Below are 57,671 nucleotides of genomic sequence, written 5' to 3' on the forward strand. Positions count from 1 at the left end.
CTGACCAACGCGGCCATCATCCTGGACGAGGCGCAGAACACCACGTCGATGCAGATGAAGATGTTTTTGACCCGTCTCGGCGAGAACAGCCGCATGATCGTCACCGGCGATCCCTCGCAGATCGACTTGCCGAATGGCCAGACCTCGGGCCTCGCCGAGGCGACGCGCCTGCTGAGCGGCGTCGAAGGCATTGCGCAAGTTCATTTCAAGGCCGAAGACGTGATCCGCCACGAACTCGTGGCGCGGATCGTCTCCGCCTACGAAGGGGCACCGCAGCGGCCGGCCGCCGGTAAATCCTGACGAGACAGCAACCGGACCATATGGGCGTGGACTAGCCGCCCCTTCGTTCCGAACAAGGACAATGTCACACTCCAACCTTCCCATCACCGAGGTCCTCGTCGTCGCCGATTGCTGGCAGCGGGAGCCCGAATCCGAAGCCGTGATCCAGCGCGCCGTGGCGGCCGCCGCCGAGAATGTCGACGAAGACGTTGCGGAGGCGGAAGTGGCGGTGATGCTGACCGATGATGCCGGCATCCGCACGCTGAACAGCAACTGGCGCGGCATCGACAAGCCGACCAACGTGCTGTCGTTTCCCGCGCTGCAGCCGGAAGGCGACTGGAAACCGGGCGATGCCCCGCGCATGCTCGGCGACATCGCGATCGCCTACGAGACCATGCGGCGTGAGGCGGACGAGGAACAAAAGCCGTTCGATCATCATTTGAGCCATCTCGCCGTGCACGGTTTCCTACATCTGGTCGGCTACGACCACGAAAATGAAGACGACGCCGAGGAAATGGAAGCGCTCGAACGAGAGATCCTGGCTCATCTCGGCATTCCCGACCCCTATGCCGACCGCCCAGGGACGCATTGAGATGCCGGATTCCGACCCGATTCAAGACAATCCGCGCACTACGGCCAATTTGCCGGTCGTGGTAACGCCCGGCGAGGTGATGCGCCCGACCGCGGAAGGCTGGCTGCTGCGTGCCATTCGCAGCCTGTTCGGCTGGAAGGCGGGTTCGGTGCGCGACGACCTCCAGGTCGTGCTCGACGCCACGACGCCGGACGACACCGGCTTCTCGACGGTCGAGCGCACCATGCTGCGCAACATCCTCGGCCTGCACGAGCGTCGCATCGCCGATGTCATGGTGCATCGCGCCGACATCATCGCGGTGAAGCGCGACATCCCGCTCGGCGAGTTGATGGACCGCTTCGAGAGCGCCGGCCATTCGCGCCTTGTGGTCTACAACGAGACGCTCGACGATCCCGTCGGCATCGTCCATATCCGCGATCTGCTCGCCTTCATGACCGCGCGTGCGCGCGTGTCGGGGGTCACGAAAACCAAGCGCAAGAAGCCGCTGCCGGCCGGGCTCGATCTGCGTACGGTCGATCTCGCGCTGCCGCTCGAAGAAGCGCGCATCATCCGCAAGTTGCTCTACGTGCCGCCGTCGATGCGGGCGATCGACCTGCTCGCGCAGATGCAGGCCACCCGCATCCATCTGGCACTGGTGGTCGACGAATATGGCGGCAGCGACGGCCTGGTCTCGCTCGAGGACATCGTCGAGCAGATCGTCGGCGAGATCGACGACGAGCATGACAGCGACGAGCCGCCCTCGATCGTGCGGCTGCCCGACAACGCCTTCATCGCCGACGCCCGCGCCAGCCTCGACGACGTCCGCACCGTGATCGGCGAGGATTTCGTCACCGGGGAGGCCGGCGAGGAAGTGGAGACGCTGGGCGGTTATCTCGTCAGCTTCGTCGGGCGCCTGCCGGTGCGTGGCGAGGTGATCTCGGGCCCCGGCCATTACGAGATCGAGGTGCTCGATGCCGATCCGCGCCGGGTCAAGCGACTGCGGATCTCGACGCGAAAGGAGCGTCCCGCGCCGCGCACCCAGCGCGAGAGCCGGCGCCGCGAGGCTGCGCCGGATGGCAGCCCGCCGACAGCCAGCGACACGCCCACCCCGCCGCCAAGCGACGGGACCGGTCCGCAGTGAGCCCTTTCCAGCGATTTCGCCAGATCGCGCTTGCCATCATCCTGACCTGGGGATGGAAGCGCGCGCTCGTCGCGATGGCTGCCGGTGCGCTCTCGGTGCTGGCGCTGGCGCCGTTCAACGCCTTCCCGGTGCTGTTCATCACCTTCCCCGTGCTGGTCTGGCTGATCGACGGCGCCGGCGCCGGACGATATCGCGGCGTCCCCGCCGCGGCGCTGACCGGCTACTGGTTCGGGCTCGGCTATTTCGTGCCCGGCCTCTACTGGATCGGCTACGCCTTCTTCGTCGATGCCGATGTATTCGCCTGGCTGACACCGTTCGCTGTGCTGGGCCTGCCGGCCTATCTTTCCATATTCACGGCAATGGGCTTTGCGCTCGCCCGCCTGCTCTGGACCAAGAATGCGACGCGCGTGCTTGCGCTCGCGGCAAGCCTCACCATCACCGAATGGCTGCGCGGTCATGCGCTGACCGGCTTTCCCTGGAACGCGTTCGGCTATGCGCTCTCCGAGCCGCTGCCGCTGGCACAAACGGCGTCGCTGATCGGCCTGTGGGGTATGACTTTCCTGACGGTTGCGATCTTCGCGAGCCCGGCGGCGCTGATCGACCGCACGCCCGATCGCCGCCTGGCGTGGCGCGCGCCGGCCGCAGCCGTGGCGCTCCTGCTTGTCATGAGCATCTTCGGCGCGATCCGCCTGTCGCTGCATCCGACCACGATGGTCGCGGGCACCAAGTTGCGCCTGATGCAGCCGGATCTCCAGCAGGACGCGAAGTTCAACTACGCCGCCAAGGCGGAGGTGATGAAGAAATATCTGGCCTTGTCGGACCGCGCCTCCGGGCCGCAATCGACCGGCGTGCGCGATGCCACCATCCTGATCTGGCCGGAATCCGCCTTTCCGTTCTTCCTGACTCGCGAAGCCGATGCGATGGCGCAAATTGCGGAGCTTCTGCCCAAGGGCACCGTGCTGATCACGGGCTCGGTCCGCGCGCCCGACCTGCCGCGGGGCACGCCGATCACCCGCGCCTATAATTCGATTTATGTGATCGACCACGACGGCAGCGTGCTCTCTATGTACGACAAGCTGCATTTGGTGCCGTTCGGCGAATTTCTTCCGTATCAGGGCTTGATGGAGAAGCTCGGTTTCGAGCAACTCACGCGTGTGCGCGGCGGCTTCATTCCCGGCACCGTGCGGCATGCGCTGCCGGTCCCCGGTGCGCCGTCCGCGCTGCCGCTGATCTGCTACGAAGCAATTTTTCCCGGCGAGGTGGCTGGACGCAATGAACGTCCGGGCTGGATCGTGAATCTCACCAATGACGGCTGGTTCGGAATCTCGACGGGCCCCTATCAGCACCTCGAACAGGCGCGGATGCGCGCGATCGAGCTCGGATTGCCGCTGGTTCGCTCCGCCAATACCGGCGTTTCCGCGGTAATCGATCCGGTGGGACGCATCGTCGCCAGTCTCGGTCTCGGGATCGAAGGCATTTTGGATGCAGATCTGCCCGCCGCGATCCCGCCGACCATCTATGCGCGCGTGGGCGACGTCCCCGCGGCCATGCTCGTCGCGCTCGCCGTGTTTGTGGCGGTCCGCCGACGTGTTGCCAAACGGCACCTCTGATCGCGCAGCCGCGGCCGATAACTTTTGACAACCGTAGTCCCACGGTTGACAGACTGCACGCGGCCTCCTCATTCTGCACCGGCTGCAAAAGACAGTGGGTATTGCTAAATTTCTCCGCAATGTTTCCCAATAACAGGGTCTGATTTTGACGTTGCTTACACCTGAGGCATTCCTGATTGCGCCGAAGGTGATGTTTGGAGGGCTGAGGAAATGTCGAAAGCGCCCAACCCTGTTGACAAATATGTCGGCAGTCGCGTGCGGATGCGCCGCATCATGTTGGGCATGAGCCAGGAAAAGCTGGGTGAAGCTTTGGGCCTGACCTTCCAACAAGTTCAGAAATACGAAAAGGGCACAAACCGGGTCGGCGCGAGCCGCATCCAGCAAATTGCCGAAATTCTCCAGGTGCCGGTGTCGTTCCTGTTCGAGGGCGGTCCGAGCGGCGTGGCGGGGCCGGACGGCTTCGCAGAAGGCGCATCGCCGTCTTACGTCTCGGATTTCCTCGCGACTTCCGAAGGACTCGCCCTGACCAAGGCGTTCACCCGAATCACCGATTCCAAGATGCGCCGCTCGATCGTCGATCTCGTCGAGCAGATCGCGGCCCGCGAAGGCCCCGATAAGCGCTGAGGCGGTATCTCAATCCGATTTGAGGCTGCGTCAAATCTGGCCTATGTCGTCATTTGTGGCCGCGCTTTGATGCGCGTCTTCCTCGATGATGCGATTCAAAGGCACAGATGCGCTCATGGTCAGCTCCAATTGGTTCGATTCTCAAACTATTCTCGATGGCATCCGCCGCTGGGTGGAGGTCGAGACGCCAACGGACGCGCCTGAACAGGTCAACAAGCTGGTCTCGATGGTCGCGGAGCAATACCGCGACCTCCCTGTTACGCTCGAGCGCATCGCCGGCGTCGATGGCTGCGGCGATCATCTCGTGGCGCGCTCGACCTGGGGTCAGGACCGGCCCGGCATCCTGGTGCTGAGCCACCTCGATACCGTTCACCCCATGGGATTCATCGAGCGCCTGCCGTTCAAGGTCGAAGGCGACAGCGCATTCGGTCCCGGCATCTACGACATGAAGGGCGGCGCCTACATCGCCCATCACGCCTTTCGCGCGCTTTGTGCCACAGCCGATCGCTCGCCGCTCGGCATCACCCATCTGTTCACCTCCGACGAGGAGATCGGCAGCCCCACCTCTCGCGCACTCATCGAGACCGAAGGGCGCAAAGCGAAGTACGTGCTGGTGACGGAGCCGGCCCGCGACGGCGGCAAGATCGTCACCGGCCGCAAGGGCGTCGGGCGATTCGAAGTGTTCATCAAGGGCGTGCCCGCGCATGCCGGCACGCGGCCCCAGGATGGCCGCAGCGCGATCCGCGAGCTCGCCAACGTCATCCTGGCGCTGGAAGCGATGAACGATCTGGCGCGCGGCGTCACCGTCAATGTCGGCGTGGTGCGCGGCGGCACGCGGCCCAACGTGACGCCGGAAGAAGCCTATGCCGAAATCGATCTGCGCGTGCTGAGCCTGAAGGACGCGGATGAATTCGTCGGCAAGATCCTCGCCCTGACATCGAAGACGGATGGCGTCACCGTCAAGGTCACGGGCGGGCTCAATCGTCCGCCTTACGAGAAGAGCAATGCCGGCGCCTCGCTGTACGAACATGCGAAGACGGTTGCCACGGAGATCGGCTTCGAGCTGGTCGACGTTCACACCGGCGGCGGCTCGGACGGTAATTTCACCGCCGCCCACACCGCGACGCTCGACGGGCTCGGCGTCGACGGTAAGGGCGCGCACACTCATTATGAGCAGCTCTATGTCTCGTCGCTCGAACCGCGCGCGCGGCTGCTTCATCGCCTGTACCAGACGCTACGATGAGTGAGCGCAAATCAGATCCCGATCGCGAGGACAGCGAGCGCGCCTTCTTCGGACGCCGCAAGGGCCACAAGCTCAGGCAGCACCAGGCCGAGCTGATCGATCATTTGCTGCCGCGTCTTGCGCTCGCCATCGATCGCGAAGCACCGGCGGATGCCCGCGAGATCTTCGTGCCCGCAGCCGACGATTTGCGGCTCGAGATCGGCTTCGGCGGCGGCGAGCATCTTGCTGCGGAAGCGCAAAACTTCGCCACCACCGGCTTCATCGGCTGCGAGCCTTACGTCAACGGCATGGCGAAGATCCTCGCGCAGATCGAGGCCGCCGACATCGGCAACATCCGCCTGTTCGCAGGCGATGCCGCCGAGCTCCTGGCCTGGCTGCCGAAGGCTTCGCTGTCGCGGATCGACCTGATCCATCCCGATCCCTGGCCGAAGCGGCGACACTGGAAGCGGCGCTTCGTCCAGGACCGGACCATCGCCGCGATGGCGCGCGTGCTGAAAGCAGGCGGCGAATTTCGTTTCGTCTGCGACATCGACGATTACTGCGCCTGGACGTTATCGCATCTGTCGCGCTCGACGGATTTCGTCTGGCTTGCGGAGCGCGCTGATGATTTCCGGCAACCCTGGGCTGGCTACACCATGACGCGTTACGGAAGGAAAGCCGCGCGCGAAGGCCGCAAGGCCGCGTATCTGCGATTCAGGCGGGTCTAGATCGTCTGCCGGTTGCGCCAGAAATTCACGACGCGCTCGGCGGTCGTCGGCATCAGCCGCGTGAAGTTCGCGCGCGCCTGCTCAAGATCGGCGTCGGCTGGCGTGCGATTCGGGCCGTACCACATCAGGATCAGCGCCCGCACCGTCGGCCAGCTGACATTCAGCACGCGCGCGAGAACCAGAATTGGATCGTAGCGGTCACCCGTGATCAGGCGGTCGAGGATCGTGAGGCGGACGCCGGACATTGCCGAAAGCGAGGCGATCGCCTCCTCGTATTTGTGGGCCTTCGCGAATCCAAGCAGCGCGCTCTCGCCAAGATGACCCTCGCGATGCAAGGCCAGCACCGTGCGCTGCGCCCCCGAGAAATCGCGACGCGGGCCCGGCGGCAGCGTGGCTTCCTCGATGGCCGCCATGGCGCGCTTGATCTCGACCTGGCGCACGGGATTGACCACGCTCGAGAGGCGACGGCGGATGACGTCGAGCGTGCCGTCGAGAAGTTGTTTCAGGTTCTCACCCGAAAGATCGCTACGCTGGCCGATCCTGAGAGTCAGCACGCCATCCTGCGCGGCACGCTTGATCAGCTCGGAATAGCTGCCGGGCGAGAACGCCGCGCCGGAATTGCCCGCGGCGCGGCGCACCACGTCGCGATCGCCGCGCTCGACCAGCACGTCGGTGATGACGGCCGACAGCGTGGGGCGTTCGCTCATCGCCAGCAGATGGCCCTGGCCCTTCAGTCGCGCGATCTCGACGAGAGCAGCGTCGTCGAGCACGGGCGAATGGCGCAGCACGGGGCCCGCCACCGCGATTTCGTTTTCGCGCGCGAGCTGGCTCACGAGGTGCCGCGGCGCGTTGTTCAGGCGCGAGAAGCGTTCGGCGAGATCGACGCGCGAGGCGAGCTCGGCATGCGGGACGAGATCGATCAGCAGGTTGTCGAAGAGATCGATGACATCGGGACGAAGGTTCTCGGCGTCCTGAAAGAACAATTGGGAGATGGCGTGCGCGATCTCGCCGCGACGCCGCGGGTCGCCGCGTTTGACGATATCGTCCAGTCCGGGAATGAGCGACGTGGCAACGGTCATGAAACGCAAACTCGTACGGGGCACGCCGCGGGTGCGCCCTCGGTCCAAGCCGCCCCACAATCAGGGAATTTAGGCCTCGGAGGTGAAGGAAGCGTTGCGCGGGGCCGCGGGCCGGGCGCAAAAAGCCTAGCCTGCCCTGCATGGGCCTTGTCCGGGAAGACGGAAAGGGCTATATCAGCGCCGATTCATCTTCTCATACGATCCGCGTAGTGAGAGTGGGCCCGAAAGGACCCGCTCTTTTTTATTACCTGAAGGCGGCTTGGTGGAAGATATGCGGCCCGGCGATCTGTCGGGAGAGTTCCGAAGCGAGCTTTGAGATCTTAAACCAAGCCTTAACCATATCGAGCGCCTTGACCTCTGACATGACCGAACCGAACCCTGGTTCCACGGATGCCGAATTGCTGGCCGAGCCGAGGCTCGTGGTCGAGCCGGGCGTGGCGGCACGGGTGTCCGCGGTCGCCGGGCCGGTGCTCGAAGGCATGGGCTACCGCCTGGTGCGGATCCGCATTTCCGGGGAATCCGGCTGCACCGTGCAGGTCATGGCCGAGCGGCCGGACGGCTCCATGCAGATCGAGGATTGCGAGGCGATCTCGCGGGCGCTGTCGCCCGTGCTCGACGTCGCCGATCCCGTCGATCGCGCCTACCGGCTGGAAATCTCCTCGCCGGGGATCGACCGCCCGCTGGTGCGCCGCTCCGATTTCGAACGTTATGCCGGCCATCTGGTGAAGATCGAGATGGCGGTCGCCCACGAGGGGCGGAAGCGGTTCCGCGGCACGATCGGCCCCGTCGAAGGCGACCGGTTGCATCTGCATCGCGACGACGTCAAGGGGACCGAGGCTGCCGACGTTCTCCTGACGATGGAAGACATCGCCGAGGCTCGGCTGGTGCTGACCGACGAGCTGATCGCGGAATCCATGCGCCGCGGCAAGGCCCAGGCACGCGAGATGCGCCGCAATCTCGGCCTTGAGCCGCCGGCGGCACCGCACGCCAGCATCAGCGAAAAGACGACCAAGAACACCAAGCCGACTAAGAAGCCGGCGCCGGCCCCTACGAAGAAGCCGGCTCCGACCAATACCAAGAAACATCGCCTGGCCGCCGAACGCGCGCGACGAGGCGAGATCGATCCTGACGAAGGAGACTAGCCATGGCAGTCAGCGCCAATCGACTTGAATTGCTTCAGATCGCCGACGCCGTTGCGCGCGAGAAATCGATCGACCGCGGCATCGTCATCGCGGCGATGGAGGATGCCATCGCCAAGGCGGCGCGGGCCCGTTACGGCAGCGAGACCGACGTTCATGCCGAGATCGACCCGAAGAAGGGCGAGCTGCGGTTGTCGCGCCACATGCTGGTGGTCGAAACGGTCGAAAACCATTCCAACCAGATCTCGCTGGTGGATGCGCAGCGCGCCAATCCCGGTGCCCAGGTCGGCGACACCATCGCCGACACCCTGCCGCCGCTGGAATATGGCCGCATCGCCGCGCAGTCGGCCAAGCAGGTGATCGTGCAAAAGGTGCGCGAAGCCGAGCGCGACCGGCAATATATGGAATTCAAGGACCGCATCGGCGACATCGTCAACGGCGTCGTCAAGCGCGTCGAATACGGCAGCGTGATCGTCGATCTTGGCCGCGGCGAGGCCATCATCCGCCGCGACGAGATGCTGCCGCGCGAAGTGTTCCGCAACGGCGACCGCGTCCGGGCCTACATCTTCGACGTCCGCCGCGAGACCCGCGGCCCGCAGATATTCCTCTCCCGCACCCATCCGCAGTTCATGGCCAAGCTGTTCGCGCAGGAAGTGCCCGAGATCTATGACGGCATCGTCGAGATCAAGGCGGTCGCCCGCGATCCCGGCTCGCGCGCAAAAATCGGCGTGATTTCCCGCGATTCCTCGGTCGATCCGGTCGGCGCCTGCGTCGGTATGCGCGGTTCGCGCGTGCAGGCGGTGGTGAACGAATTGCAGGGCGAGAAGATCGACATCATCCCGTGGTCGCCCGACATCGCGACCTTCGTGGTCAACGCGCTGGCGCCGGCCGAGGTCTCCAAGGTCGTCATCGACGAAGACCGCGAGCGCATCGAGGTCGTCGTGCCCGACACCAACAACCAGCTCTCGCTGGCGATCGGCCGCCGTGGCCAGAATGTGCGTCTGGCCTCGCAGCTCACCGGCTGGGACATCGACATCCTGACCGAGCAGGAGGAATCGGAGCGCCGCCAGGCCGATTTCGAGAACTCCACCCGCGTCTTCATGGAATCGCTCAACGTCGACGAAGTGGTCGGCCAATTGCTGGCGTCCGAAGGCTTCACCTCCGTCGAGGAACTCGCGATGGTGGATGTCAAGGAACTCGCCGGCATCGAAGGTTTCGACGAGGAGACCGCGCAGGAACTCCAGAACCGCGCCCGTGAATATCTCGAACAGCTCGAAGCCGAGCTCGAGGCCAGGCGCAAGGAGCTCGGCGTCGAGGACGCCGTAAAGGACGTGCCCGGCGTCACCTCGAAGATGCTGGTGAAGTTCGGCGAGAACGACATCAAGACGGTCGACGACCTCGCCGGCTGCGCCACGGACGATCTGGTCGGCTGGACCGAGCGCAAGGAAGGCGGCGAGCAGACTAAATATCCGGGCGCGCTCGATGGCCTCGATATCTCCCGTGACGATGCTGAAGCGATGATCATGCAGGCCCGCGTCAAGGCCGGCTGGATCACCGAGGCCGATCTCGCCAAGCCCGCCGAAGAGGCCGAGGCGACTGAAGATCAGCCGGCTTAGGGCGAAGGAGGATGTCACCCGGATGCTCGCCGATACTGACCCCGAACTCGACCATGGACCGCGGACCGAAAGGTCCGCGACCATGCGGATGTGTGCGGTCAGCCGCGAGGTCCGGCCGATCGACGAGCTGATCCGCTTCGTCGTCTCGCCGCAAGGGCACATAGTTCCCGATCTCAAGCGCAAGCTGCCCGGACGCGGCATGTGGGTCACCGCCTCGCGTGAGGTGGTTGCGGAAGCCGTTCGGCGTCACCATTTTACGAAAGCCTTCAAGCGCGAGCTGCGCATCCCTCAGACGCTTCCCGCCGACCTCGAGGCGCTCCTGGTCCGGAGCGTGGTCGAAGCCCTTGGGATTGCTGCCAAGGCGCGCCAGATCGTCGCGGGTTTCGGCAAGGTCGAAAGCGCGCTTCGGGAAGGTACGGTCGAGGTCCTGATCCATGCCAGCGACGGGGCCGCGGACGGAATCCGCAAATTGGACATGCTGGCGCGTCAAAATGAGGGAAATCGCGGCGCCAAGCCGCAGATTCCCGTCGTCACCGCACTAAAATCGACAGAATTGGATTTGGCACTTACCCGGTCAAATGTGATACATGCTGCCCTGCTCGCGGGCCCGGCGAGCAAGTCATTCCTGTCACGTAGCCAGATGCTGGTCCGATACCGGATGGCGGACGCTGACAGGACTGCCGAAAAGCCCGGCCAGGATTTCTGAGAGACAACGACCACCCGATAGCACGGTGCGGCAACGCACAAGACAACAAGATCAGGATTAGGACTGCTTAATGGTTGATACCAAGACCCCTGGCGACAAGAAGCTGAGCGTTCCGAGCAAGACGCTATCGCTCAAGCCGCGCGTCGAAACGGGCACCGTGCGCCAGAGCTTCAGTCATGGCCGTAGCAAGCAGGTCGTGGTCGAGAAGCGTGGCAAGCGCCGTGTCGACGGCAGCCCCGAGCCGCAGGTGGCCGAGGTGGCGAAGCCCGCGCCGGCCGCCGCCGCGCCCAAGCCTGCTCCGGCCCGCCCCGCGCCGCCGCGCAACGCCGGCTCCGGTGTGGTGCTGCGTACACTGACCGAAGACGAACGTTCCGCCCGCGCCAGCGCGCTGGCCGATGCCAAGGTGCGCGAAGTCGAAGAGCGCCGCCATGCCGAGGAAGAGGCCCAGCGCCGCGCCGTCCGCGAAAGCGCAGAGCGTGCCGATCGCGAGGCCGCCGAAGCCCGCCGCAAGGCCGAGGAGGAGCGTCACCGCCACGAAGAGGAAGCCAAGCGGAAGGCCGAAACCGAGGCCAAGAAGCGTTTTGGCGAAGGCGAGCAGCCGCAATCCGCGGCGCGCCCTGCCACCGCGACCTCGGCCGCTCCTGCAGCGCGGCCCGGAGCGCCGATGGCGCGCCCCGGCACAACCACCACGGCACGCCCGGGAACAACGACCGTGCGGCCGGGAACAACCACGCAGCGGCCGGGAGGCCCGGTGGGCCGCGCCCCCGCTGTCGCGGCCGGACCGGACGAGGACGAGGGTCCGCGCCAGATCCGACGCGGCCCCGGCGGCGCTGCGCGGCCTGTGGTCGCTCCCAAGCCCACCCACAAGCCCGGCCCGCAGAAGGAGCGCGGCCGCCTGACGGTCGTCACCGCCTTCAATGCCGACGACGTCCGCGAGCGCTCGATCGCCTCGTTCCGCCGCCGCACCCAGCGCCTGAAGGGCCATGCCGCGAACGAGCCGAAGGAAAAGCTCATCCGCGAGGTGGTCATTCCGGAAGCGATCACCATCCAGGAGCTCGCCAACCGCATGTCGGAGCGCGCGGTGGAAATCATCCGCATGCTGATGAAGCAGGGCGCGATTCACAAGATCACCGACGTGATCGATGCCGACACTGCGCAGCTGATCGCCGAAGAGCTCGGTCACACCGTCAAGCGCGTTGCCGCGTCCGACGTTGAAGAAGGCCTGTTCGACGCCATCGACGATTCCACCGATACCGAGCCGCGCTCGCCGGTGGTGACCGTGATGGGTCACGTCGACCACGGCAAGACCTCGCTGCTCGACGCGCTCCGCCATGCCAACGTCGTCTCCGGCGAAGCCGGCGGCATCACCCAGCATATCGGCGCCTATCAGGTGCTGTCGCCCGAAAGCGGCAAGAAGATCACCTTCATCGACACGCCCGGCCACGCCGCGTTCACCGCGATGCGCGCCCGCGGCGCCAAGGTGACCGACATCGTCGTGCTGGTGGTTGCGGCCGACGACGGCGTGATGCCGCAGACGATCGAAGCCATCAACCACGCCAAGGCGGCGCGGGTGCCGATCATTGTTGCCATCAACAAGATCGACAAGCCGGACGCCAAGCCTGAGCGCGTGCGCACCGAGCTGCTCCAGCACGAGGTGCAGGTGGAATCCTTCGGCGGCGAAGTCGTCGACGTCGAAGTATCGGCCAAGAACAAGACCAATCTCGACAAGCTGCTCGAGATGATCGCGCTCCAGGCCGACATCCTCGACCTCAAGACCAATTCGGATCGCCCGGCCGAAGGCACCGTGATCGAAGCCAAGCTCGATCGCGGCCGCGGTCCGGTCGCGACCGTTCTGGTCCAGCGCGGCACGCTCCGTGTCGGTGACATCATCGTCGCCGGCGCCGAAATGGGCCGCGTCCGCGCACTGATCTCGGATCAGGGCGAAACGGTGCAGGAGGCAGGTCCGTCAGTGCCGGTCGAGGTGCTCGGCTTCAACGGTCCGCCGGAAGCCGGCGATCGTCTCGCCGTGGTCGAGAACGAAGCCCGCGCCCGCCAGGTCACCAGCTACCGCGCGCACCAGAAGCGCGAGAACGCGGCTGCCTCGATCTCCGGCATGCGCGGCTCGCTCGAGCAGATGATGTCGCAACTGAAGACGGCGGGCCGCAAGGAATTCCCGCTGATCATCAAGGCCGACGTGCAGGGCTCGCTGGAAGCGATCCTCGGATCGCTGGAGAAGCTCGGCACCGACGAAGTCGCCGCGCGTATCCTGCATGCGGGTGTCGGCGGCATCTCGGAATCGGACGTGACGCTCGCGGAAGGCTTCAACGCCGCGATCATCGGCTTCTCGGTTCGTGCGAACAAGGAGGCCGCTGCGGCCGCCAAGCGCAACGGCATCGAGATCCGTTACTACAACATCATCTACGACCTCGTGGACGACGTGAAGAAGGCCATGAGCGGCCTGCTCGCGCCGACCCTGCGGGAAACCATGCTCGGCAATGCCGCTATCCTGGAGATCTTCAACATCTCCAAGGTCGGCAAGGTCGCGGGCTGCCGCGTCACCGACGGCACCGTGGAACGCGGCGCCAACGTGCGCCTGATCCGCGACAACGTCGTCGTGCACGAAGGCAAGCTGTCGACGCTGAAGCGCTTCAAGGACGAAGTGAAGGAAGTCCAGTCCGGTCAGGAATGCGGCATGGCCTTCGAGAACTATCACGACATGCGCGCCGGTGACGTCATCGAGTGTTACCGCGTGGAGACGATCCAGCGCTCCCTGTAAGTCCAAATCTTACCGAAGCGCCTGGATCTTTTTTGAACTGAATTGCGGGAGTGCGATGGCCGGATTTTTTCCGGCCATCCACCCCTCTTCGTTTCAGCAAGACAAATGACAATGCCCGTGTCCCAAAAGCGGGCACGACGAGGTGATTTTCAGACCATGCCCCGCCATCATCAGAAAAAGAGTTCCGCGTCCGGCGGCTCGCAACGTCAGTTGCGGGTCGGCGAGCAGGTTCGCCATGCGATAGCCGAGATTCTGGCGCAAGGCAGCGTGCATGATGCTGACCTTGAAGGCCACATCATCACCGTGCCGGAGGTGCGGATGTCGCCCGACCTGAAGCTCGCAACAGTCTATGTGATGCCGCTTGGTGGCCGCGACACCGAGATCGTCCTCGTTGCGCTTGAGCGCAACAAGAAATTCCTGCGCGGCGAGGTCGCGCGGCGCGTTAACCTGAAATTTGCACCTGACCTTCGCTTCCGCGTCGACGAACGATTCGACGAAGCGGAACGGATCGAGAAGCTTTTGCGAACACCCGCGGTGCAGAAGGACCTGGAACAGGATCCGGATTCGGATCGGGAAGAAGAACGATGACGATGGACCCGGCTCACGGCACGATCGGCGGCGAAGAGACCGATCAGCTCGACGTGCAGAAAAATAATTTTGCGGACATGAGCGGCAATTCTCAGCCGCATCAGGAGCCGCGCCGCGTCAATAACGATCCGCGCGCCAACAAGCAGAAGGGCAATCAGCCGCGCCGCGACCGCCGCGACGTCCACGGCTGGGTCGTGCTCGACAAGCCGATCGGCATGACCTCGACGCAGGCCGTTGCCGTGCTGAAGCGCCTGTTCAACGCCAAGCGCGCCGGCCATGCCGGCACGCTCGATCCGCTGGCTTCCGGCGGCCTGCCGATCGCGCTTGGCGAGGCCACCAAGACCGTCCCCTTCGTCATGGACGGCCGCAAGCGCTACCGGTTCACGGTATGCTGGGGCGAGGAGCGCGACACCGACGACATCGAGGGCCGGGCGACCGCAACCTCGGACCATCGCCCGACCCGGGAGGCCATCGAGGCCCTGCTGCCCCGTTTCACCGGGGTGATCCAGCAGATCCCGCCGCGCTACTCCGCGATCAAGGTCCAGGGCGAGCGCGCCTACGACCTCGCCCGCGACGGCGAGATCGTGGAGCTTGCCCCCCGTCCGGTCGAGATTCACCGTTTAAGCCTTGTAGATCAACCGGATAGCGGCCATGCCGTGTTCGAGGCCGAGTGCGGCAAGGGCACCTATGTCCGCGCGCTGGCCCGCGATATGGGCCGGATTCTCGGCACTTACGGCCATATCTGCGCGCTACGGCGGACCCTGGTCGGCCCATTTGGCGAGAACGACATGATTCCGCTGGATCAGTTGGAGGCTTTGTGCGATAGAGCCGCGTCCGGCGAGGGTAGCCTCGCCGACGCGCTTATGCCCGTTGAGACCGCGCTGGACGACATCCCGGCACTGGCCGTCACTCGGGCTGATGCGGCAAGGCTCCATCGGGGCCAAGCCGTTTTGTTGCGCGGACGGGATGCGCCCACTTGTAGCGGCACAGTCTATGTCACGGTGGCAGGCCGGCTTCTCGCGCTTGCCGAAGTCGGCAATGGCGAAATCATCCCCAAGCGTGTGTTCAACCTGACCGGCCTGACTGCCAGCGCCGATCGCAACGAGAGAAATTGACCGATGTCGATTGCCGCAGAACGCAAAGCGGAAGTCATCAAGACGAATGCCAACAAGGCCGGCGATACCGGCTCGCCAGAGGTTCAGGTCGCGATCCTGTCGGAACGCATCGCCAACCTCACCAACCATTTCAAGACCCACGTGAAGGACAACCATTCGCGTCGCGGCCTCTTGAAGCTGGTCTCGACCCGCCGCTCGCTCCTCGACTATGTGAAGAAGAAGGACGAGGCGCGCTACAAGGCGCTGCTCGAGAAGCACAACATTCGTCGTTAAGAGTTCTTGCGCGCGCCAACCGGCGCGCGTTTTCGCGCGTGATTTCGAACGAAAGCGTTTGTTTAAAGGTTTTTCGTCGAGGCTGCGTGCGCATCGGATGCGAGCCGTTGACGGCGAGCATCCGGGGCATGATGGGCGAACACCGCGCTTCGGTGTTCGCGTTCGTGCCGACTGACAGTCCAGCAGCAATCCGGCGGCTGGGCACAACGGGCAAGGCGCCCGTATGACCCGAAGGGATGGACGCCATCCGAAATCCAAAAACCATGGCAGGATCGCAGGACGCTGATCGCCCGCTTCGATCAACGTCCCGCAATCTTGCGCATGGTTTTTGTTTTTCGACCCGTCCTTCTTTCGAGAACCCATGAAAGAAGACCTCTATGTTCAATAAGCATTCAGTCGAGATCGACTGGGGTGGACGCCCTCTCAAGCTCGAAACCGGCAAGATCGCCCGCCAGGCCGACGGCGCCGTCGTCGCGACCTACGGCGAGACCGTGGTGCTCGCCACCGTCGTTGCCGCGAAGTCGCCCCGCGAGGGCGTCGACTTCCTGCCGCTGACCGTCGACTACCAGGAGAAGACCTACGCAGCCGGCCGCATTCCCGGCGGCTATTTCAAGCGCGAGGGTCGTCCGACCGAGAAGGAAACGCTGGTCTCCCGCCTGATCGACCGTCCGATCCGTCCGCTGTTCGTCGACGGCTGGCGCAACGAGACCCAGGTGATCGTCACCGTGCTCTCGCACGACATGGAGAACGATCCCGATATCGTCGCGCTGGTGGCATCGTCGGCTGCGCTGACCCTGTCGGGCGCCCCCTTCAAGGGCCCGATCGGCGCCGCGCGCGTCGGCTTCGCCAATGACGAGTTCATCCTCAACCCGACGCTCGACGAGATGGTCGACACCCAGCTCGATCTCGTCGTAGCCGGCACCGCGGACGCCGTGCTGATGGTGGAATCGGAAGCCAAGGAGCTGAACGAAGAGATCATGCTCGGCGCCGTGATGTTCGGTCACCGCCACTTCCAGCCGGTGATCAACGCGATCATCGAGCTGGCTGAAAAGGCCGCGAAGGAGCCGCGCGAGGTCACCACGATCGACAATTCGGCGCTCGAAAAGGAAATGCTCGGCATGGTCGAGCAGGAGCTGCGCGCCGCTTACGCCATTCCGGTCAAGCAGGATCGCTACGCCGCGGTCGGCAAGGTCAAGGAAAAGGTGATCGCCCACTACTTCCCCGAAGGGCAGGAGCCGAAATACGACAAGCTGCGCATCGGCGGCGTGTTCAAGGAGCTCGAAGCCAAGATCGTTCGCTGGAACATTCTCGACACCGGCAAGCGTATCGACGGTCGCGATTCCAAGACCGTGCGCAACATCGTCGCCGAAGTCGGCGTGCTGCCCCGCGCCCACGGCTCGGCGCTGTTCACCCGCGGCGAGACCCAGGCGCTGGTCGTGACCACGCTCGGCACCGGTGAGGACGAGCAGTACATCGACGCGCTGTCGGGAACGTACAAAGAGACGTTCCTGCTGCACTACAATTTCCCTCCCTACTCGGTCGGTGAGACCGGCCGCCTCGGCGGCACCAAGCGCCGCGAGATCGGCCACGGCAAGCTCGCCTGGCGCGCGATCCACCCGGTGCTGCCGCCGCACCACGAATTCCCCTACACCACGCGCGTGGTGTCGGAGATCACCGAATCCAACGGCTCTTCGTCGATGGCTTCGGTCTGCGGCGCCTCGCTCGCGCTGATGGACGCCGGCGTGCCGTTGAAGCGGCCGACCGCGGGCATCGCGATGGGCCTGATCCTCGAAGACAAGCGCTTCGCGGTTCTCTCGGACATTCTCGGTGACGAGGACCATCTCGGCGACATGGACTTCAAGGTCGCCGGTACCGAGCAGGGCATCACCTCGCTCCAGATGGACATCAAGATCGAGGGCATCACCGAGGAGATCATGAAGGTCGCGCTCGGCCAGGCCAAGGATGGGCGTATCTACATCCTCGGCGAGATGTCGAAGGCGCTCACCAACGCCCGTGCCGAGCTCGGCGAATACGCGCCGCGCATCGAGACGTTCAAGATCGCCACCGACAAGATCCGCGAAGTGATCGGCACCGGCGGCAAGGTGATCCGCGAGATCGTCGAGAAGACCGGCGCCAAGGTCAACATCGAGGACGACGGCACCGTGAAGGTCGCCTCCAGCGACGGCGAGGCCATGAAGGCCGCGATCAAGTGGATCAAGTCGATCGCCTCCGATCCGGAAGTCGGCCAGATCTATGACGGCACCGTCGTCAAGGTGATGGAGTTCGGCGCTTTCGTGAACTTCTTCGGCTCCAAGGACGGTCTCGTCCACATCAGCCAGCTCGCCTCGGCGCGCGTGCAGAAGACCTCCGACGTCGTCAAGGAAGGCGACAAGGTCAAGGTCAAGCTGCTCGGCTTCGACGACCGCGGCAAGACCCGCCTATCGATGAAGGTGGTCGATCAGGAGACCGGCGAAGATCTCGAGGGCAAGGGCGAGAGCCAGCAGCCCGCGCGCGAAGCGGCCGGCGAGTAAATCTCGCTACCTGCCAGAAACACGAAGGGCGGCCTCGCGGCCGCCCTTTTTGTTTGTGCGCTTTTATTGTTTGCGCGCCTCGGCGATGTGCGATTCCGCCGCAGCGTCAGAATGCCTTTGGCTGAAACCGGCAATGCGGCTTGACCCGTAACTGAGCACACTGCCCGCGCCGCATCTCACCGGCGTCTTCACCCATGAAGCGAAGGAAGTTCAAATGTCATCGATCTCCAGGCGCCATCTCATGCTGGCTGCCACCGGCATTGCGGCGGTCGCCGCCGCCCCGCGTGTGTTCGCTCAAGCCGCGTCACCGGCCGCCGCAGCAGGTCCCTTCATGCTGCCGCCGTTGACCTATCCGACCGCGGCGCTCGAACCGCATATCGACGCGAAGACCATGGAGATCCATCACGACCGACATCACCAGGCCTTTATCACCAACCTCAACAATTTCGCCAAGGAGAACCCAGGGATTGCCGACAAACCCATCGGCGACGTTCTCGGCAATCTTGCCGCGGTGCCCGAAGCGATCCGCACCGGCGTGCGCAACAACATGGGCGGCCATGCCAACCACACGATGTTCTGGCAGATCATGGGACCGAACGGGGGCAAGCCGGAAGGCGAAGTGCTGGCCGCGATCGACCGCGATCTTGGCGGCATGGAGAAATTCCAGACCGACTTCAACGCTGCCGGCGGACGGGTGTTCGGCTCGGGCTGGGTGTTCGTCATCGTCGACAAGGATGGAAAGCTGGCGATCGAGACGCGGCCGAACCAGGACAATCCCATCATTGACGGCAAGCGCGCTTTGCTCGGCAACGACGTCTGGGAGCACGCCTATTATCTGAATTATCAGAACCGCCGTGCCGACTACCTCAAGGCCTGGTGGAACACGGTGAGCTGGAGCAAGATCAGCGAGCGTTACGCTGCGGCGAAGGGCGGCACGCTCGGGGTGTAGACGCCGCAAATTTCGAGCAAAAAAGGGCGGCTTCTCAGCCGCCCTTTTCATTGCCGCTTGCTGAACTCAGCGATCAAGCCGCGATGTCGTACCGGTCGAGGTTCATCAACTTGGTCCAGGCCTTGGCGAAGTCCTTGACGAACTGCTCCTTGGAATCCGACGTGGCATAGACCTCGGCGTAGGCGCGAAGCTGCGAGTGCGCGCCGAAGATCAGGTCGACGCGCGTGCCGGTCCACTTGACCGCATTGGTCTTGCGGTCGCGGGCCTCATAGGTGCCGTCGGTGCCGGCCGGCGTCCACTGCGTGCTCATGTCGAGCAGGTTGACGAAGAAGTCGTTGCTCAGCGTTCCCACCTTCGAGGTGAGGACGCCGTTCTTCGAACCGTTCGCATTGGCACCGAGCACGCGCAGACCGCCGACGAGGGCCGTCATCTCCGGGCCGGTAAGCCGGAGCAGCTGCGCACGATCGACCAGAGCCTCCTCGGGCATCATGAACTGCTGCCGCTTGCCGATGAAGTTGCGGAAGCCATCGGCCCGCGGCTCCAGCGGAGCAAACGAGGCGGCGTCGGTCTGCTCCTGCGAGGCATCCATGCGGCCCGGCGTGAAGCCGACCTTGACGTCGACGCCGGCATCCTTCGCGGCCTTCTCGACCGCGGCGGTGCCGCCGAGCACGATGAGGTCCGCCAGCGAGACCTTCTTCGCACCGGATGACGCGTTGAAGTCCTTCTGGATCGCTTCGAGCTTGCCCAGGACCTTCGAGAGCTGAGCCGGCTCGTTCACCTCCCAATCCTTCTGCGGGGCGAGGCGGATGCGCGCGCCGTTGGCGCCGCCACGCTTGTCCGAGCCGCGGAACGTCGAGGCCGACGCCCAGGCGGTCGAGACCAGCTCCGAGACCGACAGACCCGAAGCCAGGATCTTGGTCTTCAGCGAGGCGATATCCTGCTCGCTGGCCAGCTCGTGATTCACGGCCGGGATCGGGTCCTGCCAGATCAGCGTTTCCTTCGGCACCAGCGGGCCGAGATAGCGCTGGATCGGGCCCATGTCGCGATGGGTGAGCTTGAACCAGGCGCGGGCGAAGGCGTCCGCGAATTGATCGGGATTCTCCAGGAAGCGGCGCGAGATCTTCTCATAGGCCGGATCCATACGCAGCGAGAGGTCGGTCGTCAGCATCGTCGGCCGGTGCTTCTTCGACTTGTCGAAGGCGTCGGGAATGATCGCGTCGGCGTTCTTGGCCGTCCACTGCTGCGCACCGGCCGGGCTCTTCGTCAGCTCCCATTCGAAATTGAACAGGTTCTCGAAAAAGTTGTTGCTCCACTTGGTCGGTGTCGTCGTCCAGGTCACCTCGAGACCGCTGGTGATGGAATCGCCCGAGTGGCCCGACGCGTGCTTGCTCTTCCAGCCGAGGCCCTGATCCTCGAGCGCGCCTGCTTCCGGCTCCGGTCCGACCAGCGACGGATCGCCGGCACCATGGGTCTTGCCGAAGCTGTGGCCGCCGGCGATCAGCGCGACGGTCTCTTCATCGTTCATCGCCATGCGGGAGAAGGTCTCGCGGATGTCCTTGGCCGCGGCGACCGGATCCGGCTTGCCGTTCGGGCCTTCCGGATTGACGTAGATCAGGCCCATCTGCACCGCGCCGAGCGGCTCGGCGAGCTGGCGTTCGCCGCTGTAGCGCTCATCGCCCAGCCACGTGCCTTCCGGACCCCAATACAGCTCTTCCGGCTCCCAGACGTCGACGCGGCCGCCGGCAAAGCCAAAGGTCTTGAAGCCCATCGACTCCAGCGCGACGTTGCCGGCCAGCACCATCAGATCGGCCCAGGAGATCTTGCGGCCGTATTTCTGCTTGATCGGCCAGAGCAGACGGCGTGCCTTGTCGAGATTGGCGTTATCGGGCCAGCTGTTCAGCGGCGCGAAACGCTGCTGCCCGGCACCGGCGCCACCGCGGCCGTCGGTGGTGCGATAGGTGCCCGCGCTGTGCCAGGCCATGCGGATCATGAGGCCGCCGTAGTGACCGAAGTCGGCGGGCCACCATTCCTGCGATTCGGTCATCAAAGCGGTCAGGTCCTTGATGACCGCGTTCAGGTCGAGCGACTTGAATTCCTTGGCGTAGTCGAAGTCCTTGTCCATCGGGTCGGACTTGGCCGAATTCTTGTGCAGCATCTCGATGCTGAGCTGGGTCGGCCACCAATCGCGGTTCGCCGGCACACGTTTTCCACCCGAAAACGGGCACTTTGAAGAGTCGTCCATGAATACCTCCTCTGGTGGCGTCGAACTCGCGCCTTTGACCAGGTAGAAGCACTCTAAGCTTCGCGTTCGATCAGGGGAAGTTGACTTTAATGATCGCAGCGATAAGATTTTCTGATGCTAAACCTCACCCTGCGCCAGCTCCGGTACTTCGACGCCCTGGCGCGTCACAATCATTTCGGGCGCGCGGCTGAGTCCTGTTCGATCTCGCAGCCTGCCCTGTCGATGCAGATCAAGGAGCTGGAGGAGGCGCTCGGCGGCCTGCTGCTTGAGCGCAGCGCCCGGCAGGTGGCGTTGACCCGATTTGGCGAGGAGCTCGCGCAGCGCGTCCGCGACATTTTGCGCTCGGTCGACGAGCTTGGCGATTTCGCCCGCGCCTCGCAGGACCGATTCTCCGGACGGCTGCGCATCGGCATGATTCCGACGATCGCGCCCTATCTGCTGCCGACGATCACCAAGAACCTGACGCGCATGCATCCGGAGCTCGACATCCGCGTGCGCGAGACGATGACGCCGCGGCTGATCCAGGAACTGGTGGAAGGCCGGCTCGATACCGCCATCGTTGCGTTGCCGGTGTCCGAGCCCTCGCTCACCGAGGTCGCCCTGTTCGAGGAAAAATTCCTGCTGGTGCGGCCGAGCGCGGATGAGGGCACGCCGGCCCCATCGCGGGAGATGATGCGGGAGATGCGGCTGCTGCTGCTTGAAGAGGGGCACTGCTTCCGCGATCAGGCGCTGTCATTCTGCAACATGCAATCGGCGCCGCCGCGCGAGATGCTGGACGCCAATTCGCTGTCGACGCTGGTCCAGATGGTCAGCGCCGGCATCGGCGTCACCTTGATCCCGGAAATGGCGGTGTCGGTGGAGACGCGATCGGCCTCGGTCTCGCTCGCGCGCTTCCGCGACCCGCAGCCGTCACGCACCATCGGCATGGTCTGGCGCAAGACCAGCCCGCTCGCGCGGCAACTCCTTCAGATCTCCGAGGTGGTGTGCCTGTCGGCGGGCAAGGTGCGCGCACGCCCATCCGTGCGCAGCAAGCCGACCTGAGGCCTCGATGTCGCATCCCACCATCCGCCCGGCCGGCGCGGACGAATACGACGAGATCGGCCGTGTCTGGATGGAGAGCTGGGTCTCGACCGGGCTCGGCGAGGCGAGCGAATTCCTGCTGGCCAACCTGCGTGCACGAATCCGGCGCGAGATCGAGGACGGCTGGAGCCTGTTCGTCGCCGACGACAACGGCACGATCGCCGCGATGCTGGCGCTGCATTTGCCAAAACTCTATCTCGACATGCTGTTCGTCGCGCCCGGCTATCAGGGCCAATCGCTCGGCCGCCAATTGCTCGCCTTCACGCGCACACAAATGCCCGACGAGATGTATCTGCGCTGCGTCCGCGAGAATGAAAAGGCCTGGCGCTGGTACGAGCGCGAAGGCTTTGTGTTCGAGAAGCAAGAGATCGAGCCGTCGAACGGGTTTGTGATGAAGTATTATCGGTGGCGGCAGGGACCAGCTGGATAGACAGCGAGTTCGGGATGCAGCTTGCGGTTGTCATGATCCCAACCTAGTGTGGCGTGACCGATGACCTCCTGCCGCTAATCCTCTGGAATCCATGTTTCGATTTGCTGCCTCAGTGCTCGTCCTGCTGTCCTTTCTGGCTCCGGCAGCAGCGCAAACTCCTTCCGCAACCACCGCATCTCCCGCAGCGGCCGCACCGGCAAAACCAGCTGCCAAGAAGCCCGCGAAAGCCAAACCGGTGGCGAAGCAGCCGGTCGCGGTCGAGAGCGGCCCGTGCCGGCTTGGCGTGATCTCGGTGATCGGCGAGCGCTATTCCGTCCAAAAATTCGGGCTGACCATTTTCGAGAACGAGGAGACCGAAGTTCCCATCGACTGGGGTCTCGACGATCTCGTGTTTGCGCGGGTTAAAGCCGCAACGGGTGGCGATCCCGGTGTTCGCAGGATCGCCTACCCCAAGGGAACCTTCGAGCCCTTTTACAATCCGAAATCGCGATTCATTCCCGATCCTAACGAACGCCTGCCAGCGATCGTGCGCGGCATCACTCCGAACGGGAGCTGCGATCGCTATCTGGTTGCGACCACGTACAAGGGAGAACTGCCGGGCACCCGCCTGATGTTAAACGGCATCGGCACGTTCAATCAGGGGCTCGGAAATCTGATCCGGCATTCGCATTTGTTCGCCAACATCTCGATCAACCTGATCGACGGCAGAAGCTATGAGGAAATCAAGCGCCCCTTTGTGAATTTCGGCGCGAACTTCGCCGCAAGTATGCGACTGACCGAAGACCCGCTGACCAAACTCGACAACTCAATGTTCCCCGACCCGCCCGCGGCAGCTTCGGCCAACGCGGCGTTGCGCGAGAGGACACGAACACTCGTCGCAGACAGGCTCGACCGAGGTCTCCCCGGCTATCTCAAGGAGGACTGAGCCGGAGCATTCTGGACCTGAGCGGTGTGCGTTGCGAATGCCCGGCAAACGCGGCATGAATTGCGCGCCGTTCGGCTCCCAGCGATGAAAGGTCCGCTTCCCATGATCAAACTCTATTGGTCGCCTCGCTCGCGCTCGTTCACGACGCTCTGGCTGATGGAAGAAAGCGGTCTGCCCTATGAGCGCGTGCTGACCGACATTTCGACCGGTGCGCAGAAAGCGCCGGACTATCTGAAGGTCAATCCGATGGGCAAGGTTCCGGCGCTGACCGACGGCGATGCCGCGCTCGGCGAAGCCGCCGCCATCTGCGCCTACATTGCCGACCGCTATCCCGAGACCAGGCTGGCGCCAGCCGTGACCGACCCGCGCCGTGCGCGTTACCTGCAATGGCTGTTCTTCTCGCCGGGCTGCATCGAACCCGCCATCATCCAGATCTTCACCAAGATCGAGATCCCGACCTCGACCGCGGCCTGGGGCAGCGCGACGCAGGTCTTCGACGTGCTGGAAGCCGCGCTCGCGAACGGACCGTGGATTCTCGGCGAGGAGTTTTCGGCCGCCGACATCACGATCGGATCGGGTCTGAACTTCGCGGTGCGCCTGTTCAAGATGGTGCCGTCGCGCCCGGCCTTTGATGCCTATCTCGCGCGCTGCATGGCGCGACCGGCGTTCCAGCGCGCGGAGAAGATCGCGGCGGGCTAATCTTCCGCTTTCAAATCGTCCGGCCTAGGCATCAGGACGATGTTGTAGCCGGAATCGACATAATGGATCTCGCCGGTCACGCCGCCGGAAAGATCCGACAGCAGATACAGCGCCGAGCCACCGAGCTCGTCCAGCGTGACGCCGCGGCGGAGCGGGGAATGCTTCTGCATGAAGGCGAACATCGCGCGCGCCTCGCCGATGCCGGAACCCGCGAGCGTGCGGATCGGGCCTGCGGAGATCGCGTTGACGCGGATGCCGCGCGGCCCGAAATCGGACGCAAGATAGCGCACCGAGGCTTCCAGCGCCGCCTTGGCCACCCCCATCACGTTGTAGTTCGGCATCGCGCGTTCCGAGGCGCCGAAGGTCAGCGTGATCATGCTGCCGCCCTCCGTCATCAGGTCAGCGGCGCGTTTTGCCACTTCCGTGAAGGAGAAGCAGGAGATCACCATGGTGCGCGAAAAATTCTCGCGGCTGGTGTCGGCGTAACGGCCCTTGAGCTCGTTCTTGTCGGCGAAGCCGATCGCATGGATCACGAAATCCAGCCGGCCCCATTTTTCGCGCAAGGCCGCGAATGTGGCGTCGACGCTGGCGATGTCCTCGACGTCGCAGGGCAGTACCATGTCGACGCCAAGCTGCTCGGCCAGCGGCTTGACGCGCTTGCCCAGCGCCTCGCCCTGGAAGGTGAAGGCGAGCTCGGCGCCGTGGGCATGCAGCGTCTTCGCCATGCCCCAGGCGATCGAATGATCATTGGCGATGCCCATGATCAGACCGCGCTTGCCTTTCATAAAACCTTCCATCTCGCAATTACCCTCCGCTCTCCGTCATGGCCGGGCTTGTCCCGGGCATCCACGTTCTTCCGAACCAGTAGCAAAGACGTGGATGGCCGGGACAAGCCCGGCCATGACGAACTAACTATCCGTCGATGACGGTAACCTCACACGTCCAGCCGGCTGAACACCAGCGTGGCGTTGGTGCCGCCGAAGCCGAAGGAGTTCGACAGCACGGTGCCGATTTTGACGTTGTCGATGCGCTTGCGCACGATCGGCATGTCGGCGAACACGGGGTCGAGCTCCTGAATGTGGGCGCTCTCGCAGATGAAACCATTGTTCATCATCAGCAGCGAATAGATCGCTTCCTGCACGCCGGTTGCACCCAGGGAGTGACCGGTCAGCGCCTTGGTCGCCGAGATCGGCGGGCACTTCTCGCCGCTTCCGAACACCCTGCGGAGCGCGTCGATCTCCGGCGGATCGCCGGCCGGCGTCGATGTCGCGTGCGGATTGATGTAGTCCACCTTGGTCTTCACGGTCGACATCGCCATGCGCATGCAGCGCTCGGCGCCCTCGCCTGATGGTGCGACCATGTCGTAGCCGTCGGACGTCGCGCCGTAGCCGACGATCTCGCCGTAAATGCGCGCGCCGCGCGCCTTGGCATGCTCGAGCTCTTCCAGCACCAGCACGCCGGCGCCGCCGGCAATCACGAAGCCGTCGCGGTTGACGTCGTAGGGACGCGAGGCCGTGGCGGGCGTGTCGTTGTACTTCGAGGACATCGCGCCCATGGCATCGAACAGCACCGACAGCGACCAGTCCAGCTCCTCGCAGCCGCCGGCGAAGATGACGTCCTGCTTGCCGATCTGGATCGTCTCATAAGCGTTGCCGACGCAATGGTTCGACGTGGCGCAGGCCGACGAGATCGAATAGTTCACGCCCTTGATCTTGAACCAGGTCGCAAGCGTTGCGGAGGCCGTGGAGGACATCGCCTTCGGCACTGCAAACGGTCCGACGCGCTTCGGTCCCTTGGTGCGAGTGATGTCGGCGGCCTCGACGATGGTGCGCGCGGAGGGACCGCCGGAGCCCATGATGATGCCGGTGCGAATGTTGGAAATTTCGTCAGGCGAAAGACCGGAATCCTGGATCGCCTGTTCCATCGCGACGTGATTCCACGCCGCGCCCTGACCGAGGAAACGCATTGCGCGGCGGTCGACCATCGCCGAAGGATCGAGCGTCGGCGCACCTTGCACCTGCGAACGGAAGCCGAGCTCGGCATATTTCTCAGCCCGCGAAATGCCCGACTTCGCCTCGTGAAGGCTCGCAAGCACTTCCTGGGTGTTGTTTCCGATGGAGGAGACAATGCCCATCCCGGTGACCACAACCCGCCTCATGACAGCCTCGCCTCAATCGTTGTCTTCGTGGTGATGCGCTCAGCCCAGGCTCGTGCCCTGCTTGAACAGGCCGACCTTCAAATCCTTCGCGCGATAGATAATCTGGTCATCGACCGAAAGCCATCCGTCGGCGATACCGAGCACCAGCTTTGAACGCATCACGCGCTTGATATCGATGTTGTACACAACCTTGCGGGCCTCCGGCAGCACCTGGCCGCTGAACTTCAGCTCGTTGAGGCCAAGCGCGCGACCGCGACCTTCACCTCCGCTCCAGCCCAGATAAAAGCCGACCATTTGCCACAGCGCATCGAGCCCGAGGCAGCCGGGCATCACCGGATCGTTCTTGAAGTGGCAGCCGAAAAACCAGAGGTCGGGCTTCACGTCGAGCTCGGCGCGCACCACCCCCTTGCCGAATTCACCGCCGGTCTCGCTGATGTCCGTAATGCGGTCGAACATCAGCATCGGCGGCAGCGGCAATTGCGCATTGCCAGGGCCGAACATCTCGCCGCGGGCACATGCCAGCAGATCTTCATATTCGTAACCGTTGCGCCTGTTCAGCATGCGGAAGCCTTTGTGTTCAAACCCCGATTGAGCGGCGTTTCCGGCGAAAATGGGCCCCATCCTGTTCGAAAAGCAACATCTGTTGCCATTGTCAGACGAGAATACCGAAGGACCCGGATGGATAGCGAGCGGCCTTCAATGCCGGGCCGCGCCAAATCGGTTAAGCGGAACCGCGGGCTCTCTAACACAGGCTATTTCGGGTAGCAAAGCGCTCTCATGAAGGTAAAATGACGGGGGCCGGGCGCGGTTCCCCTGCTAATTAGAACCACTCTAGTTGCGAGAAACTTGCATCTGCATCTATCTCTCCATATATGTTTGAGAACGACAGTGTTCACGCGTGCCCGAAGCTGGAAATGAACGAAAATAACGCGCCCCATCGCGATGAAGAGGCCCACGCGGCGGCTCTTATGTCCGGCCGCCAGCCGGCTTTGACCGGTTGCCCGTGGCACGACGTCAACGAAATGCTCCAGTCCGCGGGGCTTCGCCCGACGCGCCAGCGCATGGCGCTCGGCTGGCTCCTGTTCGGCAAGGGTGCACGTCACCTCACGGCTGAAATGCTCTACGAAGAAGCGACGCTGGCCAAGGTGCCGGTCTCGCTGGCGACCGTCTACAACACGCTGAACCAGCTCACCGATGCCGGCTTGCTCCGTCAGGTCAGCGTCGACGGCACCAAGACCTATTTCGATACCAACGTCACGACCCACCATCACTACTATCTCGAGAACAGCCACGAGCTGGTCGACATCGAGGATCCGCATCTGGCGCTGTCCAAGATGCCGGAGGTGCCCGAGGGTTACGAGATCGCCCGCATCGACATGGTCGTACGGCTGCGCAAGAAGCGCTGAGCTTCGAATCTCGCGTCGTCCCGGCGAAGGCCGGGACCCATACCGCGTGATTTATCGGTAGACACAGCTATCTGTACCGCGGGACGACTGTGTAACCACCAGTCTTCCTCAAACTACTGCCTGTGGTTATGGGTCCCGGCCTTCGCCGGGACGACAACCAGATCAGTTCACCTGCTCGTCCGAGTAGACGCCCCAGAGGCGCTCCTGCTGGATCCAGCCGTCAAAGCCGTTGCCGAGGACGTGGCACCAGTTTGCGGTGCACTTCTTCACCTGGGTGACGACGCCGGCCTGGAGCCTGGCCGCAACCGCGCTGTCGGGATCGGCGCGATCGTAGATCGGCGCGAGGTCGTCCTTGTGCTTCATGGTGACGACAGCGGTACGGCGGCCCGACAGCAGCGAGTGATAGACCCAGCCCTCGGCGCCCTCGGAATCGCGGACCCGGCGCCAGTTCTCGAACTCGGCGGTGATTTCGACCGGCAAGCCGGAGCGGGTGTAGACCCAGGCAACGTCATTGTCCTTGGTTGGGCCGGCGCGGACGTTGACGTGATCCGATTTCAGGCTGACGTAGCGCGGCACCGGGAGGCCCGAGGCCGTCTGAGGGGTATTGTCCTTTGCCGAATGCCCGGGACTGACCGAAGCGCTCAACCACGTGCAAACGAGCGCCATCACCGAACAAAAACGCCCCAACGCCATCAACCCGTCTCCTGTCGAAGGTCCGGCCGAGCCGGGCCCTCACCCCAAAATTCCAAAACCAGGCCGCTGTCGCCCCTGACCCGCCCCACGCGGGTGTTCCCGAGCTCTTTGCCCGTGGTTCTTGTCTTGGCCCGGCCTTCTGCTAGAGAGGACGGACGTCTGAACAACCGGTTTGTCCCGATTTTCCGGCCGGAAATGTCGGGAGAGCTTGAAGGAAACGCCGGGACGACACGGCAAAGGCAGTGTCGAACAACCGGGTTAATGAGGCCTCAACGGCCGGCCTTTGGTGACAGAGGCGGCTCGCAACGCCTCATGAGGGCAGGACATGTCGGTGAAGAAAAAGCCCCTCGTCGTGGTGACGCGCAAGCTTCCGGACTCGATTGAGACCCGGATGCGCGAGCTATTCGACGCGCGGATCAATCTCGACGACGCGCCGATGTCGCCCGAGCAGATCGCGGAAGCCGCCCGCACCGCGGACGTGCTGGTTCCGACCGTGACCGATCACATCTCCGCCGACATCATCAATCAGCCCGACTGCAGGCTGAAACTGATCGCGAATTTCGGCAACGGCGTCGACAACATCGATGTCGAGGCCGCGCATGCCCGCGGCATCACCGTCACCAACACGCCCAAAGTTCTGACCGAAGACACCGCCGACATGACCATGGCGCTGATCCTCGCCGTGCCCAGGCGGATGATCGAAGGCGCCTCGATCCTGACGGAAGGAAAACCCTGGCCGGGCTGGTCGCCGACCTGGATGCTCGGCCATCGCATCGGCGGAAAGCGCCTCGGCATCATCGGCATGGGCCGCATCGGCCAGGCGGTCGCACGCCGCGCCCGCGCCTTCGGCTTGCAGATCCACTATCACAACCGCCGGCCGGTGGCGCCGAAGATCGCGGAAGAGCTGGGCGCGACCTATTGGGAAAGCCTCGACCAGATGCTGGCGCGGATGGACATCATCTCCGTGAACTGTCCGCACACGCCGGCGACCTACCATCTGCTGTCGGCGCGCCGGCTGAAGCTGATCCGCAAGGACGCCTACATCGTCAACACCGCGCGCGGCGGGGTCACCGACGAGGACACGCTGATCAAGCTGATCGAAGGCGGCGAGATCGGCGGCGCCGGCCTCGATGTCTACGAGCACGAGCCCGCGGTGAACCCGAAGCTGGTGCGGCTCGCCAAGGCCGGCAAGGTGACGCTGCTGCCGCATATGGGCTCGGCCACGATCGAGGGCCGCGTCGAGATGGGCGAGAAGGTGATCATCAACATCCGCACCTTCCTCGACGCGCACAAGCCACCGGATCGCGTGCTGCCGAGCATGCTCTGAGAGTTCAGTGTCTCAGCGCGTTTCGCGCTTGCGCCTGTCGGCGACGAAATCGATGAAGGCCCGCAGTGCCGGCGGCGCTTGGCGCCGGCTTGGATAATATAGGAACGGGCCCGGAAACGGCTCGCACCAGTCCTGGAGCAGGCTGATCAGCGCGCCCGACTTCAGGGCTTCGCCGACATAACCATCGAGCGTTGCCCAGATACCGGCACCGTCGAGCGCAGCGCGCATGGAAAGTCCCATGTTGGTCGAGATCAGCTTTGCGGGCGGATCGACCTTCACCAGCTGACCGGCCTTCTCGAACTCCAGATCATGCATGACACCGCTGGAGTAGCGGGCGCGGATGCAATCATGGTCGAGCAGATCCTTCGGATGCTCAGGCTTGCCGCGGCGTCCGAGGTAATCGGGCGAAGCGACCACGACATAGCTCTGCGGGCCGCTCAGCGAGATCGCGACCATGTCCTGCGCGAGATGCTCGCCATAACGCACGCCGGCATCGAAGCCCGCGCTGACGATGTCCACGAACCCGCTCTCGGAGACGACGTCGAGGTCGACCTGCGGATAGGCCTTGAGGAACGGCCCGATCATCGGCGCCAGCACGAGATCGACCGCGGGCGGCGGCGCGTTGATGCGCAGCCGGCCCGAGGCCACTTCGCGCAGGCCGCGGACCTGATCGAGGGCGTCGCCGACATCGCGCAGCGCCGGCGCTACGCGCGAAAGCAGCAGCTCGCCCGCCTCGGTCAGGGCGACGCTGCGGGTGGTGCGGTTCATCAGGCGGACGCCGAGGCGCTCCTCCAGATCCCGAAGCCGCTGGCTAAGGCTCGACACCGACACACGAATTTCGACCGCAGCGCGCCGGAAATTGCGGGTGCGGGCAACCGCCACGAAGACGTCGAGATCACGCAGGTCGGGTTCAGCCATTGTTCGCCAATGTGAACAAGCCGTTCTCGATTGTCCAGCTTATCGGCGCAATCGATCAGGCGCATATCAGGCCTCGTCACGCGGCGCAGTCAGCGCCTTTTCGAGGAGAGCCATCATGGAACAGCGCAAACTCGGTTCAACCGGCCCCACCGTCTCCGCTCTCGGTCTCGGGTGCATGGGCATGTCCGAGGTCTACGGCCCCGCCGATCGCGGCGAGAGCATCGCCACGATCCACGCGGCGCTGGATGCCGGCATCACCCTGGTCGACACCGGCGATTTCTACGCCATGGGCCACAATGAAATGCTGGTGCGCGAAGCGCTCCAGGACGTGCCGCGCGAAAAAGTGCAGATCAGCGTCAAGTTCGGTGCGCTGCGCGGTCCTGCCGGCGAATTCACCGGCATGGACACGAGGCCGGCCGCAACGAGGAACTTCCTCGCCTATTCGCTGCAGCGGCTCGGCACCGACTACATCGACATCTACCGTCCGGCGCGGCTCGATCCCAACATTCCGATCGAGGAGACCATCGGCGGCATCGCCGATCTCGTGAAGGCCGGCTACATCAGGCATATCGGCCTGTCCGAGGTCGGCTCCGACACCATCCGCCGCGCGCATGCCGTGCACCCGATCGCCGATCTCCAGATCGAATATTCGCTGATCGAGCGTGGCATCGAACGCGACATTCTGAAGACCTGCCGCGAGCTCGGCATCGGCATCACGGCTTACGGCGTGCTGGCGCGTGGCCTGATCAGCGGCCACTGGTCGAAGGATTCCGGCAAGACAGGCAAGGACTACCGGCTGATGACGCCGCGCTTCCAGGGATCGAATCTCGATGCCAATCTCGCGTTGGTGGAGCAGCTGCGCGCCATCGCCGCCGAGATTGGTGCGACGCCGGCGCAGGTCGCGATCGCCTGGGTGGCGGCGCAAGGGAAAGAGATCGTGCCGCTGGTCGGCGCCCGCACCCGCAACCGCCTCAGCGAGGCACTTGGTGCGGCCAAGCTCACGCTGACGCCAGCTCATCTCGCGGTGCTGGCAAAGGCCTTCCCGCCCGATGTCGCCGCCGGTACGCGTTACGCGGCCGAGCAAATGGCGCACCTCGACAGCGAGAAGCCGGCCACGGCGTAGCGGCTGCGATCAGGTGCGATGGGCGCTGAGGTCAGTGATCACAGGCCCATCGCCATTGAGCGGATTGGCTGGATCGCGCGCGTAACGCAGCGTCTCGAAGCGCATCGCGCGCGCATCGATCATCAGGAGGCGACCAACCAGGCCGTCGCCAAAGCCGACGATCTCGCGGATTGCCTCCAGCGCCATCATCGAGCCCATCACGCCCGCGAGCGCGCCCATGACGCCGGCTTCGGCGCACGCCGGCACGGTCCCGGGCGGCGGCGCCTCCGGGAACAGGCAGCGATAGGTCGGATTGAATTCGCCCTGCTCGTTCTTCTCATGGGCGCGGATGGTGGTCAGCGAGCCATCGAAGGTGCCGAGTGCCGCCGTGATCAGCGGTCTTTTGGCGAAGAAGCAGGCGTCCGAGGCCAAATAGCGGGTCGAGAAATTGTCGGAGCCGTCGAGCACGAGGTCATAATCGCCGATCAGCGACAGCGCGTTGTCGGCATTGAGCCAGGTGGCGTGGCCGACGAAGCTGACATGCGGATTGAGCGCCGTTATCCTTTCGGCTGCGCTCTCGACCTTGTGCCGGCCGATATCGGGCGTGGTGTGAATGACCTGGCGCTGGAGGTTGGACAGCGACACCACATCGTCATCGACCACGCCGAGCGTGCCGATCCCTGCCGCAGCCAGATACATCAGGGCCGGCGCGCCGAGCCCGCCGGCGCCGATCACCAGCACGGAGGCCCGCTTCAGCGCAGCCTGGCCGGGACCACCGACATCGCGCAGCACGATATGGCGGGCATAACGTTCGAGTTCGTCCGGGCTCAGCATCGTTATCCCTCCAGATCCTCCCCTCATGGTGAGGAGGCGCGAAGCGCCGTCTCGAACCATGAAGGCCCCGCTGCGGCTGCACGGCCTTCATCCGTCGAGACGCCGCTGACGCGGCTCCTCAGGATGAGGGGCTAGGCCTCTCCTGCCGGTCTGAACCACCGCAACATTGTTCGCGACCAACGAGATGTGCTTCAATGGCAATGCGTTCAATGGGCTGGCTGGATTTGTCATGAGATCGATGCTTGCGGCAACACTGATGTTGGCGGCTGCGACAGGCGCGAACGCCCAGATGACGACACCGCAGATTCCCGGCACCAAGCCGAAGCCGGTCCAGACCGTTCCGATCCGGCCTCCTGCGTTGCAGACGCCGGCTGCGACTGCCGATGCCATGGCGCAGGCGGAGCGGCTGTCGCTGCAGTCCGACCTCGCCTGGGTCGGCCAATATAACGGCGCCATCACCGGCGACGTCAGCGCGCGCATGGTCGAGGCGATCAAGGAATATCAGAAGGCCAAGGGCGGCAAGCCGACCGGCGTGCTCAATCCGCAGGAACGCGCCGCGCTCGCCGAGACCGCGCGACGAAAGCAGGACAGCGTCGGCTGGAAGATCGTGACGGAGATGACCAGCGGCGCGCGGCTTGGCATTCCCTCAAAACTGGTGCCACAGCAGGCGACCGACGCAACCGGCTCGAAATGGACCTCGCCGACCGGCACAGTGCAGGTGCTGCTCAGCCGCCGCAAGGAGACGAACCCGACCACCGCCAAGCTTGCCGAAGCGGAGAAGAAGGAGCCAGGTCGCAAGGTCGACTACACCGTGGTGAAGCCCGATTTCTTCGTGCTGTCGGGTTTGCAGGGCCTGAAGAAATTTTACGTGCGCGGCACCTCCAGGGGTGATGAAGTCCGCATCATGACGATCCTCTACGATCAGGCGACCGAGAACACCGTCGAGCCGGTCGTGATCGCGATGTCGAGCGCGTTCAACGCGTTTCCGTCAGGGCCGCAACCCGGGCCGCCGCCGCGCAAGACCGTCGAATATGGCAGCGGTCTCGTCGTCAGCGACGATGGCGCGATCGTCACCGACCGCCTCGTCACCGATTCCTGTCTCGCGATCACGATCGCCGGCTATGGCAGCGCCGACCGGCTCGCCGAGGACCGGGAACACGACCTCGCGCTGCTGCACATCTACGGCGCCCGCGGCCTGAAGCCCCTCAGCCTCGCCGCCGGCGCGGCGAAGACGGGTGTCGATATCATCGGTATCGCGGATCCGCAGAGCCAGGGCGGAGCCGCCGGTGCGTCGAGCCTCAAGGCGGCGCTGGCATCCGTCGGTGGCGGCGATTCCCCGCTCTCACCGCCACCGGCTGTTGGCTTCTCTGGCAGCCCCGCCATCGACGGCGACGGCAAGTTCGCCGGCATCGCACTGTTGAAGCCGGCGATGGTTGCGGGTCCCGCGACATCGGTACCGGCGTCGCAGGCGGTGATGGTCTCCGCGGAAAGCGTACGTGATTTTCTGAAGGCGAACGCCATCACCGCGAATAGCACGTCCACGGATGCGAAAGCCGCCGTCGTGCGTGTGATCTGCGTGCGGAAGTAACTCTCCTGTCCCGGGCGCGGTGCGGCATGTAATGCCGCGCCGCTGAACCGGGATCCGTGCATCCACACCGCATGCAACAAGTCGTGGCCCCGTCTCTGGCAGCGCACCGCTGAAGAAGCGTTGCGCTGCGTCCGGGGCACGAGAGCTAGCTCAGCCGGAACCTGATCCCGGCCTTCGCGAGACCACCCGAGATTCCGACCGGCGTGCCGTCCGCACGCCAGCAAGCGGCGCCACTCATAGTGCCGTCGTCGTTGAAGGCGATGCCGTTCATGCCGCCGGCGACCGTCGCCACCGGCTGCACATTGTGGCCGAGGCGCTCGAGCTTCGCGCGCACGCTCTCCGGCACCTTCTGCTCGACTTCGAGTGCATTGCCCTCGGTCCAGACCCGCGGCGCCTCGACTGCTTCCTGCAAGCTCATACCGTGGTCGATCAGATTAACCAGCGCCTGCATCGCGCTCGGGAAGATTCGTTTTCCTCCGGGCAAGCCCAGCGCGTAGCGCAGCTTGCCGTCACGCAGCGCCATCATCGGCGACATCGAGGTCGTCACCCGCTTGCCCGGCGCCAGCGACAGGGCGTGGCCTGGACGCGGATCGAACAGGTTCATGTAGTTGTTGGCGATGGCGCCGAGGCCCGGGATCATGATCTTGGCGCCGAACAGATTGTTGATGGTCTGCGTGGTCGCAACCACGTTGCCGAACGCATCGGCCGCCGTCATGTGCGTGGTATGAGCGCCTTCAAGCTGCGACACGCCGGCGCCCCAGCTCCGCGCCCGCGCCGGATCGATCGCAGCGCGGCGTTCCTCGGCATAAGCTTTTGAGGTCAGCCGCTCCACGGGGACGCCGACATAATCAGGATCGCCGCTGGCCGCGGCGCGATCGGCGAATGCGATCTTCAGGACCTCGGCGAGATAGTGGATCGTTTCCGGCGTGCCGAAGCCAAGGCTACCGATGTCGTAACCCTCCAGGATGTTCAGCATCTGCGCGATATGCACGCCGGAGGCCGCAGGCGGCGGCGGGCCAAAGATGGTCCAGCCGCGGTAATCGGCGCGGATCGGCTGCCGTTCGACGGTCTTGTAGCTGGTGAGATCGTTGCGTCGGATGAATCCGCCGGCCTTTTTCATGTAGTCGACGAGGATGTCGCCAAGCGGCCCCTCATAGAGCGCCTGCTCACCGTGGTCGGCGATATGCCGCAAGGTCTCGGCATATTCGGCCTGCACCACGCGCTCGCCGACCTTGAGCGGCTCGCCGTCTGGCAGATAGATCGCCGCGATCGGCTTGTCCTTGCGCATCTCGGCGGCGCTCTCGGTGATGCATTCGTGCAGATAGGGTGTCGCTGCATAGCCGCGCGCGGCGTGCTTGATCGCGGGCTGCATGACGTCGGCGAGGCTCATGGTGCCGAAGCGGCGCAGCGTCTCGCACCAGGCTTTCAGCGAACCCGGTGTAGCGACCGCCTTTGGGCCGTTGAGATTTTCATTGCCGACGGTGTCGAACACGTCATGCGCGGAACCCGGCGCGGGGGTGTAGCTGGTGTCAAGCACCGCCGCGGGCACGGTGCTCTGCCCGTCGATGAAACGGTGGCTGCCGTCGGCGAGCCGGATGTGCGCCATGCCACCCCCGATGATGCCCACCATCATCGGCTCGACCACGGTCAGCGTGAACAGGGTCGCGATCGCGGCGTCGATGGCGTTGCCGCCGGCGGCCAGCATCTCCGCGCCAGCGCTGGAGGCCAGTGGATGGTTGCTGACCACCATGCCGCGGCTCGATACCGCGGGCATCTTCTGGCATTCAAAATTCGTCGCCGTCCGGTCGCGCCAGTTTCCGCCCATGCCGCTCGTCCTTATTTATTCACGGCAGCAAGCACAGCACACGTACGAGTACGGGTCCAGTAATGGTACGGATTCGCTGGCATTTCCGATTCCGCCATGATCGTTACTGCTGATTCGGACCTCCGCGATCCCCTTTGGATCGGGCCGGCACGTCCTGAGCGAGAAGAGCTCAGCATCGAGATCGATGCACGTTCGCGTGGCGTTTCCCGAGACTCGAGCACTCCAAAGGATTGATCTTCAATGCACACGATCGTACTGGCCACCCAAAAGGGTGGCAGCGGCAAGAGCACGCTCGCCATCGGCCTCGCGCTGGCAGCCAAGCAGGCCGGCTTCACCGTCCGCCTGATCGAAACCGACCCGCAGGGCACACTGTCCAACTGGCAGCGCCGCCGCACCGCCGACGATCTCGTCGTCGAGCCGATCTATCACGCCGCCGACATCGAGCCGCGCCTGAAAATGCTGGCCGACAGCGGCCTCCAGCTCGCGATCGTCGATACCGCCGCCGGCCTCAGCGCCGCGACCACCGCTGCGATCCGCCATTGCGACCTCTGCCTGATCCCGGCCCGCCCGAGCGTTGCCGACATCGAGGCGACGGTTTCGACGCTGAGCGTCGCGCGCGCCTGGAAGCGGCCTTACAGCTTCGTGCTGAACCAGACGCCGATCCGCGGCCAGCGCATCGATAACGCTGCCAACACCCTCGCCGAGGAAGCAGCCCTCGATCTCGCCGAGGTGCTCGCGCGTCCCCTGATCGTGATGCGCAACGACCACCAGGATTCGCTCGCAAGCGGCCTTGCGGTCAGCGAGTTTGCGCCGAACGGCAAATCGACCGAGGAGATCCGCGGCCTTTGGCATTGGATCGAGACCCGGCTCGAGCTCGCCGCCACCACCAATGTCTTGATCGACCAGGTTATCGCGGCCGCGGACGGAATGTTGCACGTCGCCGCCGAGCTTGCGGCCGACGAGACCACGACACTGGCGTCCTGAGCGGGCAATCGCTCAGACGGCAGCCGGCCCTTCACCATCCGGAAGGACCTTAGCGACGAAGCAATCCGGCCACCAGCCCGGCCGGATTGCTTCGCTTCGCGCTTGTGAGAACGCTCTATCGTGCCGTCATTGCGAGGAGCCCTTGCGACGAAGCAATCCAGATTGTTTCGTCGGAAAGATTCTGGCTTGCTTCGCTGCGCTCGCAATGACGATCGTGGTGGGCTCGTCATCCTCGCAGAAGCTCGCGGCCTCTGGGTTACGAGCCTGATTTTCACTTCTGACATTTCGGACACCAGAAGGTCGACCGGCCGTTCTGCGTAAAACGCTTCACTGTGCCGCCGCATCGCGGCGTGCTGCATTTCTCGCCCTCGCGGTCATAGACCTTGAACGAGTGCTGGAAATAGCCGAGCTCGCCGGAGGTCTGACGGTGGTCGCGCAATGATGATCCGCCGGCCTTGATCGCGTCATTCAACACGGTGTGGATCGCGCCGACCAATCGCTTTGCGTGGTCCGTCGTCTCGCCCTTTTTTGTCGACAGCGTCGCGGCGATCCGGCGCGGCGACAGATGCGAACGATGCAGGGCTTCGCAGACATAGATATTGCCGAGCCCGGCGACCACGCGCTGATCGAGCAGCGCGGCTTTCAGGCTCGTGGTCTTGCCGGCGCAGGACCGCGCCAGCATCGCGGCGTCGAATTCGTTGCCGAGCGGCTCGGGGCCGAGCCCCCGCAGCAGCGGCTCCTCGTCGAGCGCACTGCGCGCGATCACTTTCATGTAACCGAAGCGGCGCGGGTCGTTGAAGATGATGTCGGCGCCGGAGGACATCCGAAACAGCACGTGGTCATGCGTGGAGTCCTTGGCTCGCGGATAGTGAAACTCGCCGGGCGCCGCCTCGTTGTCCGGCTTGATGACGCGAAACGAGCCTGACATGCCCAGATGCATCAACAGCACGTCGCCGGAGGCGAGATCGGCCATGAGATATTTTGCACGGCGCCCGAGCCCGGTGACGACCTGTCCCTTCAGTCGGGCCACGAAATCCGGCTGGAAGGGAAAGCGCAAATCCGGCCTGCGGGCCTCCGCGACGAGGATTTTCGCACCCTCCATGACAGGCTGAAGGCCGCGGCGGACGGTCTCGACTTCGGGCAATTCGGGCATGGTCAGGCATTCACCTTATCAGGGCGGTGTGATAGCGCCATTGCGGCGGGCGCGCTATGGTCCGCCTCGTGGAGTAGAGTAATGGATCGGCCGGGCGAAACCACGCATTTTGGCTTCAGGGACGTTCCCCTGGGCGACAAGCAGACGCTGGTGAACGATGTGTTTCACAGCGTGGCGTCGCGCTATGATTTGATGAACGATTTGATGTCCGGCGGACTGCACCGGGTCTGGAAGGACATCATGATCACCGCGCTCGACCCGCCGCGAGGCGACCGGCCGTTCGCGCTGCTCGACGTTGCCGGCGGCACCGGCGACATCTCGTTCCGCGCCGCCAAGGCCGCAGGAGTGGGCTTCCATGCCACCGTCTGCGACATCAACACCGAGATGCTGGCGGTGGGCCGCGAGCGTGCCGCAAAGCGGCATCTCGAGACCCGGGTCGATTTCGTCGAGGGTAATGCCGAAGCGCTCGCCTTCGCCGATCGCAGCTTCGACGCATATACGATAGCTTTCGGCATTCGCAACGTGCCGCGGATCGATCTCGCACTGGAAGAGGCGTATCGCGTGCTCAAACCAGGCAGCCGCTTCCTCTGTCTGGAATTCTCCACCGTCGAGATGCCCGGGCTCGACCGCCTTTATGACCTGTTCTCGTTCAAGGTGATCCCGCCGCTCGGCCGCATGATCACGGGTGACGCCGAGTCCTACCAATATCTGGTCGAGTCGATCCGCAAATTCCCAAGACCCAACGCCTTCGCCGACATGATCCGCGACGCCGGCTTCGCCCGCGTGAACTGGCAGATATTGTCCGGCGGCATCGTCGCACTGCATTCGGGCTGGCGTTTGTGATCTCTGCCATAACCCATAGTGCGCGCCTGATGCGCGCCGCGTTCGTATTCGCGCGCGAGGGCGTGTTCGGCGCCGTCGATCCGAGCCTGGTCCCGCCGCACGGACAGCTCGCGCTGAAACTTGCGCGCCTGATCGAACGGCGCGGTCCGAAGCATGGCCCGCGGCTGTCGCGCGCGCTGACCCGGATGGGCCCGGCCTATCTCAAACTCGGACAATTTCTGGCGACCCGCCCCGACGTCGTCGGCGTCCTCATGGCGCGCGACCTTGAAAGCCTTCAGGACCGCCTGCCACCGTTCTCGCAAGCCGAAGCGGAAGTTGCGATCGCAACGTCGCTGGAACGGCCGCTGACCGATGTGTTCGCGAGCCTTAGTGCGCCGGTCGCAGCCGCCTCGATCGCACAGGTGCATCGCGGCGAAGTCCTGCGCGACGGCATCCGCAAGGCAGTCGCCGTGAAAGTGCTGCGCCCCAACGTGGCCGCACGCTTCCGCCGCGACCTCTCCGACTTCTTTTTTGTCGCACACAAGGCCGAATCCTATTCGTCCGAGGCGCGGCGCCTGCGCCTCATCGAGGTCATCAACACCATGTCGCGTTCGGTCGCGATGGAGATGGACCTGCGCCTCGAGGCCGCGGCGCTGTCGGAGATGGCGGAGAACACGCGCGACGATCCTGATTTCCGCGTGCCGACCGTCGACTGGGACCGTACCACGCATAACGTGCTGACCATGGAGTGGATCGACGGCATCGCGCTGAACGATCACAAGCGCCTCGCAGAGTCGCAGGTCGACCTGCCCGATCTCGGCCGCAAGGTGATTCAAAGCTTCCTGCGCCACGCGCTGCGCGACGGCTTTTTCCACGCCGACATGCACCCGGGCAATCTGTTCCTGGATGACGCGGGCCGCCTCGTCGCGGTGGATTTCGGCATCATGGGCCGGCTCGGCATGAAGGAGCGGCGCTTCCTCGCCGAAATCCTGCTCGGCTTCATCACCCGCGACTATCGTCGTGTCGCGGAAGTGCATTTCGAGGCGGGTTACGTGCCCGCGCATCACTCGGTCGAGAACTTCGCGCAAGCGATCCGCGCCATCGGCGAGCCCATTCACAACCGCACGGCGGAAGAGATCTCGATGGCGCGGCTGCTGACGCTGCTGCTCGAGGTCACCGGCCTGTTCGACATGACCACGCGGCCCGAGCTGATCCTGCTGCAGAAGACCATGGTGGTGGTCGAGGGCGTGGCGCGCGGCTTCGATCCGAAGCTCGACATCTGGAAGGTCGCCGACCCCGTGGTGCGGGAATGGATCGAGCGCAATCTCGGACCGATCGGCCGGGTCCAGGGCGCAATTGCGGGCGGCGGCGATCTCGCGCGCATCCTGATGCGTCTGCCTGACATCGCCGAGCGCTCGGTTGCGGTGCTCGAACAGCTCGAGACCATGACGCGGGATGGCATCCGGCTGTCGCCGGAAAGCATCGCGGCGATGGGCCGCAGCGAGGGTCGCAAGAACCGTTGGCGCACCGTGGCGCTCTGGATCATCGCCGCGACCTTCATCGGCATCCTGATCGCCGTCCGGAATCTGTGATTGCACTGCAATCATGCAAATGATAGCATCGCTATCATTTGTGCTGGAGGGCGCCATGGCGAGCCTGACCATTCGCAAGCTCGACGAAGGCATCAAAACTTACCTCAGGCTGCGCTCGGCCAAGAACCGCAGGTCGGTCGAGGAAGAGGTCCGGGTCATCCTCGGGGAGCTGATCGAGGGCCGCGAGGAGCCCCTGACGCCGTTCACGGCGCCGCCCGCGACGTCTCCCGCCCCCACGCCCCAGCGCAGCGGCGCCGCTCCAGAAGCCAGCGTCACCCTGATCATCGGTGGCGGGATCGCGGCCTACAAATCGCTCGACCTGATCCGAAGGCTCAAGGAGCGGCGGATCGAGGTGCATTGCGTGTTGACCAAGGCGGCGCAGCAATTCGTCACGCCGCTGGCCGTGAGCGCGCTCTCCCATGAGCGCGTCTACACCGACCTGTTCGATCCCCAGAGCGAGTTCGACGCCGGTCATATCCGGCTGGCGCGCGAGTGCGACCTGATCATTGTGGCGCCTGCGACAGCCGATTTGATGGCCAAGATGGCCAACGGCCATGCCGACGATCTCGCCAGCGCCATCCTGCTCGCGACCAACCGCAAGGTCCTGCTCGCGCCGGCCATGAATCCGCTGATGTGGAACAACGCGGCGACGCGGCGCAATGTCGCGCAGCTTCAACGCGACGGCGTGATGCTGATCGGGCCGAATTCTGGCGAGATGGCCGAAGCCGGCGAGGCCGGCATCGGCCGCATGTCCGAGGCGATCGAAATTGCGACCGCAGCCGAGCGCCTGCTGCGGCCGCCGGTGCCGCGCCCACTCGCCGGCAAGCGCGTGCTGATCACCGCAGGTCCGACCCACGAGCCGATCGATCCGGTGCGCTACATCGCCAACCGATCCTCCGGCAAGCAGGGCTTTGCGATCGCCGCCGCCGCACAAGCCGCGGGCGCCGAGGTGATCCTGGTCAGCGGCCCGGTCGATCTCAGCGATCCCCAGGGCGTGACTGTCAAGCATGTGGAATCGGCACGGCAGATGCTTGAGCAGGTGCAGGCCGCACTTCCCGCCGACATCGCGATCTTCGCCGCCGCCGTCGCCGACTGGCGGGTCGCCAATGAAGGCGAGCAGAAGCTGAAGAAGACCTCGGCCGGCATGCCGCCGCTCGAGCTGGTCGAGAACCCCGACATTCTCGCGACGATCTCCAGGCTGACCGACAAGCGTCCGCCGCTGGTGATCGGCTTTGCCGCCGAGACCGAGCACCTCATCGACAACGCCAAGTCGAAGCTTGCCCGCAAGGGCTGCGACTGGATTGTCGCCAACGACGTCTCCCCCGCAACCGGCGTGATGGGCGGGGACCGCAACACCGTGCACCTCATCAGCCGCAAGAAAGGTGAGAAGCACGATGAGAAGGATGGCGAGATTGCAGTTGATTCCTGGCCGGCGATGACCAAGGAACAGGTCGCCATTGAACTGGTCGCGCATATCGCAAAGAGCGTGACCGGCAAATCCCGGGAGCCCGCATCTTGAGCACCAAAGTCACGGTCGAACTGCAACGCCTGCCCCATGCGGAGGGGCTGCCGCTGCCGGCCTATCAGACAGCCGATGCCGCCGGTCTCGACCTGATGGCGGCGGTGGCCGAGAACGAGCCGCTGACGCTGGCGCCCGGCCAATACGCGCTGGTGCCGACGGGCCTCGCTATCGCACTGCCGCCCGGGCACGAGGCGCAGGTGCGGCCGCGCTCAGGGCTTGCGGCCAAGCACGGCGTCACCGTGCTGAACTCACCGGGCACGATCGACGCGGACTATCGCGGCGAGATCAAGGTGATCCTGATCAATCACGGCCAGACTGCCTTCGTGCTCAAGCGCGGCGAGCGCATCGCGCAGATGGTGATCGCGCCAATGGTGCAGGCCGCGCTGGTTCCCGTCGCTACCCTGTCCGCGACCGACCGCGGTGCCGGCGGTTTCGGCTCCACCGGCCGCTAGCGCGCTGCAATTCCCGCCGAATCACCCGAGGAACTACGTGAACTGGAACACCGCGCCCCGCATTTTTTTGGGACCGTCTTTGCGTTCACGATCTGGACTCTTACCGGTGGAGTCACGGTGAGGGTATTGTCGTTTGATTCGCGCGCGACGGGGGTCGCCGCGCGCAAATTCGTGCGATCTTGGGGCAACTATGTCAGGCGTGATCGTGTCGATGCGTCGGACGCTGCTGTCGTGCACATCGCTCGTGCGCAACGGCTTGTTGGGAAGCGCTCTCGCGGCGCTGCTGCCGGCTGCGCCGGCTGAGGCCGCCGACCTCGTCGACACACTCTCAACGTTGCTGGATTTCAACCGGCAGGAGCTCGCGGTGCTGGCCACCGCGCTTGCCCTGCTCGGCTTCTCGGTGGTCGCCGCGATCCTCCTGATGCGCACGCGCGTGCGCACGGCAAGGAACGAGGCGCGGCTGCGCGCCCGGATCGGAGAACTCCAGCTCCAGGCCGACCGCTTCGGCGCACTGCTGTTCGCCGAGCCGCAGATCCTGATTTCCTGGCCCGCCGGTGACAATCGCGCGCAGATCTCCGGTGACATCTCCCTGGTGTTGCCGCGGGACTCTTCTCCACAGCGCGTGCTCGCGTTTGGAACCTGGTTGCCGCCGGAACCGGCGCTCCAGATGGATCACGCCGTCGACGCGTTGCGCGACCGTGGCGACGGGTTCCAGCTGACCCTCACTACCGCGCATGGCCATACGCTGGAGGCCATCGGCCGCGCCATCGGTGGCCAGGCCATCGTCAGGATTCGCGAACTCTCGGGGCTCCGCCGCGATCTGGCCGAGACCAATCTGCGTTACAAGGCACTCTCCGACGAGACGGAGATGCTGCGCGGCTTCGCGACCGCCGCACCCTGGCCGATCTGGGCCAAGGGCGAGAACGGCGCGCTGGCTTACGCCAACCCCGCCTATGTCCGTGCCACCGAGGCAGCCAGCATCACCGACGCCCAGGAGCGCAAGCTCGAGCTGCTCGACAGCGCCGACCGGACCGCGATGGAGCGCGGACTGAAAGAAACCGCCAATTTCACCTCGCGGCTGCCGATCGTGATCGGCGGCGAGCGGCGCATCTATGACGTGCGCGCCGTCAATGTGGGCGGCGGCAATGTCGGCGTTGCCATCGATGCCAGCGAGGCGGATGCCTTGAGCTCGGCGCTGGTGCGCATGGCGGAAGCGCATCGCCGCACGCTCGACCAGCTCTCCTCCGGCGTTGCCGTGTTCGACGGCCAGCGCCGGCTGGCCTTCTACAATGATTCCTACCGCCAGCTGTGGGACCTCGACCGCACCTTTCTCGATGCCAACCCTGATGATTCCAGCGTGCTCGACAAGCTCCGCTCCTCACGCAAATTGCCGGAGCAGCCGGACTTCCGCGCCTGGAAGGCCAAGCTGCACGAAGCCTATCGCGCGGTCGAGGCCGCCAAGGACACCTGGTACCTGCCCGATGGACGCGCGCTCTCCGTCGTCACCACGCCGAACCCGGAAGGCGGCGTCACTTATCTGTTCGACGACGTCACCGAGAGCCTCGAACTCGCCCGCCGCTTCGACGGCATGATCCGCGTCCAGCGCGAGACGCTGGACAGCCTCGCCGAGGGCGTCGCGGTGTTCGGCAGCAACGGCAAGGCGCAGCTGTTCAACCCGGCCTTCGTCCGGATGTGGAAGCTGTCCGCTGACGCCATGCGCGACGAGCCGCACATCCAGACGGTCGAGGGCTGGTGCCATCAGCTGTTCGACGACGCGATCGTCTGGCGCCAGATCCGCGAGGCCGTCACCTCGATCGAGAGCCGCGCCGACGTTCCGCTGAAGCTGGAGCGCAAGGACGGCAGCGTGCTCGACGGCATGATCCGGCCCCTGCACGATGGCGCCACGATGCTGACATTCCAGGACATCACCGACACCGAGAACGTCGAGCGCGCGCTGCGCGAGCGCAACGAGGCGCTGGAGGCGGCCGACCAGATGAAGGTGGATTTCGTCCACCACGTCTCCTACGAGCTGCGCTCGCCGCTCACCACCATCATCGGCTTCGCGCATTTCCTCAGCGATCCCTCGACCGGGCCGCTGACGCCGAAACAGGCCGAGTATCTCGACTACGTCACCAAATCGACCAATGCGCTGCTGGCGCTGACCAACAACATCCTGGATCTCGCCACCATCGACGCGGGCGCCATGAAGCTGGAACTCGGCCCGGTCGACGTCAGCAAGACCATCGAGCTCGCCGCCGAGGGTCTCCAGGACCGGCTCGCCACCGACCGCATCCGCCTCAAGGTCGAGATCGCGCCCGATGTCGGCAGCTTCACCGGCGACGAGAAGCGCGTGGTGCAGGTGCTCTATAACCTCCTTGCCAACGCCGTCGGGTTTTCTCCACCGGATTCCACCGTCGGCATCAGCGCCCGCCGCACCGAACGCAGTGTGGTCTTCACTGTGACAGATTCCGGGCCTGGAATACCTGCCGACATGAAGGACAAGGTGTTCAACTGGTTCGAAAGCCGCTCGCAGGGCTCGCGTCATCGCGGCGCCGGGCTTGGCCTGTCGCTGGTGCGCTCCTTCGTCGAGCTGCATGGCGGCAATATCCGGGTGGATTCGATCGTGGGCAGGGGCACGGTCGTGATCTGTGACTTCCCGACCGACCAGGCGGCGCATCGCGACGCCGCCGAATGACTGCGCCAACCACATTTTCCGTCGCGCTCCACAACGAGACGGCCACTGCGCAACTGATGGCCGACCTCGCGCTGCTGGTCGGCCCCGGCGATGTCATCACGCTCACCGGCGATCTCGGTGCCGGCAAGACCGCGGCGGCGCGGGCCATGATCCGCTACCTCGCCGGCGATGACGCACTGGAAGTACCGAGCCCGACCTTCACGCTGGTGCAGGGCTACGAGCTGCCACCATTCCCGGTGATGCATGCCGACCTCTACCGCGTCGAGGACGAGAGCGAGCTCGAAGAGATCGGGCTGTCGCCGCTGCCGGAAGCAACCCTCGTCCTGATCGAATGGCCGGAGCGCGCACCATCGGCGATGCCTCAAGACCGCATCGACATCGCGCTGACGCACCGGCCGGCGCTGGGCTCGAATGCACGCGCTGCCGACATCACCGGTCACGGCAAGGCTGCCGCCACCGTCGCGCGGTTGAAGGCGCTGCGCGAATTCCTCGATGCATCCGGCTACATGGAGGCAACGCGCAAGCGCATGGCGGGCGACGCCTCGACCCGCTCCTATGCGCGGCTGCTGCGCGACGACGAGATCGTTATCCTCATGAATTCTCCGCAGCGCCCGGATGGCGCTGCCATGTACAGCGGAAAATCCTACAGCGCCGCGGTGCATCTCGCCGAAAACATCAAACCGTTCGTTGCCATCGACGAGGGCCTGCGCGCGCAAGGAATCTCCGCGCCCGCGATCCATCATTCCGACCTCGACCACGGATTCCTGATCAGCGAAGACTTCGGCAGCGAAGGCGTGATCGAGGGCGATCCGCCGCGCCCGATCGCCGAACGCTACGAAGCCGCAACCGATTTGCTGGCCGTGCTGCACGGCAAGACGCTGCCGGAGACGCTGCCGCTCGGGGACCAGACCTACACCATTCCCGTCTTCGATACCGAGGCGCTGCTGATTGAAATCGGCTTGATGCCGGAATGGTACCTGCCCGATCGCAACGCGCCGCTGGGCGACGGGAAGCGCGCCGAATTCTTCGCGATGTGGCGCGAGCTGTTGAAGAAGCCGCTGGCGACACCGAAGACGTGGATCATCCGCGATTATCACTCACCGAACCTGATCTGGCTCGGGAATCGCACCGGCATTGAACGCGTCGGCGTGATCGATTTCCAGGACACCGTGCTGGGGCCGCAATCCTATGACGTGGTGTCGCTGCTCCAGGACGCCCGCATCGACGTGCCTGAGGCGATCGAACTGACGCTGCTGTCGCGCTACATCAAGGCGCGCCGCACGAGCGACGCGAGCTTCGACGCGGCCGGCTTCGCCGAGCTCTACGCCATCATGTCGGCGCAGCGGAACACGCGTCTGCTCGGCACCTTCGCCCGCCTCAACCGCCGCGACGGCAAGCCGCATTATCTGCGTCACCAGCCGCGGATCTGGACCTATCTCCAGCGCTCCCTGGCGCATCCCGCGCTCGCCCATCTGCGCGACTGGTATCTCGCCAACGTCCCGCCGCCCCAAAGGCCGGCCCAAGGCTGAACGGCCAAAAGAGGCTGAAAAGGCTGATTTGGAACCCGATTTACCGGCTGTTAGCCAAGGCGCCGGTAATCTGGCGGCGAGGCAGCCGGATGATTACGGGGCTGGAGCAGGGCAGATGGCGGTGAAGACGGACGAGCGCGGCAACAGCCGGGTTGTTTTCGAGCGCGGGATCGCGGCCCAGATGATGGGTATCGACGGTACCTGGCGGCGCGACTGCACCATGGAGGACGTCTCCGAGAGCGGCGCCAAGCTGACCATAGACGGCTCGGTCGAAGGTCTGCACCTGAAGGAATTTTTTCTGCTGCTGTCGTCCACCGGACTTGCGTATCGGCGCTGCGAGCTTTCCTGGGTCAATGGCGACCAGATCGGCGTCAACTTTCTCAAGCTCGGCGACAAGAAGAAAAAGGCGCGTTCCACATCCATCGGGGCGTAACGGCAACACCCGTCGTACAAGCGTCACGGCAGGTGGTTAAGGCGGTTAAGACGCGGTGCGGTCAGTTGAGCCTCGTGTTAGGATTGCTGCGAACGCGAAATCAGTGGGTCTGAGAAAGCGAAGGATGCCCGTCAAACCGACCAAAGCCATGGTGCTCGCCGCAGGATTCGGCCTGCGTATGCGTCCGCTGACGGACAAGATGCCGAAACCGATGGTTCCGGTGGCCGGCCAGCCGCTGCTCGACCACGTGCTCGACAAGCTTGCCCAGGCCGGCGTGAGCGAGGCGGTGGTCAACGTGCACTACCTGCCGGACCAGATCATCGATCACACCGCATCTCGCCAGCATCCGCGCGTGACCATCTCGGACGAGCGCGACCAGGTGCTCGGCACCGGCGGCGGCGTGGTCAAGGCACTGCCGCTGCTCGGGGACGCACCGTTCTTTCACGTCAATTCCGACACGCTGTGGATCGACGGCGTGCGCTCGAACCTGACGCGGCTCGCCGAAAACTTCGACCCTGAGCGCATGGACATCTTGCTCCTGATGGCGCCGACGGCGACCAGCATTGGCTATAGCGGCCGCGGCGATTACGGCATGCTGGCCGACGGCGCCCTGCGCAAGCGCAAGGAAAAAGAGGTCGTTCCGTTCGTCTATGCGGGCGCCGCGATTCTGTCGCCGTCGATCTTCGCCGATGCCCCGACTGGCGAGTTCTCGCTGACCAAGATGTTCGACCGTGCCAACGAGCAGGAGCGGCTGTTCGGCCTTCGCCTCGACGGCGTCTGGATGCATGTCGGCACGCCTGATGCCGTCCACGCGGCCGAAGAGGCGTTTCTGGAGAGCGTGGCTTAAGAGTTGCCTCGTCATTCCGGGGCGCGCGTAAGCGCGAACCCGGAATCTCGAGGTTCCGGGCTCGGTGCTGCGCACTGCCCCGGAATGACAGCGGGAGAGCGGGGACTATCCCCCTCCGCCCCATATCCATTTGAGTCCGCCTCCCTATATTGGCGCCTGATTCCCGAATCAGGCAGCTCATGCGCGTTTTCAGCGTTCCTATCTCAGTTCCGCTCCTGCGCACCGTCGTCTCAAGCTTGCTCGACGGCCGGCTGGTCGAGGGCTTTGACGCGCGCAAGGAGCCGGCACGGCTTGCCGATGCCACGCTGTACCTGCCGACACGGCGCGCCATGCGCGTCGTCCGCGAGATCTTCCTCGACGAGATGAAGGCGGATGCGGTCGTGCTGCCGCGCATCGTCGCGCTCGGCGACATCGACGAGGATGAGCTCGCTTTCGCCGATGAGGGCGAACAGTTTTCCGGCGCAACGCCGCTCGACATTCCGCCGCGGCTCGGCGAGCTCGAACGGCGGCTGACACTGGCGCAGCTCGTCGCGGCCTGGGCCAAGGGTCCGGTGCTGTCGCCGCTGGTCGTCGGCGGCCCCGCTTCGACGCTGGCACTGGCGTCCGATCTCGCGCGCCTGATCGACGACATGGTCACGCGCGGCGTCGACTGGAGCGCGCTCGATGGCCTGGTGCCTGATATGCTCGACCGGTACTGGCAGCACTCGCTTGAATTCCTGCGCATCGCGCGCATCGCCTGGCCCGGTCATCTCGCCGAAATCAAACGCATCGAGCCCGCTGCCCGCCGCGACCTCCTGATCGATGCCGAAGCCAAGCGGCTGACCGCGCATCGCCATGGCCCCGTAATCGCGGCCGGTTCGACCGGCTCGATGCCGGCCACGGCAAGATTTCTGCACGCAGTCGCCTCGCTGCCGCATGGCGCCGTGGTGCTGCCCGGCCTCGACACCGATCTCGACGACGATGCATGGCGCAGCATCGGCGGCGTCCGCGACTCGCTCGGCAAGTTCGCGGAGCACCCGGTCTCGAACCATCCGCAATATGCCATGCACGCGCTGCTGGATCGCTTTGGCATCAAGCGCAGCGACGTCGATAGTCTCCGGCCACCGGCAGAAGGCGGTCGCGATCTGCTGGCGTCGGAATCGATGCGGCCCTCGGCCAAGACCGAGATCTGGCACGACCGGCTGAAGCAGCCGGATGTGGCCGCCAAGATCACCGGCGGCATGAAGAACCTCGCGATTGTCGAAGCTCCCAACCCCGAGATGGAAGCGCTCGCCATCGCAATCGCGATGCGCGAGGCGCGGCACCTCGACAAATCCGCGGCGCTGGTCACGCCCGATCGCGCGCTGGCGCGGCGGGTGATGGCTGCGCTGACACGGTGGGATCTCGCTTTCGACGATTCCGGCGGCGACGTCCTGATGGAAACGTCCGCCGGCGTCTTTGCGCGACTGACAGCGGAGGCTGCGACCAGGGGATTGGAGCCGCCGACGCTGCTCGCAATGCTGAAGCACCCGCTGTGCCGGCTCGGCCGGGCGCCTGGCGCATGGAAGGCGGCGATCGAAAGCCTGGAGCTCGCTTTGTTGCGCGGCACGCGCCCGCCTGCGGCCATCGCCGGGCTGTTGCGCGAATTCAATCGCTTTCGCGAGGACCTGGCAAAGCTGTGGCGCAGCGAGGTCTCCGCGCTACACAAGGCCGAGCCGCGCGCACGTCTCAAGGCGGAAGACCTCGATCGCATTCAGGCGCTGATCGATGGCCTACGACAAGCCTTGGCGCCGATCGAGAGTCTTGCGTCATCAAAACCGTTTGACTTCGCCGAACTCGCGCATCGGCATCGCGAGATCATGATCGAGCTGTCGCGCGACGAGCAGGGTATCCCCCTGGCGTTCGAGGAGCGCGAAGGCCTCGCGCTCGCGAGCGCCTTCGACGATCTCCTGCGCGGCGGCACCACCAGCGGATTGATGGTCACGCTGCCCGACTACGCGGACGTGTTCCAGACCGCATTCAGCGATCGCGCGGTGCGGCGGCGGGACAGGCCGGGCGCGCGGCTCCATATCTACGGCCCGCTGGAATCACGCCTGATGCAGGCCGACCGCATCATCGTCGGCGGGTTGATCGAGGGCGTCTGGCCGCCCGCGCCGCGCATCGATCCGTGGCTGAGCCGACCGATGCGGCACCAGCTCGGCCTCGATCTGCCGGAACGCCGTATCGGCCTCTCCGCGCATGATTTTGCGCAATTGCTCGGCGGCGAGGAGGTCATCCTCACCCACTCCGCCAAGGCTGGCGGTGCGCCGGCGGTCGCCTCGCGCTTCCTGCACCGGTTGGAGGCGGTCGCGGGCGATGCGCACTGGAAGGCCGCCATTCGCGCGGGGGAAAAATACGTGCAGTTTGCAGCCGCGCTTGACCAGCCCGACCAGGTGAGGCCCATCAAGCAGCCCGAGCCGCGACCGCCACGCGCGACCAGGCCGCTCAGGATGTCTGTGACTGGGATCGAGGACTGGCTGCGCGATCCCTATACGATCTACGCAAAACACATTTTGCGGCTCGACGCGCTCGATCCCGTCGACATGCCGCTGTCGGCCGCCGACCGCGGCTCGGCGATCCATGATGCGCTCGGGGAGTTCACGGAACGCTACGCCACGAATCTGCCCGATGATCCCGCGCGCGTGCTGCGCGCGATCGGCGAAAAACACTTTGCGCCGCTGATGGAGCGACCCGAGGCGCGGGCGCTGTGGTGGCCGCGCTTCCAGCGCATCGCGCGCTGGTTCGGCGAATGGGAGACGGCGCGGCGCGGCGCGATCGAGGCGATCGCCGCGGAAACCCGCGGCGAGATCTCGATCTCGCTCGACCATGGGCGCAGCTTCCGTCTTTCCGCCCGCGCCGACCGCATCGAGCGGCGCCGGGGCGGCGGCTACGCCATCCTCGACTACAAGACCGGCCAGCCACCGACCGGCAAGCAGGTCCGCATGGGCCTTTCGCCGCAGCTCACGCTGGAGGCCGCGATCCTGCGCGAGGGCGGTTTTCCCGACATCGACGCCGGCGCGTCCGTGAGCCAGCTCGTCTATGTTCGCCTGAGCGGCAACAATCCGCCGGGCGAAGAACGCGTTCTCGAACTCAAGTTCAAGCAGGGCGACGAGCCGCAGCCGCCTGATACGGCCGCCGCCGAAGCACGGGCCAAGCTGGAGGCGCTGATTCGCGCCTTTGAGGACGAGAACCAGCCCTACACCTCGCTGAACCTGCCGATGTGGACCAACCGCTACGGCGCCTATGACGATCTCGCCCGGATCAAGGAATGGTCCGCGGCCGGTGGATTGGGTATCGAGGAATGGTGAAGGCACCGCGCCCCATCCCGGATGAAGTGCGCGCGCGACAGGCGCGCGCATCGGACCCGACCGCGTCGGCTTTCGTGTCGGCCAATGCCGGCTCGGGCAAGACGCATGTGCTGGTGCAGCGGGTGATCCGGCTGCTGCTCGCGGGCGTGCCGCCGGAGAAGATCCTCTGCATCACCTTCACCAAGGCGGCTGCCGCCAACATGGCCGAGCGCGTGTTCACCACGCTCGGGCATTGGGTAACGCTCGATGATACCGGGCTCGATGCAGCGATCCACGCGGTCGGCATCCCACACCCCACTGCAAAATTGCGCCGTGACGCGCGAAAGCTGTTCGCCTGCGCGCTGGAGACACCGGGCGGCTTGAAGGTGCAGACCATCCACGCACTCTGCACCCGCCTCCTCCAGCAGTTTCCGTTCGAGGCCAATGTCCCCGCGCGCTTTGCCGTGATCGACGAGCGCGACCAGACCGACATGATGGAACGCGCCAATCTGAAGGTGCTGCTGGAGGCCGCCCGCGACCCCGACAGCGTGACCGGTCGCGCGCTGCTGACTGCGATGGCGAGCGCCGCCGATGTCACCTTCAAGGAGGTGGTGCGCGAGGCCTGCCTGAGCCGTGATCATTTCATGGCCTGGACCGATGAAGCCGGCAGCGCGGAGCTGGCTGCCGCGCAGATGGCGGCCGCGCTGGGCGTTGACGCCAGCGACCGCATCGAGGACGTCGAGACCGAGATTGTCGACGGTCCGTTCCTGCCGCGATCGCGCTGGGACGACATCGCTTTTGCGCTGGAGGACGGCAGCAAGTCCGACAACGACCAGGCCTGCCGGCTTCGCGAGGCAAAGGTCTTTTCCGGCTCCGCGCAGGTCGATGCCTATCTCAGCGTCTTCCTCACCGACGAAAAGCTGCCGCGGAAGGCGGTGCTGACCAAGAAGTTCTGCGATCACAACCCGTCCGTCGCCCGCCTGTTCGAGAACGAGGCGCAGCGCGTCAGCGGATTGGTCGAGACGCGCCGCGCTGTGACCATGCGCGACCGCACCGCGGCCCTGCTGCATATCGCGACCGCGGCTGCCGCAAACTACCGCCGCGAGAAGCAGGAGCGCGGCCTGCTTGACTATGACGATCTCATCGACAAGACCCTGGCGATGCTCGACCGCGTTTCCTCCGGCTGGGTGCATTACAAGCTCGACCGCGGCGTCGATCACGTGCTGATCGACGAAGCCCAGGACACCAGTCCGCGGCAATGGGACATCGTCGCGCACATCATCTCGGAGTTCACCGCCGGCGAAGGCGCGCGCGAGGGACTGAACCGCACCGTCTTCGCCGTCGGCGACGAGAAGCAGTCGATTTTCTCGTTCCAGGGGGCTCAGCCCCGAGAATTCGACGCGCGCCGGCGCGAACTGCACCGCAAGTTCACGGCGGCCGGACTGAAATTCGATCCGGTCGCCTTCACCTATTCCTTCCGCTCCGGCGCTGCGATCCTGCATTCGGTCGACCACGTCTTCCGCGAGCCCGCGATCTACAAGAGCATCCATTCGGTCGAGACCGGTCATCCCCTGCACAATGCACTCGGCGATGCAGGCCCCGGCGTGATCGAGCTGTGGGACCTTGCGGAAGCCGACGACAGGCAGGAGATCGAGGGCTGGCGCGCGCCGTTCGACGGCGTCGCCGCCACCAGCCCCGAGGTGAAGCTCGCGCGCCGGATCCAGACCGAGATCAAGCGGCTGGTCGAGAGCGGCACGCTGACCGGGCACGAAGGCGAGCGGCGTCCGCTGCGCTATGGCGACATGCTGATCCTGGTGCGCCGGCGCGGCAATGCGTTCGACGCGGTGATCCAGGCCCTGAAGCACGCCAACGTTCCGGTCGCCGGCGCCGATCGGCTCAAGCTCACCGAGCACATCGGAATCATCGACCTGATGAACCTCGCCGATGCGCTGCTGCTGCCGCAGGACGATCTCGCGCTCGCCGTGGCGCTGAAGAGCCCGCTGTTCGGGCTCGATGACGACGATCTGTTCCAGTTGGCCTGGGATCGCAGGGGATCGCTGCGCCGCGCGCTTGGCGAGCATGCCCCGAGAAGCGAGATATTCACTGCTGCGTTGCGACGCCTCGAAGCCTGCGAAACCCGAGCGCGCGAGGAGACGCCGTTCGCCTTTTACGCCTGGCTGCTCGGAGGCGACGGCGGACGCGCACGCATGCTGCGCCGGCTCGGTCATGAGGCCAACGACGCGCTCGATGAGTTCCTGGAGCTGGCGCTGAATTACGAGCGCAAGGCGCCGGCCTCGCTGCAGGGTTTCATGGCCTGGCTGCGCTCGGCCGATACCGAGGTCAAGCGTGACATGGAGATCTCGCGCGACGAGGTGCGGGTCATGACCGTGCACGGCGCCAAGGGCCTGGAGGCCTCGGTCGTGTTCATGGTCGACACCACATCGTCGCCTGCGGATTCGCAGCGGTTGCGGCTGATCCACGTCCCGCGCGGCAATGGCGGCGAGGTGGTGGTCTGGGCCGGACGCAAGGCGGATGACCCAAAACCCGTCGCCGACGCGCGCAAGGCGATGCTTGAGGAGACCGAGGACGAATATCGCCGCCTGCTCTACGTCGCGATGACGCGCGCCGCCGACCGGCTCATCGTCGGCGGCTGCATGCCCGGCAACATGAAGACGGTCCGCAAGCTGAGCTGGTACGATCTGGTCGACACTGGGCTCGCCGGCTCGGGCCTGGCGAAAGAGACAATCGAGACGCCGCTGGGAAAGGTGACGCGCTTCTCCCGACCGGAGGATGTCGTGGCGCTGGGCCCGCCCGCGGCCTCTTTGGACCAGACCACCGCGCTCCCGGTCTGGCTGCGGACGCCGGTACCGCGCGAGACCATCGACGACGATCCGGTGCGCCCCTCCGGCCAGTCGTCCGGGGAAGGCCGCGCGGTGCTGTCGGGCGAATCAGTGCAGTCCCGCGCGCTCGCGCTGCAACGCGGCACGCTGGTACACCGGCTGCTGCAATCGCTCCCCGACATCGCCACCGAGCGCCGGCGCGAGGCGGCACTCGGCTTCATGGCGCGCAATGCCGCGGACTGGGCGGAGGCTGACCGCGCCGCGCTGGCCGACAAGGTGCTCGCCTTGATCGCCGAACCACGGTTTGCCCCCGTGTTTGCCGCCGGCAGCCGGGCGGAGGTCGCGATCGTCGGCAGGCTGGAGCGGCCGGGCCGCGCCCCGGCGCTGGTATCCGGCCAGATCGACCGGCTGGTCGTCCGGCCGGATGAGGTCCTGATCGTCGATTTCAAGACCAATCAGGCGGCTCCCGGGAGCGCCGATGCGGCGCCCGTCGCCTATGTCCGGCAGCTGGCGCTCTACCGGGCGGTGCTATCGAGGCTTTATCCCCAAAAGCCGGTCCGCGCCGTCCTGCTCTGGACCGAGGCCCTTGAATATATGGAGATTTCGGCTCCCGCGCTGGACGCGGCGCTGGCATCTCTTCATCTCGGTGTGAGCGTCCTTGACCCGGCAAGGAGCCATTCATAGGTTGACGCCATGATCTCGGGCGCGATTCCCGTCGCGCCCTTCTCTCAGGTACGAGGTACTCCCATGGCCGTTGGTAAGGTTTCTGACACCGATTTCGAAGCCGAAGTGCTCAAGGCAAACGGCCCCGTAGTCGTCGATTTCTGGGCCGAATGGTGCGGCCCCTGTCGCATGATCGCACCCGCGCTCGACGAGATCGCCGGCGCGATGGGCGACAAGGTCAAGATCGTGAAGCTCAATGTCGACGAGAGCCCGAAGACCGCATCGAAATACGGCGTGATGTCGATCCCGACCCTGATGATCTTCAAGGGCGGCGAGATGGCCTCCCGCCAGGTCGGCGCGGCGCCGAAGGCGAAGCTGCAGCAGTGGATCACCTCCGCGGTCTGATCCGTCTCGCACAAGAATATTTTTTGGAAACGGCCGGCGAAAGCCGGCCGTTTGCGTTGATGGGACATGTCCAGCGTATGACGAGTCCCGCCTGTTGCCTCCCCCTCCCGCAAAACGCGCGCGAAAGTCGGCTCCCCTCGTGGCGATGGAGGCGCGCTCGGTCGACGAGATCCCGCGCGGCAAGGAGTGGCAATACGAGCCGAAATGGGATGGCTTCCGGTGTCTGCTGTCGCGCAACGGCGGCAGCATTGATCTGCGCTCGAAATCCGGCGAGGACCTCGCGCGTTATTTCCCCGAGATCGTCGCCGCAGCGCTGAAGCTGAAGGCGGATCGCTTCACGCTCGACGGCGAGATCGTCGTGCCGCACGGCAAGGGGTTTTCCTTCGACGCGCTGCTGCAACGTATTCATCCGGCGGCGAGCCGCGTGAAGAAGCTCTCGGAGGAAACGCCGGCGCTCTATCTCGCCTTCGATCTGCTTGCGACGGCCAGGGAGAAACAACTTGCCGAGCAGCCGCTGAGTGAGCGGCGACCGGCGCTGGAAGCGTTTGCCAAAGCCAATCTGAAAGGCAGCCTCTTCCGCCTCTCACCGGTGACGACGAGCTATGCCATTGCGAAAAAATGGCTGGCGCAATCCGGCGGCGGCTCGGACGGCGTCATCGCCAAACGTATCGACCTGCCCTACCAGGCGGGAAATCGCGACGGCATGCAGAAGATCAAGAAATTCCGCAGCGCCGATTGCGTGGTCGGCGGCTTCCGCTATGCCACCAACAAGATCGCCGGCCGGAGCGTGGTCGGCTCGCTGCTGCTCGGACTCTATGATGACGAAGGTCTCCTGCACCACGTCGGTTTTACCTCGGCAATCAAGGCGACGGAAAAGCCTGACCTGACCGATCGGCTGGAGGCGCTGATCGGCGAGCCCGGCTTCACCGGCAACGCGCCGGGCGGGCCGAGCCGCTGGTCCACCGAGCGGTCGGCAAAATGGTGTCCGCTCAAGCCGAAGTTGGTGATCGAGGTCTGCTACGACCATTTCAGCGGCGAGCGCTTTCGCCACGGCACCTCGATCCTGCGCTGGCGCCCCGACAAGGCCCCGCGGCAATGCAGCTTCGAGCAGCTGAAGCAGAAGGTGGCCGATCCGATGAAGCTGCTGAAACAGCTGTAGCCGGTAGCCCGGATGGAGCGCAGCGTAATCCGGGGCCGTCGTCATTTGTGGTACGATTCCTGGATTGCGCTTCGCTCCATCCAGGCTACGAGGCGACGGCGCTAGGCAATCCATCCCGTCGCCAGCGCGTTTGCCAACTCCGGCTGGCCATTGCGGCGAGCGAGCGCGGCCATCGCCTCGTGATCGTAGACGACATGGCGGAACGTGACCTGCCATGCATCATCGGTCAGCTCGAGAATCGCATAGCGCGCGTGCGGCGTGCCGGCCTCGACGACATGCGGGAATGGATGCTTGTCGCGGAAGCCCGGGCCGCCGACGCTGCCGGGATTGACGATCAACCTTCCGTCGCGAAGCCGCACGGCACGGGCGAGATGGGTGTGGGCGCACAGGATCAGCGATTGCGCGATGCCTTGCGCAAATTGCTCGATGCGATCGAGCGGCGACAGCGCCACCGCGCCGTCGGGATGCACGGTATCCAGCCAGTAGACTTCGTCATTGTCGGGCGTCGCATGACACATGAAAACCTGCTCGCGAAACACGCGCGTCATCGGCTGCGCGCGCAGCCAGTCGAGTTGCGCGGCATTGAGCGCTGCATGGGCCGGGCGATCCCACGAGCCCATCTTCTCCGGCGGACGGTCGAGCAGATAGCGGTCGTGATTGCCGAGCACGTGCACTGCATCGAGCTTCATCAGGATCTCGATGGTGCGGCGCGCATCGAGCGGACCGCTCAGCATGTCGCCGAGATTGACGATGTCGGCCACGCCTTGCGCGCGGATGTCGGCGAGCACAGCTTCCAGCGCGAGGTAATTTCCGTGGACGTCGGCAATCGCTGCAAAACGCATGGGTCTTCCTGTAGCCCGGACGGAGCGAAGCGTAATCCGGGGCCTTCGTCACTTGCGGTACAGTCCCGGATTGCGCTTCGCTCCATCCGGGCTACCCAACCTCTATGCAGGAGGCGTGCCGTTGATGGCGAGCACGTGGCCGGCGAGATAGAGCGAGCCGGTGATCAGGATGCGCGGCGGCACTTCGTAGGCGAGCTTCGCCAAGGCGCGCAGTGCGGCCTCGATGCCGGGCGCGGGCTCGACGCGCATGCCGA

General features: G+C 64.9%; 49 protein-coding genes (2 of these 49 only partly in view). 37 read left to right on the forward strand and 12 right to left on the reverse strand.

Features of this window, described 5'->3' with window-relative positions:
• The 7 genes from AC0L27_RS27340 to trmB all read left to right on the forward strand — a co-directional run.
• On the forward strand, positions 1-300 hold the final stretch of the coding sequence (locus AC0L27_RS27340) for a PhoH family protein (protein ID WP_219678884.1). The gene continues 759 nt to the left of window position 1, outside the view; the window shows 300 of its 1,059 coding nt (coding positions 760-1,059); its start codon lies beyond the left edge, outside the window; its stop codon occupies positions 298-300.
• A 61-nt stretch (positions 301-361) separates the two neighbouring features.
• Positions 362-871 carry an rRNA maturation RNase YbeY gene (ybeY, locus tag AC0L27_RS27345; protein WP_354205744.1) on the forward strand — a complete coding sequence of 170 codons (510 nt, stop codon included), beginning with the start codon at positions 362-364 and terminating at the stop codon, positions 869-871.
• Position 872: 1 nt separating this feature from the next.
• On the forward strand, positions 873-1,991 hold the full coding sequence (locus AC0L27_RS27350; RefSeq protein WP_354064409.1) for a hemolysin family protein: 1,119 nt from the start codon (positions 873-875) through the stop codon (positions 1,989-1,991).
• Positions 1,988-3,601, forward strand: a complete 1,614-nt coding sequence (gene lnt, locus AC0L27_RS27355; protein WP_354205741.1) for an apolipoprotein N-acyltransferase — start codon at positions 1,988-1,990, stop codon at positions 3,599-3,601. The genes AC0L27_RS27350 and lnt overlap by 4 nt, the downstream gene beginning before the upstream one ends.
• A gap of 210 nt (positions 3,602-3,811) precedes the next feature.
• Positions 3,812-4,225 (forward strand): helix-turn-helix domain-containing protein, encoded by a 414-nt coding sequence (locus AC0L27_RS27360; RefSeq protein ID WP_007598327.1) that lies wholly within the window; start codon positions 3,812-3,814, stop codon positions 4,223-4,225.
• Positions 4,226-4,310: 85 nt separating this feature from the next.
• A complete protein-coding gene (locus AC0L27_RS27365; RefSeq protein WP_275168764.1) occupies positions 4,311-5,468 on the forward strand; it encodes a M20 family metallopeptidase in 1,158 nt (385 codons plus the stop codon).
• Positions 5,465-6,175 carry a tRNA (guanosine(46)-N7)-methyltransferase TrmB gene (trmB, locus tag AC0L27_RS27370; protein ID WP_354205739.1) on the forward strand — a complete coding sequence of 237 codons (711 nt, stop codon included), beginning with the start codon at positions 5,465-5,467 and terminating at the stop codon, positions 6,173-6,175. The genes AC0L27_RS27365 and trmB overlap by 4 nt, the downstream gene beginning before the upstream one ends.
• On the opposite strand, the gene AC0L27_RS27375 is transcribed toward trmB, so the two are convergent.
• On the reverse strand, positions 6,172-7,254 hold the full coding sequence (locus tag AC0L27_RS27375; RefSeq protein WP_354205737.1) for a DUF2336 domain-containing protein: 1,083 nt from the start codon (positions 7,252-7,254) through the stop codon (positions 6,172-6,174). The two genes, trmB and AC0L27_RS27375, sit on opposite strands and share 4 nt — an antisense overlap.
• A gap of 362 nt (positions 7,255-7,616) precedes the next feature.
• Between AC0L27_RS27375 and rimP the strand changes: the two genes are divergently transcribed.
• From rimP to AC0L27_RS27420, 9 genes are all read left to right on the forward strand, one after another.
• Positions 7,617-8,396, forward strand: a complete 780-nt coding sequence (gene rimP, locus AC0L27_RS27380) for a ribosome maturation factor RimP (RefSeq protein WP_275168770.1) — start codon at positions 7,617-7,619, stop codon at positions 8,394-8,396.
• A 2-nt stretch (positions 8,397-8,398) separates the two neighbouring features.
• Positions 8,399-10,009 (forward strand): transcription termination factor NusA, encoded by a 1,611-nt coding sequence (nusA, locus tag AC0L27_RS27385; RefSeq protein ID WP_007598336.1) that lies wholly within the window; start codon positions 8,399-8,401, stop codon positions 10,007-10,009.
• A gap of 22 nt (positions 10,010-10,031) precedes the next feature.
• The gene (locus AC0L27_RS27390; protein WP_354064396.1) at positions 10,032-10,715 is read left to right on the forward strand and encodes an RNA-binding protein; all 684 of its coding nucleotides are present in this window, start codon (positions 10,032-10,034) and stop codon (positions 10,713-10,715) included.
• Between the two features lie 70 nt (positions 10,716-10,785).
• Positions 10,786-13,491, forward strand: a complete 2,706-nt coding sequence (infB, locus tag AC0L27_RS27395) for a translation initiation factor IF-2 (protein ID WP_354205732.1) — start codon at positions 10,786-10,788, stop codon at positions 13,489-13,491.
• Positions 13,492-13,647: 156 nt separating this feature from the next.
• Complete coding sequence (rbfA, locus tag AC0L27_RS27400) at positions 13,648-14,079, forward strand: 30S ribosome-binding factor RbfA (RefSeq protein WP_275169145.1); 432 nt, start codon at positions 13,648-13,650, stop codon at positions 14,077-14,079.
• Positions 14,076-15,194 carry a tRNA pseudouridine(55) synthase TruB gene (truB, locus tag AC0L27_RS27405; RefSeq protein ID WP_354064392.1) on the forward strand — a complete coding sequence of 373 codons (1,119 nt, stop codon included), beginning with the start codon at positions 14,076-14,078 and terminating at the stop codon, positions 15,192-15,194. Before rbfA ends, truB begins: the two co-directional genes overlap by 4 nt.
• 3 nt (positions 15,195-15,197) lie before the next feature.
• Positions 15,198-15,467, forward strand: coding sequence for a 30S ribosomal protein S15 (gene rpsO / locus AC0L27_RS27410; RefSeq protein ID WP_007598346.1), 270 nt, complete (start codon positions 15,198-15,200; stop codon positions 15,465-15,467).
• A gap of 377 nt (positions 15,468-15,844) precedes the next feature.
• Entirely contained in the window at positions 15,845-17,998 is a 2,154-nt protein-coding gene (gene pnp, locus AC0L27_RS27415) for a polyribonucleotide nucleotidyltransferase (RefSeq protein WP_007603907.1), read from the forward strand.
• Positions 17,999-18,212: 214 nt separating this feature from the next.
• Positions 18,213-18,947, forward strand: a complete 735-nt coding sequence (locus AC0L27_RS27420) for a superoxide dismutase (RefSeq protein ID WP_354205729.1) — start codon at positions 18,213-18,215, stop codon at positions 18,945-18,947.
• Between the two features lie 73 nt (positions 18,948-19,020).
• Here AC0L27_RS27420 and katG read toward each other — a convergent pair whose 3' ends face one another.
• A complete protein-coding gene (gene katG, locus AC0L27_RS27425; RefSeq protein WP_354205727.1) occupies positions 19,021-21,189 on the reverse strand; it encodes a catalase/peroxidase HPI in 2,169 nt (722 codons plus the stop codon).
• A gap of 114 nt (positions 21,190-21,303) precedes the next feature.
• Between katG and AC0L27_RS27430 the strand changes: the two genes are divergently transcribed.
• From AC0L27_RS27430 to AC0L27_RS27445, 4 genes are all read left to right on the forward strand, one after another.
• A complete protein-coding gene (locus AC0L27_RS27430; protein ID WP_275168783.1) occupies positions 21,304-22,230 on the forward strand; it encodes a hydrogen peroxide-inducible genes activator in 927 nt (308 codons plus the stop codon).
• Between the two features lie 7 nt (positions 22,231-22,237).
• The gene (locus AC0L27_RS27435) at positions 22,238-22,699 is read left to right on the forward strand and encodes a GNAT family N-acetyltransferase (RefSeq protein ID WP_473320894.1); all 462 of its coding nucleotides are present in this window, start codon (positions 22,238-22,240) and stop codon (positions 22,697-22,699) included.
• 292 nt (positions 22,700-22,991) lie between these two features.
• The gene (locus AC0L27_RS27440; protein ID WP_354254662.1) at positions 22,992-23,624 is read left to right on the forward strand and encodes a hypothetical protein; all 633 of its coding nucleotides are present in this window, start codon (positions 22,992-22,994) and stop codon (positions 23,622-23,624) included.
• A gap of 102 nt (positions 23,625-23,726) precedes the next feature.
• Positions 23,727-24,323, forward strand: a complete 597-nt coding sequence (locus tag AC0L27_RS27445) for a glutathione S-transferase family protein (protein ID WP_354205720.1) — start codon at positions 23,727-23,729, stop codon at positions 24,321-24,323.
• On the opposite strand, the gene fabI is transcribed toward AC0L27_RS27445, so the two are convergent.
• From fabI to fabA, 3 genes are all read right to left on the reverse strand, one after another.
• A complete protein-coding gene (gene fabI / locus AC0L27_RS27450; RefSeq protein WP_354205718.1) occupies positions 24,320-25,120 on the reverse strand; it encodes an enoyl-ACP reductase FabI in 801 nt (266 codons plus the stop codon). The genes AC0L27_RS27445 and fabI overlap by 4 nt on opposite strands.
• A 137-nt stretch (positions 25,121-25,257) precedes the next feature.
• Positions 25,258-26,481: a beta-ketoacyl-ACP synthase I gene (gene fabB, locus AC0L27_RS27455; RefSeq protein ID WP_354205716.1), complete on the reverse strand. Its 1,224-nt coding sequence runs from the start codon at positions 26,479-26,481 to the stop codon at positions 25,258-25,260.
• Between the two features lie 39 nt (positions 26,482-26,520).
• Entirely contained in the window at positions 26,521-27,042 is a 522-nt protein-coding gene (gene fabA, locus AC0L27_RS27460; protein ID WP_007603915.1) for a bifunctional 3-hydroxydecanoyl-ACP dehydratase/trans-2-decenoyl-ACP isomerase, read from the reverse strand.
• A 353-nt stretch (positions 27,043-27,395) separates the two neighbouring features.
• Here fabA and irrA point away from each other — a divergent pair, with 353 nt between their 5' ends.
• Positions 27,396-27,887, forward strand: coding sequence for an iron response transcriptional regulator IrrA (irrA, locus tag AC0L27_RS27465; RefSeq protein ID WP_354205713.1), 492 nt, complete (start codon positions 27,396-27,398; stop codon positions 27,885-27,887).
• 162 nt (positions 27,888-28,049) lie between these two features.
• On the opposite strand, the gene AC0L27_RS27470 is transcribed toward irrA, so the two are convergent.
• A complete protein-coding gene (locus AC0L27_RS27470; RefSeq protein ID WP_354205711.1) occupies positions 28,050-28,580 on the reverse strand; it encodes an SH3 domain-containing protein in 531 nt (176 codons plus the stop codon).
• Positions 28,581-28,905: 325 nt separating this feature from the next.
• On the opposite strand from AC0L27_RS27470, the gene AC0L27_RS27475 reads away from it, so the two are divergent.
• A complete protein-coding gene (locus AC0L27_RS27475) occupies positions 28,906-29,907 on the forward strand; it encodes a 2-hydroxyacid dehydrogenase (RefSeq protein ID WP_354205709.1) in 1,002 nt (333 codons plus the stop codon).
• Between the two features lie 12 nt (positions 29,908-29,919).
• On the opposite strand, the gene AC0L27_RS27480 is transcribed toward AC0L27_RS27475, so the two are convergent.
• Positions 29,920-30,825 (reverse strand): LysR family transcriptional regulator, encoded by a 906-nt coding sequence (locus tag AC0L27_RS27480; protein ID WP_354205707.1) that lies wholly within the window; start codon positions 30,823-30,825, stop codon positions 29,920-29,922.
• A 115-nt stretch (positions 30,826-30,940) separates the two neighbouring features.
• Between AC0L27_RS27480 and AC0L27_RS27485 the strand changes: the two genes are divergently transcribed.
• Positions 30,941-31,948: an aldo/keto reductase gene (locus tag AC0L27_RS27485; RefSeq protein ID WP_354205705.1), complete on the forward strand. Its 1,008-nt coding sequence runs from the start codon at positions 30,941-30,943 to the stop codon at positions 31,946-31,948.
• 9 nt (positions 31,949-31,957) lie between these two features.
• Here the strand turns inward: AC0L27_RS27485 and AC0L27_RS27490 are convergent, their stop codons facing one another.
• Positions 31,958-32,761 carry a HesA/MoeB/ThiF family protein gene (locus AC0L27_RS27490; protein WP_354205703.1) on the reverse strand — a complete coding sequence of 268 codons (804 nt, stop codon included), beginning with the start codon at positions 32,759-32,761 and terminating at the stop codon, positions 31,958-31,960.
• A gap of 229 nt (positions 32,762-32,990) precedes the next feature.
• Between AC0L27_RS27490 and AC0L27_RS27495 the strand changes: the two genes are divergently transcribed.
• Complete coding sequence (locus AC0L27_RS27495; RefSeq protein WP_354205701.1) at positions 32,991-34,349, forward strand: serine protease; 1,359 nt, start codon at positions 32,991-32,993, stop codon at positions 34,347-34,349.
• 145 nt (positions 34,350-34,494) lie between these two features.
• Here AC0L27_RS27495 and ggt read toward each other — a convergent pair whose 3' ends face one another.
• Positions 34,495-36,174, reverse strand: coding sequence for a gamma-glutamyltransferase (gene ggt, locus AC0L27_RS27500; protein WP_473320906.1), 1,680 nt, complete (start codon positions 36,172-36,174; stop codon positions 34,495-34,497).
• 240 nt (positions 36,175-36,414) lie between these two features.
• On the opposite strand from ggt, the gene AC0L27_RS27505 reads away from it, so the two are divergent.
• A complete protein-coding gene (locus AC0L27_RS27505) occupies positions 36,415-37,158 on the forward strand; it encodes a ParA family protein (protein WP_275168810.1) in 744 nt (247 codons plus the stop codon).
• 271 nt (positions 37,159-37,429) lie between these two features.
• Here AC0L27_RS27505 and mutM read toward each other — a convergent pair whose 3' ends face one another.
• Positions 37,430-38,311 (reverse strand): bifunctional DNA-formamidopyrimidine glycosylase/DNA-(apurinic or apyrimidinic site) lyase, encoded by an 882-nt coding sequence (mutM, locus tag AC0L27_RS27510; protein WP_275168811.1) that lies wholly within the window; start codon positions 38,309-38,311, stop codon positions 37,430-37,432.
• A gap of 81 nt (positions 38,312-38,392) precedes the next feature.
• Between mutM and ubiE the strand changes: the two genes are divergently transcribed.
• The 12 genes from ubiE (at position 38,393) to AC0L27_RS27570 (ending at position 56,575) form a co-directional block, all read left to right on the forward strand.
• Positions 38,393-39,154 carry a bifunctional demethylmenaquinone methyltransferase/2-methoxy-6-polyprenyl-1,4-benzoquinol methylase UbiE gene (gene ubiE / locus AC0L27_RS27515; protein WP_275168813.1) on the forward strand — a complete coding sequence of 254 codons (762 nt, stop codon included), beginning with the start codon at positions 38,393-38,395 and terminating at the stop codon, positions 39,152-39,154.
• On the forward strand, positions 39,151-40,725 hold the full coding sequence (gene ubiB / locus AC0L27_RS27520) for a 2-polyprenylphenol 6-hydroxylase (RefSeq protein WP_275168815.1): 1,575 nt from the start codon (positions 39,151-39,153) through the stop codon (positions 40,723-40,725). The genes ubiE and ubiB overlap by 4 nt, the downstream gene beginning before the upstream one ends.
• Positions 40,726-40,780: 55 nt before the next feature.
• On the forward strand, positions 40,781-42,244 hold the full coding sequence (gene coaBC / locus AC0L27_RS27525; RefSeq protein ID WP_354205695.1) for a bifunctional phosphopantothenoylcysteine decarboxylase/phosphopantothenate--cysteine ligase CoaBC: 1,464 nt from the start codon (positions 40,781-40,783) through the stop codon (positions 42,242-42,244).
• On the forward strand, positions 42,241-42,699 hold the full coding sequence (dut, locus tag AC0L27_RS27530; RefSeq protein ID WP_354205693.1) for a dUTP diphosphatase: 459 nt from the start codon (positions 42,241-42,243) through the stop codon (positions 42,697-42,699). Before coaBC ends, dut begins: the two co-directional genes overlap by 4 nt.
• A 190-nt stretch (positions 42,700-42,889) precedes the next feature.
• Positions 42,890-45,394: a sensor histidine kinase gene (locus AC0L27_RS27535; RefSeq protein WP_275168821.1), complete on the forward strand. Its 2,505-nt coding sequence runs from the start codon at positions 42,890-42,892 to the stop codon at positions 45,392-45,394.
• Positions 45,391-46,923: a tRNA (adenosine(37)-N6)-threonylcarbamoyltransferase complex ATPase subunit type 1 TsaE gene (gene tsaE / locus AC0L27_RS27540; RefSeq protein ID WP_473320911.1), complete on the forward strand. Its 1,533-nt coding sequence runs from the start codon at positions 45,391-45,393 to the stop codon at positions 46,921-46,923. The genes AC0L27_RS27535 and tsaE overlap by 4 nt, the downstream gene beginning before the upstream one ends.
• A gap of 115 nt (positions 46,924-47,038) precedes the next feature.
• On the forward strand, positions 47,039-47,356 hold the full coding sequence (locus AC0L27_RS27545; protein ID WP_354205690.1) for a PilZ domain-containing protein: 318 nt from the start codon (positions 47,039-47,041) through the stop codon (positions 47,354-47,356).
• 124 nt (positions 47,357-47,480) lie between these two features.
• Positions 47,481-48,203, forward strand: a complete 723-nt coding sequence (locus AC0L27_RS27550) for a nucleotidyltransferase family protein (protein WP_354064355.1) — start codon at positions 47,481-47,483, stop codon at positions 48,201-48,203.
• A gap of 179 nt (positions 48,204-48,382) precedes the next feature.
• On the forward strand, positions 48,383-51,529 hold the full coding sequence (addB, locus tag AC0L27_RS27555) for a double-strand break repair protein AddB (protein WP_473320913.1): 3,147 nt from the start codon (positions 48,383-48,385) through the stop codon (positions 51,527-51,529).
• Entirely contained in the window at positions 51,523-55,032 is a 3,510-nt protein-coding gene (gene addA, locus AC0L27_RS27560; RefSeq protein WP_473320914.1) for a double-strand break repair helicase AddA, read from the forward strand. The genes addB and addA overlap by 7 nt, the downstream gene beginning before the upstream one ends.
• A gap of 63 nt (positions 55,033-55,095) precedes the next feature.
• Positions 55,096-55,416: a thioredoxin gene (gene trxA / locus AC0L27_RS27565; protein WP_007598398.1), complete on the forward strand. Its 321-nt coding sequence runs from the start codon at positions 55,096-55,098 to the stop codon at positions 55,414-55,416.
• Between the two features lie 139 nt (positions 55,417-55,555).
• Positions 55,556-56,575, forward strand: a complete 1,020-nt coding sequence (locus AC0L27_RS27570; protein WP_473320922.1) for an ATP-dependent DNA ligase — start codon at positions 55,556-55,558, stop codon at positions 56,573-56,575.
• A gap of 101 nt (positions 56,576-56,676) precedes the next feature.
• On the opposite strand, the gene AC0L27_RS27575 is transcribed toward AC0L27_RS27570, so the two are convergent.
• Both AC0L27_RS27575 and AC0L27_RS27580 read right to left on the reverse strand, forming a co-directional pair.
• Positions 56,677-57,417: a metallophosphoesterase family protein gene (locus AC0L27_RS27575; RefSeq protein ID WP_354205681.1), complete on the reverse strand. Its 741-nt coding sequence runs from the start codon at positions 57,415-57,417 to the stop codon at positions 56,677-56,679.
• A 102-nt stretch (positions 57,418-57,519) separates the two neighbouring features.
• Positions 57,520-57,671: the 3' portion of a bifunctional folylpolyglutamate synthase/dihydrofolate synthase gene (locus tag AC0L27_RS27580; RefSeq protein ID WP_354205679.1), read on the reverse strand. The gene runs 1,192 nt beyond the window's last position; only the last 152 of its 1,344 coding nucleotides appear in the window; its start codon lies off the right edge, out of view; its stop codon occupies positions 57,520-57,522.

Source organism: Bradyrhizobium sp. Ken51, from assembly GCF_055807435.1.

Bases quoted from the DNA above. Each gene is read 5' to 3' on its own strand.
- fabB (WP_354205716.1), bottom strand. From the start codon at position 26,481: ATGAGGCGGGTTGTGGTCACCGGGATGGGCATTGTCTCCTCCATCGGA.
- AC0L27_RS27550 (WP_354064355.1), top strand. From the start codon at position 47,481: ATGCCCGTCAAACCGACCAAAGCCATGGTGCTCGCCGCAGGATTCGGC.
- AC0L27_RS27445 (WP_354205720.1), top strand. From the start codon at position 23,727: ATGATCAAACTCTATTGGTCGCCTCGCTCGCGCTCGTTCACGACGCTC.
- AC0L27_RS27360 (WP_007598327.1), top strand. From the start codon at position 3,812: ATGTCGAAAGCGCCCAACCCTGTTGACAAATATGTCGGCAGTCGCGTG.
- mutM (WP_275168811.1), bottom strand. From the start codon at position 38,311: ATGCCCGAATTGCCCGAAGTCGAGACCGTCCGCCGCGGCCTTCAGCCT.
- AC0L27_RS27545 (WP_354205690.1), top strand. From the start codon at position 47,039: ATGGCGGTGAAGACGGACGAGCGCGGCAACAGCCGGGTTGTTTTCGAG.
- fabI (WP_354205718.1), bottom strand. From the start codon at position 25,120: ATGGAAGGTTTTATGAAAGGCAAGCGCGGTCTGATCATGGGCATCGCC.
- truB (WP_354064392.1), top strand. From the start codon at position 14,076: ATGACGATGGACCCGGCTCACGGCACGATCGGCGGCGAAGAGACCGAT.
- trxA (WP_007598398.1), top strand. From the start codon at position 55,096: ATGGCCGTTGGTAAGGTTTCTGACACCGATTTCGAAGCCGAAGTGCTC.
- addB (WP_473320913.1), top strand. From the start codon at position 48,383: ATGCGCGTTTTCAGCGTTCCTATCTCAGTTCCGCTCCTGCGCACCGTC.
- AC0L27_RS27435 (WP_473320894.1), top strand. From the start codon at position 22,238: ATGTCGCATCCCACCATCCGCCCGGCCGGCGCGGACGAATACGACGAG.
- AC0L27_RS27485 (WP_354205705.1), top strand. From the start codon at position 30,941: ATGGAACAGCGCAAACTCGGTTCAACCGGCCCCACCGTCTCCGCTCTC.
- tsaE (WP_473320911.1), top strand. From the start codon at position 45,391: ATGACTGCGCCAACCACATTTTCCGTCGCGCTCCACAACGAGACGGCC.
- trmB (WP_354205739.1), top strand. From the start codon at position 5,465: ATGAGTGAGCGCAAATCAGATCCCGATCGCGAGGACAGCGAGCGCGCC.
- coaBC (WP_354205695.1), top strand. From the start codon at position 40,781: ATGGCGAGCCTGACCATTCGCAAGCTCGACGAAGGCATCAAAACTTAC.
- AC0L27_RS27390 (WP_354064396.1), top strand. From the start codon at position 10,032: ATGCTCGCCGATACTGACCCCGAACTCGACCATGGACCGCGGACCGAA.
- AC0L27_RS27495 (WP_354205701.1), top strand. From the start codon at position 32,991: ATGAGATCGATGCTTGCGGCAACACTGATGTTGGCGGCTGCGACAGGC.
- ybeY (WP_354205744.1), top strand. From the start codon at position 362: ATGTCACACTCCAACCTTCCCATCACCGAGGTCCTCGTCGTCGCCGAT.
- ubiE (WP_275168813.1), top strand. From the start codon at position 38,393: ATGGATCGGCCGGGCGAAACCACGCATTTTGGCTTCAGGGACGTTCCC.
- irrA (WP_354205713.1), top strand. From the start codon at position 27,396: ATGAACGAAAATAACGCGCCCCATCGCGATGAAGAGGCCCACGCGGCG.
- pnp (WP_007603907.1), top strand. From the start codon at position 15,845: ATGTTCAATAAGCATTCAGTCGAGATCGACTGGGGTGGACGCCCTCTC.
- rpsO (WP_007598346.1), top strand. From the start codon at position 15,198: ATGTCGATTGCCGCAGAACGCAAAGCGGAAGTCATCAAGACGAATGCC.
- katG (WP_354205727.1), bottom strand. From the start codon at position 21,189: ATGGACGACTCTTCAAAGTGCCCGTTTTCGGGTGGAAAACGTGTGCCG.
- addA (WP_473320914.1), top strand. From the start codon at position 51,523: ATGGTGAAGGCACCGCGCCCCATCCCGGATGAAGTGCGCGCGCGACAG.
- fabA (WP_007603915.1), bottom strand. From the start codon at position 27,042: ATGCTGAACAGGCGCAACGGTTACGAATATGAAGATCTGCTGGCATGT.
- AC0L27_RS27505 (WP_275168810.1), top strand. From the start codon at position 36,415: ATGCACACGATCGTACTGGCCACCCAAAAGGGTGGCAGCGGCAAGAGC.
- AC0L27_RS27375 (WP_354205737.1), bottom strand. From the start codon at position 7,254: ATGACCGTTGCCACGTCGCTCATTCCCGGACTGGACGATATCGTCAAA.
- AC0L27_RS27480 (WP_354205707.1), bottom strand. From the start codon at position 30,825: ATGGCTGAACCCGACCTGCGTGATCTCGACGTCTTCGTGGCGGTTGCC.
- AC0L27_RS27420 (WP_354205729.1), top strand. From the start codon at position 18,213: ATGTCATCGATCTCCAGGCGCCATCTCATGCTGGCTGCCACCGGCATT.
- rbfA (WP_275169145.1), top strand. From the start codon at position 13,648: ATGCCCCGCCATCATCAGAAAAAGAGTTCCGCGTCCGGCGGCTCGCAA.
- AC0L27_RS27365 (WP_275168764.1), top strand. From the start codon at position 4,311: ATGATGCGATTCAAAGGCACAGATGCGCTCATGGTCAGCTCCAATTGG.
- AC0L27_RS27575 (WP_354205681.1), bottom strand. From the start codon at position 57,417: ATGCGTTTTGCAGCGATTGCCGACGTCCACGGAAATTACCTCGCGCTG.
- infB (WP_354205732.1), top strand. From the start codon at position 10,786: ATGGTTGATACCAAGACCCCTGGCGACAAGAAGCTGAGCGTTCCGAGC.
- AC0L27_RS27490 (WP_354205703.1), bottom strand. From the start codon at position 32,761: ATGCTGAGCCCGGACGAACTCGAACGTTATGCCCGCCATATCGTGCTG.
- ggt (WP_473320906.1), bottom strand. From the start codon at position 36,174: ATGGGCGGAAACTGGCGCGACCGGACGGCGACGAATTTTGAATGCCAG.
- AC0L27_RS27535 (WP_275168821.1), top strand. From the start codon at position 42,890: ATGTCAGGCGTGATCGTGTCGATGCGTCGGACGCTGCTGTCGTGCACA.
- rimP (WP_275168770.1), top strand. From the start codon at position 7,617: ATGACCGAACCGAACCCTGGTTCCACGGATGCCGAATTGCTGGCCGAG.
- AC0L27_RS27475 (WP_354205709.1), top strand. From the start codon at position 28,906: ATGTCGGTGAAGAAAAAGCCCCTCGTCGTGGTGACGCGCAAGCTTCCG.
- AC0L27_RS27470 (WP_354205711.1), bottom strand. From the start codon at position 28,580: ATGGCGTTGGGGCGTTTTTGTTCGGTGATGGCGCTCGTTTGCACGTGG.
- AC0L27_RS27430 (WP_275168783.1), top strand. From the start codon at position 21,304: ATGCTAAACCTCACCCTGCGCCAGCTCCGGTACTTCGACGCCCTGGCG.
- AC0L27_RS27350 (WP_354064409.1), top strand. From the start codon at position 873: ATGCCGGATTCCGACCCGATTCAAGACAATCCGCGCACTACGGCCAAT.
- nusA (WP_007598336.1), top strand. From the start codon at position 8,399: ATGGCAGTCAGCGCCAATCGACTTGAATTGCTTCAGATCGCCGACGCC.